57 protein-coding genes (1 of these 57 only partly in view) are annotated in these 55953 nt (G+C 72.8%); 39 read left to right on the top strand and 18 right to left on the bottom strand.

The window, feature by feature from the left end:
• The 5 genes from M4J07_RS04055 to M4J07_RS04035 form a co-directional block, all read left to right on the top strand.
• Window positions 1-120: the 3' end of an ROK family glucokinase gene (locus tag M4J07_RS04055; RefSeq protein ID WP_255967234.1), read on the top strand. Its footprint begins 1020 nt before the window's first position; the window shows 120 of its 1140 coding nt (coding positions 1021-1140); its start codon lies off the left edge, out of view; the stop codon is at window positions 118-120.
• Window positions 121-150: 30 nt separating this feature from the next.
• A complete protein-coding gene (locus M4J07_RS04050) occupies window positions 151-732 on the top strand; it encodes a sugar kinase (RefSeq protein WP_255967231.1) in 582 nt (193 codons plus the stop codon).
• Between the two features lie 34 nt (window positions 733-766).
• On the top strand, window positions 767-1711 hold the full coding sequence (locus M4J07_RS04045) for a DUF389 domain-containing protein (RefSeq protein ID WP_255967229.1): 945 nt from the start codon (window positions 767-769) through the stop codon (window positions 1709-1711).
• 95 nt (window positions 1712-1806) lie between these two features.
• Window positions 1807-3096 carry a bifunctional 3-oxoadipate enol-lactonase/4-carboxymuconolactone decarboxylase PcaDC gene (gene pcaDC / locus M4J07_RS04040; protein WP_255967227.1) on the top strand — a complete coding sequence of 430 codons (1290 nt, stop codon included), beginning with the start codon at window positions 1807-1809 and terminating at the stop codon, window positions 3094-3096.
• A gap of 16 nt (window positions 3097-3112) precedes the next feature.
• Complete coding sequence (locus M4J07_RS04035) at window positions 3113-3748, top strand: MBL fold metallo-hydrolase (RefSeq protein WP_255967225.1); 636 nt, start codon at window positions 3113-3115, stop codon at window positions 3746-3748.
• A gap of 10 nt (window positions 3749-3758) precedes the next feature.
• On the opposite strand, the gene M4J07_RS04030 is transcribed toward M4J07_RS04035, so the two are convergent.
• Window positions 3759-4337 carry an isochorismatase family protein gene (locus M4J07_RS04030; protein ID WP_255967223.1) on the bottom strand — a complete coding sequence of 193 codons (579 nt, stop codon included), beginning with the start codon at window positions 4335-4337 and terminating at the stop codon, window positions 3759-3761.
• A gap of 104 nt (window positions 4338-4441) precedes the next feature.
• Here M4J07_RS04030 and M4J07_RS04025 point away from each other — a divergent pair, with 104 nt between their 5' ends.
• The gene (locus M4J07_RS04025) at window positions 4442-5221 is read left to right on the top strand and encodes an exodeoxyribonuclease III (protein ID WP_255967221.1); all 780 of its coding nucleotides are present in this window, start codon (window positions 4442-4444) and stop codon (window positions 5219-5221) included.
• A 79-nt stretch (window positions 5222-5300) separates the two neighbouring features.
• On the opposite strand, the gene M4J07_RS04020 is transcribed toward M4J07_RS04025, so the two are convergent.
• Window positions 5301-7076, bottom strand: a complete 1776-nt coding sequence (locus tag M4J07_RS04020) for an SGNH/GDSL hydrolase family protein (protein WP_255967219.1) — start codon at window positions 7074-7076, stop codon at window positions 5301-5303.
• 164 nt (window positions 7077-7240) lie between these two features.
• On the opposite strand from M4J07_RS04020, the gene M4J07_RS04015 reads away from it, so the two are divergent.
• The 5 genes from M4J07_RS04015 (at window position 7241) to M4J07_RS03995 (ending at window position 11017) form a co-directional block, all read left to right on the top strand.
• Window positions 7241-7678, top strand: a complete 438-nt coding sequence (locus M4J07_RS04015) for a DUF6278 family protein (protein ID WP_255967218.1) — start codon at window positions 7241-7243, stop codon at window positions 7676-7678.
• A 144-nt stretch (window positions 7679-7822) separates the two neighbouring features.
• Window positions 7823-8566: an amino acid ABC transporter ATP-binding protein gene (locus M4J07_RS04010; protein ID WP_255967217.1), complete on the top strand. Its 744-nt coding sequence runs from the start codon at window positions 7823-7825 to the stop codon at window positions 8564-8566.
• Between the two features lie 18 nt (window positions 8567-8584).
• Complete coding sequence (locus tag M4J07_RS04005) at window positions 8585-9496, top strand: glutamate ABC transporter substrate-binding protein (RefSeq protein ID WP_255967216.1); 912 nt, start codon at window positions 8585-8587, stop codon at window positions 9494-9496.
• A gap of 10 nt (window positions 9497-9506) precedes the next feature.
• Entirely contained in the window at window positions 9507-10151 is a 645-nt protein-coding gene (locus tag M4J07_RS04000; protein ID WP_255967215.1) for an amino acid ABC transporter permease, read from the top strand.
• A complete protein-coding gene (locus M4J07_RS03995) occupies window positions 10148-11017 on the top strand; it encodes an amino acid ABC transporter permease (protein ID WP_255967214.1) in 870 nt (289 codons plus the stop codon). Before M4J07_RS04000 ends, M4J07_RS03995 begins: the two co-directional genes overlap by 4 nt.
• A 170-nt stretch (window positions 11018-11187) precedes the next feature.
• Here the strand turns inward: M4J07_RS03995 and M4J07_RS03990 are convergent, their stop codons facing one another.
• A complete protein-coding gene (locus M4J07_RS03990; RefSeq protein ID WP_255967213.1) occupies window positions 11188-11949 on the bottom strand; it encodes a hypothetical protein in 762 nt (253 codons plus the stop codon).
• 103 nt (window positions 11950-12052) lie between these two features.
• Here M4J07_RS03990 and ggt point away from each other — a divergent pair, with 103 nt between their 5' ends.
• A complete protein-coding gene (gene ggt / locus M4J07_RS03985; protein ID WP_255967212.1) occupies window positions 12053-13864 on the top strand; it encodes a gamma-glutamyltransferase in 1812 nt (603 codons plus the stop codon).
• 7 nt (window positions 13865-13871) lie between these two features.
• Here ggt and M4J07_RS03980 read toward each other — a convergent pair whose 3' ends face one another.
• Together M4J07_RS03980 and M4J07_RS03975 are read right to left on the bottom strand one after the other, a co-directional pair.
• Window positions 13872-14684 carry an ABC transporter permease gene (locus tag M4J07_RS03980; protein ID WP_255967211.1) on the bottom strand — a complete coding sequence of 271 codons (813 nt, stop codon included), beginning with the start codon at window positions 14682-14684 and terminating at the stop codon, window positions 13872-13874.
• The gene (locus M4J07_RS03975) at window positions 14681-15637 is read right to left on the bottom strand and encodes an ATP-binding cassette domain-containing protein (protein WP_255967210.1); all 957 of its coding nucleotides are present in this window, start codon (window positions 15635-15637) and stop codon (window positions 14681-14683) included. Before M4J07_RS03975 ends, M4J07_RS03980 begins: the two co-directional genes overlap by 4 nt.
• Before the next feature lie 57 nt (window positions 15638-15694).
• On the opposite strand from M4J07_RS03975, the gene M4J07_RS03970 reads away from it, so the two are divergent.
• The 3 genes from M4J07_RS03970 to M4J07_RS03960 all read left to right on the top strand — a co-directional run bounded on the left by M4J07_RS03970 (window position 15695) and on the right by M4J07_RS03960 (window position 18671).
• Window positions 15695-16849, top strand: a complete 1155-nt coding sequence (locus M4J07_RS03970) for a sensor histidine kinase (RefSeq protein ID WP_255967208.1) — start codon at window positions 15695-15697, stop codon at window positions 16847-16849.
• A complete protein-coding gene (locus M4J07_RS03965; RefSeq protein ID WP_255967206.1) occupies window positions 16846-17526 on the top strand; it encodes a response regulator in 681 nt (226 codons plus the stop codon). Before M4J07_RS03970 ends, M4J07_RS03965 begins: the two co-directional genes overlap by 4 nt.
• A gap of 188 nt (window positions 17527-17714) precedes the next feature.
• A complete protein-coding gene (locus tag M4J07_RS03960; RefSeq protein ID WP_255967204.1) occupies window positions 17715-18671 on the top strand; it encodes an FKBP-type peptidyl-prolyl cis-trans isomerase in 957 nt (318 codons plus the stop codon).
• Between the two features lie 21 nt (window positions 18672-18692).
• Here M4J07_RS03960 and map read toward each other — a convergent pair whose 3' ends face one another.
• Window positions 18693-19460 carry a type I methionyl aminopeptidase gene (gene map, locus M4J07_RS03955; protein WP_255967201.1) on the bottom strand — a complete coding sequence of 256 codons (768 nt, stop codon included), beginning with the start codon at window positions 19458-19460 and terminating at the stop codon, window positions 18693-18695.
• Window positions 19461-19522: 62 nt separating this feature from the next.
• On the opposite strand from map, the gene M4J07_RS03950 reads away from it, so the two are divergent.
• The 9 genes from M4J07_RS03950 (at window position 19523) to M4J07_RS03910 (ending at window position 30191) form a co-directional block, all read left to right on the top strand.
• On the top strand, window positions 19523-19774 hold the full coding sequence (locus M4J07_RS03950) for a helix-turn-helix domain-containing protein (RefSeq protein ID WP_255967199.1): 252 nt from the start codon (window positions 19523-19525) through the stop codon (window positions 19772-19774).
• A gap of 156 nt (window positions 19775-19930) precedes the next feature.
• Window positions 19931-21175, top strand: coding sequence for a hypothetical protein (locus tag M4J07_RS03945; protein WP_255967197.1), 1245 nt, complete (start codon window positions 19931-19933; stop codon window positions 21173-21175).
• A 146-nt stretch (window positions 21176-21321) separates the two neighbouring features.
• A complete protein-coding gene (locus M4J07_RS03940) occupies window positions 21322-22164 on the top strand; it encodes a nitrilase-related carbon-nitrogen hydrolase (protein ID WP_255967195.1) in 843 nt (280 codons plus the stop codon).
• A gap of 42 nt (window positions 22165-22206) precedes the next feature.
• Window positions 22207-23481, top strand: coding sequence for an aspartate aminotransferase family protein (locus M4J07_RS03935; RefSeq protein WP_255967193.1), 1275 nt, complete (start codon window positions 22207-22209; stop codon window positions 23479-23481).
• Between the two features lie 83 nt (window positions 23482-23564).
• Window positions 23565-25118, top strand: a complete 1554-nt coding sequence (locus tag M4J07_RS03930) for a PucR family transcriptional regulator (RefSeq protein ID WP_255967191.1) — start codon at window positions 23565-23567, stop codon at window positions 25116-25118.
• A gap of 117 nt (window positions 25119-25235) precedes the next feature.
• Complete coding sequence (locus M4J07_RS03925) at window positions 25236-26078, top strand: nitrilase-related carbon-nitrogen hydrolase (protein ID WP_255967189.1); 843 nt, start codon at window positions 25236-25238, stop codon at window positions 26076-26078.
• 28 nt (window positions 26079-26106) lie between these two features.
• Window positions 26107-27513, top strand: a complete 1407-nt coding sequence (gene hydA, locus M4J07_RS03920) for a dihydropyrimidinase (protein WP_255967187.1) — start codon at window positions 26107-26109, stop codon at window positions 27511-27513.
• Window positions 27514-27543: 30 nt separating this feature from the next.
• A complete protein-coding gene (locus tag M4J07_RS03915; RefSeq protein ID WP_255967185.1) occupies window positions 27544-28569 on the top strand; it encodes a TIGR03842 family LLM class F420-dependent oxidoreductase in 1026 nt (341 codons plus the stop codon).
• Between the two features lie 101 nt (window positions 28570-28670).
• Window positions 28671-30191 carry an NCS1 family nucleobase:cation symporter-1 gene (locus M4J07_RS03910; RefSeq protein WP_255967183.1) on the top strand — a complete coding sequence of 507 codons (1521 nt, stop codon included), beginning with the start codon at window positions 28671-28673 and terminating at the stop codon, window positions 30189-30191.
• Between the two features lie 50 nt (window positions 30192-30241).
• Here the strand turns inward: M4J07_RS03910 and M4J07_RS03905 are convergent, their stop codons facing one another.
• From M4J07_RS03905 to M4J07_RS03880, 6 genes are all read right to left on the bottom strand, one after another.
• Window positions 30242-30592, bottom strand: a complete 351-nt coding sequence (locus M4J07_RS03905; protein WP_255967181.1) for an ArsR/SmtB family transcription factor — start codon at window positions 30590-30592, stop codon at window positions 30242-30244.
• Window positions 30593-30711: 119 nt separating this feature from the next.
• Entirely contained in the window at window positions 30712-31128 is a 417-nt protein-coding gene (locus M4J07_RS03900; RefSeq protein WP_255967316.1) for an ATP-binding protein, read from the bottom strand.
• Window positions 31129-31171: 43 nt separating this feature from the next.
• Window positions 31172-31591 carry an ArsR/SmtB family transcription factor gene (locus M4J07_RS03895; RefSeq protein WP_255967179.1) on the bottom strand — a complete coding sequence of 140 codons (420 nt, stop codon included), beginning with the start codon at window positions 31589-31591 and terminating at the stop codon, window positions 31172-31174.
• Between the two features lie 180 nt (window positions 31592-31771).
• Window positions 31772-32443 (bottom strand): hypothetical protein, encoded by a 672-nt coding sequence (locus M4J07_RS03890; RefSeq protein ID WP_255967177.1) that lies wholly within the window; start codon window positions 32441-32443, stop codon window positions 31772-31774.
• Between the two features lie 89 nt (window positions 32444-32532).
• A complete protein-coding gene (locus M4J07_RS03885; protein WP_255967175.1) occupies window positions 32533-33399 on the bottom strand; it encodes a class I SAM-dependent methyltransferase in 867 nt (288 codons plus the stop codon).
• Complete coding sequence (locus tag M4J07_RS03880; protein ID WP_255967173.1) at window positions 33396-34400, bottom strand: carboxymuconolactone decarboxylase family protein; 1005 nt, start codon at window positions 34398-34400, stop codon at window positions 33396-33398. The genes M4J07_RS03885 and M4J07_RS03880 overlap by 4 nt, the downstream gene beginning before the upstream one ends.
• A 179-nt stretch (window positions 34401-34579) precedes the next feature.
• Here M4J07_RS03880 and M4J07_RS03875 point away from each other — a divergent pair, with 179 nt between their 5' ends.
• The 11 genes from M4J07_RS03875 (at window position 34580) to M4J07_RS03825 (ending at window position 46254) form a co-directional block, all read left to right on the top strand.
• A complete protein-coding gene (locus M4J07_RS03875) occupies window positions 34580-35794 on the top strand; it encodes a sensor histidine kinase (RefSeq protein WP_445276296.1) in 1215 nt (404 codons plus the stop codon).
• Window positions 35791-36462 carry a response regulator transcription factor gene (locus M4J07_RS03870; RefSeq protein ID WP_308284728.1) on the top strand — a complete coding sequence of 224 codons (672 nt, stop codon included), beginning with the start codon at window positions 35791-35793 and terminating at the stop codon, window positions 36460-36462. Before M4J07_RS03875 ends, M4J07_RS03870 begins: the two co-directional genes overlap by 4 nt.
• 9 nt (window positions 36463-36471) lie before the next feature.
• Entirely contained in the window at window positions 36472-37149 is a 678-nt protein-coding gene (locus M4J07_RS03865; RefSeq protein WP_255967171.1) for a DUF4232 domain-containing protein, read from the top strand.
• A 75-nt stretch (window positions 37150-37224) separates the two neighbouring features.
• A complete protein-coding gene (locus M4J07_RS03860) occupies window positions 37225-37629 on the top strand; it encodes a cold-shock protein (RefSeq protein ID WP_255967169.1) in 405 nt (134 codons plus the stop codon).
• 345 nt (window positions 37630-37974) lie between these two features.
• A complete protein-coding gene (locus tag M4J07_RS03855; protein WP_255967168.1) occupies window positions 37975-39543 on the top strand; it encodes an ABC transporter substrate-binding protein in 1569 nt (522 codons plus the stop codon).
• A 50-nt stretch (window positions 39544-39593) separates the two neighbouring features.
• Complete coding sequence (locus M4J07_RS03850; protein WP_305127234.1) at window positions 39594-40547, top strand: ABC transporter permease; 954 nt, start codon at window positions 39594-39596, stop codon at window positions 40545-40547.
• A 50-nt stretch (window positions 40548-40597) separates the two neighbouring features.
• Window positions 40598-41419: an ABC transporter permease gene (locus tag M4J07_RS03845; RefSeq protein ID WP_305127233.1), complete on the top strand. Its 822-nt coding sequence runs from the start codon at window positions 40598-40600 to the stop codon at window positions 41417-41419.
• Window positions 41416-42426 carry an ABC transporter ATP-binding protein gene (locus tag M4J07_RS03840; RefSeq protein WP_255967165.1) on the top strand — a complete coding sequence of 337 codons (1011 nt, stop codon included), beginning with the start codon at window positions 41416-41418 and terminating at the stop codon, window positions 42424-42426. The genes M4J07_RS03845 and M4J07_RS03840 overlap by 4 nt, the downstream gene beginning before the upstream one ends.
• Window positions 42423-43451, top strand: a complete 1029-nt coding sequence (locus M4J07_RS03835; protein ID WP_255967164.1) for an ABC transporter ATP-binding protein — start codon at window positions 42423-42425, stop codon at window positions 43449-43451. The genes M4J07_RS03840 and M4J07_RS03835 overlap by 4 nt, the downstream gene beginning before the upstream one ends.
• Window positions 43452-43459: 8 nt before the next feature.
• Window positions 43460-45295, top strand: a complete 1836-nt coding sequence (locus M4J07_RS03830; RefSeq protein WP_255967163.1) for a gamma-glutamyltransferase family protein — start codon at window positions 43460-43462, stop codon at window positions 45293-45295.
• A gap of 95 nt (window positions 45296-45390) precedes the next feature.
• Window positions 45391-46254, top strand: a complete 864-nt coding sequence (locus M4J07_RS03825; RefSeq protein WP_255967162.1) for an inositol monophosphatase family protein — start codon at window positions 45391-45393, stop codon at window positions 46252-46254.
• Here the strand turns inward: M4J07_RS03825 and M4J07_RS03820 are convergent.
• Window positions 46211-46852, bottom strand: a complete 642-nt coding sequence (locus tag M4J07_RS03820) for a hypothetical protein (protein ID WP_255967161.1) — start codon at window positions 46850-46852, stop codon at window positions 46211-46213. The two genes, M4J07_RS03825 and M4J07_RS03820, sit on opposite strands and share 44 nt — an antisense overlap.
• Before the next feature lie 190 nt (window positions 46853-47042).
• Between M4J07_RS03820 and M4J07_RS03815 the strand changes: the two genes are divergently transcribed.
• From M4J07_RS03815 to M4J07_RS03800, 4 genes are all read left to right on the top strand, one after another.
• On the top strand, window positions 47043-48452 hold the full coding sequence (locus M4J07_RS03815) for a phytoene desaturase family protein (RefSeq protein WP_255967160.1): 1410 nt from the start codon (window positions 47043-47045) through the stop codon (window positions 48450-48452).
• Window positions 48453-48460: 8 nt separating this feature from the next.
• On the top strand, window positions 48461-48997 hold the full coding sequence (locus M4J07_RS03810) for an O-acetyl-ADP-ribose deacetylase (RefSeq protein WP_255967159.1): 537 nt from the start codon (window positions 48461-48463) through the stop codon (window positions 48995-48997).
• A gap of 185 nt (window positions 48998-49182) precedes the next feature.
• Window positions 49183-50652 (top strand): AlkA N-terminal domain-containing protein, encoded by a 1470-nt coding sequence (locus M4J07_RS03805; protein WP_255967309.1) that lies wholly within the window; start codon window positions 49183-49185, stop codon window positions 50650-50652.
• A gap of 24 nt (window positions 50653-50676) precedes the next feature.
• Window positions 50677-51159, top strand: coding sequence for a methylated-DNA--[protein]-cysteine S-methyltransferase (locus tag M4J07_RS03800; RefSeq protein WP_255967308.1), 483 nt, complete (start codon window positions 50677-50679; stop codon window positions 51157-51159).
• 26 nt (window positions 51160-51185) lie between these two features.
• Here M4J07_RS03800 and M4J07_RS03795 read toward each other — a convergent pair whose 3' ends face one another.
• The 5 genes from M4J07_RS03795 to M4J07_RS03775 form a co-directional block, all read right to left on the bottom strand.
• On the bottom strand, window positions 51186-51908 hold the full coding sequence (locus M4J07_RS03795; RefSeq protein ID WP_255967157.1) for an SIR2 family NAD-dependent protein deacylase: 723 nt from the start codon (window positions 51906-51908) through the stop codon (window positions 51186-51188).
• Window positions 51909-51923: 15 nt separating this feature from the next.
• The gene (uriT, locus tag M4J07_RS03790) at window positions 51924-53366 is read right to left on the bottom strand and encodes a uridine transporter UriT (RefSeq protein WP_255967155.1); all 1443 of its coding nucleotides are present in this window, start codon (window positions 53364-53366) and stop codon (window positions 51924-51926) included.
• Entirely contained in the window at window positions 53363-54310 is a 948-nt protein-coding gene (uriH, locus tag M4J07_RS03785) for a uridine-preferring nucleoside hydrolase UriH (RefSeq protein WP_255967153.1), read from the bottom strand. The genes uriT and uriH overlap by 4 nt, the downstream gene beginning before the upstream one ends.
• Before the next feature lie 139 nt (window positions 54311-54449).
• Window positions 54450-54941, bottom strand: coding sequence for an NUDIX domain-containing protein (locus M4J07_RS03780; protein WP_255967151.1), 492 nt, complete (start codon window positions 54939-54941; stop codon window positions 54450-54452).
• Window positions 54938-55953 (bottom strand): sodium-dependent transporter (locus M4J07_RS03775; protein WP_255967149.1); only part of this gene is annotated, 1016 nt, incomplete at its 5' end. The genes M4J07_RS03780 and M4J07_RS03775, both read right to left, overlap by 4 nt.

The following is a 55953-nucleotide window of genomic DNA, read 5'->3' as shown; positions in this document are numbered from 1 at the left end:
GGCGCCGCGGACCTGGCCCGCCTGGTCGCCCGCCGCTTCCGCCGCGCCAAGCGCCGCCGCGTGGAGCGCTACGAGCGATACGAGCGCTACACCCGTACCCGCAGCGGTGCCGAAGGCTAGGGCCGGGAACAGCGACAGGAAATGCCCACCATGACGACCGTGCCCCGCCAGCCCTCGTCCCCCGACGACGAGGAGTCGCGCCGGGCCGAGGCCCGCCGCCGCGTGATCCGCCGCCGTGCCCTCACGCTCCTGACCATCGTGCTGCTCATCGGCATCCCCGCCGGATACCTGGTGATCTCCGCCGACCAGAGCCGCAACAGCGGCAAGGACAAGGAGGCCAAGTACTCCGCGACCGGCCTCACCATCGGCTGGCCGTCCAAGGTGCAGCGCCGGCTCTACGAGATCCCGATCCCGGCCCACTCGCGCAACGTCGCCTACTACGAGACGAACAACTACAAGGTCAGCCGCCTGTACGCGCAGTTCCTCACCAGCGACAAGGGCCTCGACTCGTTCCTGGAGAAGATCGACAGCGACGCCTCCGACCTGAAGAGGAACGCCCTCCCGATCAGCGACCGCGACCGGTCCGTGGCGGGCTGGAACTTCTCGGGCCCCGGCCCCTGGTACGGCCTGACCCACGACCAGCCCGACCCGAAGCCGACGCAGAGCATCGTCGTGAACCGCTCGAACCCGGACCACCCGATGGTCTACGTCGTCTCCACCACGGAACCCTGACCGAACCCGACGGCGCCGGGGCACAATGCGTCCCGTGCTGCATGTGAGAGTGATCAGTCCGGCCGACCGCACCGACGACGTCCTGCGCATCACGGGGCAGTCCGTGGGCGTCGTCAACGTCGTGCGCTTCCTGGGCGCCGCCACCGCACCGCCCGGCGACGTGGTGGAGTTCGACGTCGCCAGGGAGGCCGCCAACCAAGTACTGGGCGACCTGGGGGAGTTGGGCCTCAAGGACACCGGCGCCATCACGGTGGAACAGATCGACCTGTCGATCTCCACCGCCGCCGAGCGGGCCGAGGAGGCCGCTCCCGGCGACCCGGCCGACGCGGTCGTCTGGGCCGAACTGGCCGCACGCGTGACCGCCGACACCCGGATGACGTGGTCCTATCTCGCCTTCCTCGCGCTGGCGACGCAGATCGCCGCCATCGGCGTACTCCTCGACCAGCCGATCCTGATCGTCGGCGCGATGGTGCTGGGACCGGAGTTCGGCCCGGTGGCCGCCGTCTGCTTCGGGATCGTGCACCGGCGGCCTCGCTTCGTCGGCACCGCCGTGTGGTCGCTGGTCGCGGGCTTCGCCGTCGCCATGGCCGTGACGGCCGCCTGCGCCGCCGTCAGCCGGGGTCTGGGCTGGATCACCCCGGAGATGCTCGACGACCGGCCGCTGACGGACTTCATCATCCATCCCGACCGGTGGTCGTTCATCGTGGCGGTCCTCGCCGGGATCGCCGGAATCCTGGCGCTGACCGCGGGCAAGTCGTCCTCGCTCGTCGGGGTCTTCATCTCGGTCACCACGGTCCCGGCGGCGGGCAACATCGCGGTCGCCGTGCCGCTCGCCCACTGGGAGGAGGTCAGCGCCTCCTTCACCCAACTCGGCGTGAACCTGGCCGGCATGCTCGTCGCCGGCATCGGCACGCTGCTCCTGCAACGCGTCCTGTGGGCCCGCTTCGGCCACCGGGACCGGTCGGTGAGGCTGATGTGAACACACCTTCACGCGAGCGGAACCAACCTGGCCGGACCTCTCCACACCTGTGACCCGCTGTCGTTTCCCGGTCCGCCGTATGGCAGCGTGGGCGCGTGAGCACGACGACGAACAAGCCTCTGGAGTACGGCCTCGACGGGCCCGACGACGCGCCGGTCCTGGTCCTGGGACCGTCCCTCGGTACGACCCGTCACATGTGGGACCGGCAGATCGCCGAGCTGGCCCGGCAGTGGCGGGTGTTCCGCTTCGACCTGCCCGGGCACGGCGGCGCGGGCGCCCACCCGGCCGGTTCCGTCGCGGAGCTCGCGGACCGGCTGCTCGCGACCCTCGACGAGGCGGGCGTGCAGCGGTTCGGGTACGCGGGCTGCTCGCTCGGCGGCGCGCTCGGCGCGGAGCTGGCGCTGCGCCACCCCGAGCGCGTCGCGTCCCTGGCCCTGATCGCGGCCTCGCCCCGGTTCGGCACGGCCGATGAGTTCCGCCAGCGCGGCGTCATCGTGCGCAGCAACGGCCTCGACCCCATCGCCCGTACGTCGCCCGAGCGCTGGTTCACGTCCGGCTTCGCGGCGGCACAGCCCGCCATCACGGACTGGGCCGTGCAGATGGTGCGCACCACCGACCCGGGCTGCTACATCGCCGCCTGCGAGGCGCTCGCCGCCTTCGACATCCGCGCGGAGCTCGGCAGCATCGGGGTCCCGACGCTGGTCCTGGTCGGCTCCGAGGACCAGGTGACCGGACCCGCCGAGGCCCGCACCCTGGTCGCCGGCATCCCGGACGCCCGCCTCGCGGTGGTGCCCGGCGCCTCGCACCTGGCGCCGGTCGAGCAGCCCGCGGCCGTCACCGACCTCCTCGTACGGCACTTCTCCACGGCCTGGCTGCCCGCCTACGAGACCGGCCAGCACGCCATCCCGGCGGCCCCGGTCAAGCCGGTCCTCGCGCCGCCGCCCCCGCCCGCCGCCCCCGTCGCCGAGATAGCGGCCGCCGTGCAGCCCGAGGCCGCCGTCCGCCCCGACCCGCACGACGCGGGCCTGAAGGTGCGCCGCGAGGTCCTCGGCGACGCGCACGTGGACCGGGCCCTGGCCGCGGCCGACGCGTTCTCCGGCGACTTCCAGGAGCTCATCACCCGCTACGCGTGGGGCGAGGTCTGGAACCGGCCGGGCCTGGACCGCCGGATGCGCTCGTCCGTGACGCTCACGGCCCTCGTCGCGGGCGGTCACCTGGACGAACTGGCCTTCCACACCCGCGCCGCCCTGCGCAACGGCCTGACCGCCGACGAGATCAAGGAGATCCTGCTCCAGACAGCGGTCTACTGCGGTGTGCCCGCGGCGAACTCCGCGTTCAAGGTGGCCCAGCAGGTCATCCGCGAGGAGACGACACCGCAGGAGTGAGCGCAGGATGGGAGGCATGAAGCTCACGAAGAAGACCCATGCCTGCGTCCGTCTGGAGAAGGACGGACAGACGCTCGTCATCGACCCGGGCGGCTTCTCCGAGGAGGACGCCGCCCTCGGCGCCGACGCGATCCTCGTGACGCACGAGCACCCGGACCACTTCGACGAGAACCGGCTGCGCGCCGGGATGGAGGCCACCCCCGGCGCGCACATCTGGACCCTGGCGTCGGTCGCGGGGAAGATCTCGACGGCGTTCCCCGGCCGCGTCCACACGGTCGGCCACGGCGACACGTTCACGGCCGCGGGCTTCGACGTCCAGGTCCACGGCGAACTGCACGCCGTCATCCACCCCGACATCCCGCGCATCACGAACGTCGGCTACCTCGTCGACGGCGGCACCGTCTTCCACCCCGGCGACGCCCTCACCGTCCCCGACCAGCCGGTCGAGACGCTGATGCTGCCCGTCATGGCGCCCTGGAACAAGATCTCCGAGGTCATCGACTACGTGCGCGAGGTCAAGCCGCGCCGCGCCTACGACATCCACGACGCGCTCCTGACCGACCTCGCGCGCCCGATCTACGACAACCAGATCGGCGCGCTCGGCGGCACGGAGCACCTGCGGCTGACGCCGGGCGACGCGGCCCGGATCTGACTCCGGCCGGTCAGCCGAGGAGCCGCAGCACGTCCTCGGTCGAACCGAGCTCGGCGATCCGCGGGAAGATCTTGCCGAAGGTGTGCTCGTGCGACGCGGCGTCCGTGTCGGTCGTCGCGTCGTCGACCACCACCAGGTGGTAGCTCAGCTCGAACGCGGAGCGCGCGGTCGACTCGACGCCGATCGACGTCGAGATGCCGCCGAGCACGATCTGGGTGACCCCGCGCCGGCGCAGCTGGAGGTCCAGCTCGGTGCCCGTGAACGCGCCCCAGTGCCGCTTGGTGATCACGATGTCGTCGCCGAGCGGCCCGAGCTCGTCGGGGAACGCGGCGAACTCGGCGGGCGGCGCCTGCGTGAGCCCCGGCGCGGCGGACCGGCTCACCGGCAGGTCACCGCCGTCCGGCGACCAGGCGACGCGCACCCGCACCACCGGCAGGCCCTTGGCGCGGAAGGCGTCGGCGAGCCGCACGGCGTTCTTCAGGACGCCGTCGGAGGGGTGCACGGTCGGCAGGCCGAGGATGCCGTTCTGGAGGTCGATGAGGACGAGCGCGGGGCGCTCGTCGAGGGAGAGGGGGCTCTTGGTGCTCATGTTCGGCAGGCTACCTGCCTAACAGGAAAACTTGCAAGGTTGCCTGTCTATCCCGGCGATGCCGGACGGGCTCGTTGTCACACCCGCCCGGTAGGTTGTGAGGCATGCGCATTGCTACCTGGAACGTGAACTCGATCACCGCGCGCCTGCCGCGCCTCCTTGCCTGGCTGGAGACCAGCGGCACGGACGTGCTGTGCATCCAGGAGACCAAGTGCTCGGCCGAGCAGTTCCCCGCGGACGAGCTGCGGGAGCTGGGCTACGAGTCGGCGGTGAACGCGAACGGCAGGTGGAACGGGGTGGCGCTGCTCTCCCGCGTCGGCCTGGAGGACGTCGTCAAGGGCCTGCCAGGCGACCCCGGCTACGACGGCGCCGAGGAGCCCCGCGCGGTCTCCGCGACCTGCGGCCCGGTCCGCGTCTGGTCGGTCTACGTGCCGAACGGCCGGGAGGTCGACCACCCGCACTACGCGTACAAGCTGCAGTGGTTCGAGGCCCTGAAGGCGGCGGTCGCGGGCGACGCGGCGGGCTCGCGCCCGTTCGCGGTGATGGGTGACTACAACGTGGCGCCGACGGACGACGACGTCTGGGACATCTCCGTCTTCGACGGCGCCACGCACGTCACGCCGGCCGAGCGGGCCGCGCTCGCCGCGCTGCGCGAGGCGGGCCTGTCCGACGTGGTCCCGCGCCCCCTCAAGTACGACCACCCCTTCACGTACTGGGACTACCGCGCCCTCGGCTTCCCGAAGAACAAGGGCATGCGCATCGACCTGGTCTACGGGAACGCCGCGTTCGCCGGTGCCGTGAAGGACTCCTACGTCGACCGCGAGGAACGCAAGGGCAAGGGCGCGTCGGACCACGCCCCCGTCGTGGTGGATCTGGACGTGTAGCGCGACCGCGGGTGCGTAGGGGCGCGGGGAACTGCGCGAGAAGCCCCACGCACCCGCAGCGGTCATCGGCGGCCCGGAGCTACGGCGCGAGCATCCTCAGGTCGACCGAGTCGGCCAGTGCCTTCAGGCCCGCATCCCCGGGATGCAGATGGTCGCCGCTGTCGAACTCGGCCCGTATCCGGGCCGGATGCGCCGGATCCCGCACGACGGCGTCGAAGTCCAGCACCCCGTCGAACCCCGAACCGGCCGTCCGCAGCCACGAGTTGACCGCGATCCGCTGCACATCGGCCGCGGCCGTGCACAGGGACTCCCCCTCGCACGGAGTGATCGTCGCCCCGATCACCTTCAGCCCCCGCTCATGCGCCCGCGCCGCGACCTCCCGGAGCCCGGCCACGACCTGCTCCGCGGACGCGCCCCACCGCACGTCGTTGACCCCCATGAACACCACGACCGTCCGGGCCGACGTCTGCGCGAGCACGTCACGGTCGAGCCGGTGCAGCGCGCTCACCCCACCCGTGTCGGTGGAGATGCCGTCGCCCGGGTACCGGTCCGCGACGACCCGGTTCGCGGAGATGCCCTGGTTCAGCACGCCGTACCGCGGCACCTCCGACTGGCCGAGCAGCCGCGTCGACAGCACGTTCGGCCACCGGTGGTTCGCGTCCTGCGTCGACTTCACGCCGTCCGTGATGGAGTCGCCGAGCAGCACCACGGAGCCCGGCCCGCCGCCGACGTCGACGCCCGTGAGGAGCGGCCAGTACGAGATGGTCGACGTGTACGCCGTGCCGGCCGCCTCCGCCGCGTGGTCGCCGGGCGTGCTGACGTACGACCGCTGGATGGCCTGGCTGTGCACGGGCGCCGCGGCCACCGGCTCCGGCAGGTGGAAGCTCACCAGGAGGTTCGCGTCCGCCGGCACGTCGAAGCCGACCGGGTCGCTCCACGCCTGGGTGCCCGCCGGCAGCAGCGCCCCGGCCCCGCCCCGGAACGTCAGCGGCACCGGCGTGCTCCGCGCCGCGGCCCCCGCCTCCTGCACCGCCACCGACGCGCTGCCGATCCGCACCGGCGTCGAGGCGAAGGTGTTGTCGAGCCGGATCCGCACCCGCGGGCCGCCCGTGCTGGTGTGCACGACGAGCCGCACCGTGCGGTCCGCCCACGGGCCCACCGTTGTGTATCCGGCCGTGGACGCCGACCAGGTGCCCGTCCATCCGGTTGTCGCCGCGCGTACCGAGACGTCGAAGACGTGCAGCGCCCGCCCGTCGCCGGAGGCGTCCGGCAGCTCCACGGACGTGATCTGGCGCCCCTTCCGCACCGGCACGGTGACCGTGTACAGCCGGGTCTTCTCGGTGAGTTGGGCGTCCGGCGTGTTCCGGTGCGGCAGTGCGACCGACTTCGTGGCGAGCGGTCCGGTGCGCCAGTCCGGCGCGGTCAGCGTGTACGAGGAGCGGGAGCCGTCGGCGTACCGGACGGTGCCGGTGCCGGCCCCGTCGCCACCCGTCCCGGCGACCAGGAACGCCAGCGCGTCGCCCCGGCCGGTCACCCGGACCTGCTGCCCGTCCGCCGTCACGTTGTCGGGGCCGCTGCCCGCGGACCTCGGCCACTTCAGGCGGGCGCCGTCAACTCCCAGCGCCCGGCCGGGAGTCCAGCCCGCCGCGGTCAGGTCCTGCGCGGAGAGCGAACCGCCCGCGCCGTCGAAGTCCGCCTCGCCGGGCCGCGCGTCGTCGCTGACGGCCCGGTTGTCGAAGAGCCGCTCCAGCGGGAGCGGCCCGGGTCTGTGCGGGGCGGCCTGGGCTGTCGTGACGGGTGTGAGCCCCGCGCAGACGGCCAGTAGGACGGCTGTTCCCCAGGTGCGTCGGCGCAAGACCGGCTCCCTCCGTGGTGCGGCTGGCGTGACAGGTGCGCCATGAACGTAGGGAGGGGGCGGGAACGCGTCAATGAGGTGCGCCGGAAAGCGGCGTGAACTCGCCGGGAACACAGGCCGCGCGCCTGTGGTGCCTGCGCGGGGCCGGATGCGAGGCTGTCGGTATGAAGATCCCTTTCGTGGGTAATTGGCGGAAGAAGCCGGGAGCGCGGGCCCTCGCGGTGTTCCCGCCCGACGGCGGCGACGCCGAGGGCGTCGCCGAACTCCTCTCCGAATGCGAGCTGTTGCGGGCCCAGGCGGAGCAGGAGGGCGTCGAACTCGACGACTCCGTCGGCTCGTTGGCGGCCCTCGACCAACTGGTGCCGCGCTGGCGCGAGGACGAGGAGACGCTGCACTGGCTCGGCAACGACGCGGGCCTCTACCTCGGCACGATCCTGGTCCACCAGGTGCCCGGCGCCGCCTGGGTGATCCGGCCCGACGGCCAGCCCGTGGTGTGTCTCGCCTCGGGCCGGGAGATCGACGTCGTCGAGGTGGGGCACGAGTGGGCGGCGAGCGGAGCGCCCGAACTCTCCCAGTTCTACGCGGAGGCCAGCGAATCGTAGACCCGGGAGGAAGAGCCGAGCGCGTGAAGCGCAGTTGAGCCGCAAATACGGTTAATGGCCATAAGTGCGTGTCGTCCGTTAAGTCCCATATCGGCGTGGATAGTTTGCGCGGACCGACACAGCTGAGAGTGGGCAGGTACTGCCATGGCCGTCGATCCGTTGATCGAGCTGCGTGACGTGAACAAGTACTACGGGGAGCTGCATGTCCTCCAGGACATCGACCTCACCGTCGGCAAGGGGGAGGTGGTGGTGGTCATCGGCCCTTCGGGGTCGGGCAAATCGACGCTCTGCCGGACGATCAACCGGCTGGAGACGATCCAGTCGGGGACCATCCGGCTCGACGGACAGCCGCTGCCCGAGGAGGGCAAGGCGCTCGCGCAGCTGAGGGCCGAAGTGGGCATGGTCTTCCAGTCCTTCAACCTCTTCGCGCACAAGACGGTCCTGCAGAACGTCTCGCTGGCCCAGGTGAAGGTCAGGAAGCGCAAGAAGGACGAGGCCGACAAGCGGTCCCGCGAACTCCTCGACCGGGTCGGACTCGCCGCCCACGCCGACAAGTTCCCCGCGCAGATGTCCGGCGGCCAGCAGCAGCGCGTGGCCATCGCCCGCGCCCTCGCCATGGACCCCAAGGCCCTGCTCTTCGACGAGCCGACCTCGGCCCTCGACCCCGAGATGATCAACGAGGTCCTGGAGGTCATGCAGCAACTCGCCCGCGACGGCATGACGATGGTCGTGGTCACCCACGAGATGGGCTTCGCCCGCACCGCCGCCGACCGCGTCGTCTTCATGGCGGACGGGAAGATCGTCGAGGACCGCGCCCCCGAGGACTTCTTCACCCACCCGGAGAGCGAGCGCGCCCGCGACTTCCTCTCCAAGATCCTCAAGCACTGACGGGGGAGTGCAGCACGCATGATCGCCAAGTCGCTACGGCTGCTCGCCGCCCTGCTCGTGACGGCCGTCGCCGCCACCGCCTGCGGCAAGGAAGGCAGCCCGCCGGTCAAGGGCCCGTCGGCCGACGAGCTCCCCAAGTACCAAGTGGCCCAAGGGTTCTCGCTGCCCGACTCGCCCACCTGGAAGAGGGCCGTGAAGCGCGGCCACTTCGTCGTCGGCGCCAAGGAGGACCAGCCCTACCTCGGTGAGAAGAACCCCGCCAACGGCGTCTACTCGGGCTTCGACATCGAGATCGCCAGGATGATCTCCGCCTCGCTCGGTCTCGACCCGAAGAAGATCGCCTTCAAGACGATCGCCTCCGCCAACCGCGAGACCGCCCTGCAGAACGGGCAGATCGACTACTACGTCGGCACGTACACGATCAACGACAACCGCAAGAAGCTCGTCGGATTCGCCGGCCCCTACTTCATGGCCGGCCAGTCGCTGCTCGTGCGCAAGGACGAGGAGGACATCAACGGCCCGCAGGACCTGGCGGGCAAGCGCGTCTGCTCGGCCGCCGGATCGACCCCGTACCAGCGCATCCAGGCCGACTACCCGAAGGCCGAGCTCGTCGCGTACGACACGTACTCGATCTGCGTCGACAACCTCCTGACGTTCCAGGTCGACGCGGTCACCACCGACGACGCGATCCTGCTCGGCTTCGCCGCCAAGGCGCCCGACGAGCTGAAGCTGGCCGGCAAGCCGTTCTCCGAGGAGCCGTACGGCATCGGCGTCCCGCGCAAGGACAACGCGCTCCGGTTCGCCATGAACGACGCCCTGGAGGCTCGCCAGAAGAACGGGGACTGGAAGAAGGCGTTCGAGGCCACGCTCGGACTGTCCGGAGTGCCCGCCCCGACGCCGCCGCCCATCGACCGCTACCCGGCGAGCTGAGGAGCGTCACGTGAACGTCCTGACCGACAACATCTCGACGTACTGGAAGGGCTTCCTCGGTACCGTCGAGCTCACCGTCTACGCCTCGATCCTGGCCCTCGTGCTCGGGTTCGTCATGGCCTCGTTCCGGGTCGCGCCCGTCGGCTCCTTCCGGGCGCTGGGCACCGCCTGGGTCACTGTCCTGCGCAACACCCCGCTGACCCTGCTGTTCTTCGCCGTCCTGCTGGGTCTGCCGCGGTTCGGGCTCGTGCTGCCGTTCACCGTGTTCGCGGTGCTCGCGCTCGGCTGCTACACCTCGGCGTTCATCTGCGAGGCGCTGCGCTCCGGCATCAACACCGTGCCCAAGGGACAGGGCGAGGCGGCCCGCAGCCTCGGCATGACGTTCAGTCAGACGCTGACCACGATCATCCTGCCGCAGGCCTTCCGGTCGGTGATCCCGCCCGTCGGCTCCACCCTCATCGCGCTCGCCAAGAACTCGGCGATCGCGGGCGCGTTCAGCGTCACCGAGCTGCTCGGCACGTACAAGACGCTCAGCGAGCTCGGCTACAACATCATCTGGACGTTCGTCTGGATCGCGCTCGGATACCTCGTGATCACGCTCGCCATCAGCGCGGTCTTCAACATCCTGGAAAAGCGCTGGGGAGTCGCCCGATGAAAGCACTCGACCACAGCGCCACCGCCCTCTACGACATCCCCGGCCCCAGGACCGAGCGCCGCCACAAGCTGTACGGCGCCCTCTCCACGCTGCTCGTGCTCGCGCTCGTCGGCTGGATCGTCTACCTGCTGTTCGACACCGACCAGTTCACGTACACGAAGTGGATGCCCTTCCAGTACAAGGGGATCCAGGAACTGCTGCTGCGCGGCCTCGGCAACACGCTGAAGGCGTTCGCCATCGCGGCCGTGCTCTCCCTCGTCCTCGGCACCCTCCTCGCCGTCGGCCGGCTCTCCGACCACCGGCCCGTGCGCTGGCTCGCGACGCTCTTCGTGGAGTTCTTCCGCGCGATGCCGGTCCTCGTGATGATCTTCTTCATCTACGTGGCCCTGAAGGTGGAGCCGCTGCCCGCGCTCGTCGCCGGCCTGACGCTCTACAACGGCTCCGTGCTCGCCGAGGTGTTCCGCTCCGGCATCAACGCGGTGGAGCGCGGCCAGCGCGAGGCCGCGTACGCGCTCGGGATGCGCAAGACGCAGGTGATGGGGCACGTACTGGTGCCGCAGGCCGTCCGCGCGATGCTGCCCGCCATCATCAGCCAGCTGGTGGTCGCCCTGAAGGACACCTCGCTGGGCTATCTGATCACCTATGAGGAGTTCCTCCACGCCGGGAAGCTCATCGCGTCGAACCTCGACTACGATTTGCCCTTCATCCCTGTGGTGATGGTCATCTCGCCGATCTACATCGGGATGTGCATGTTGCTGTCGTGGTTCGCCCAGTGGGTGGCCAGGCGTCAGCGGCGCAGTCCCAAGACAGAGGCGGCGGATGTCGCGCCTGCCGAACCAGGGACGCTGCTGCCAGGAGTGCAGTAGCCGGAGCATGGGCAGTCCCCGGCCGGCCGCAGTCGGAGATCACTCCCCGCACCCGCGGGAAGAAGGTCAGCTGTGCGCACGACGGACGGGACGCGCCTGCTTGCCGAGGCCGAGCGGGCCCCGGTCGCATTCGTACGCGACGGGGGCACCGCTCTCCTTGGTGTCAGGGGCTACTTGGCCCGGTGCGAGTTCCGCGGGGTGGTCGCCGAGGCCGGGAGCGGCGTCTGGGCGGACTTGGTGACGTCGGCGACCAGCTCGACGACGTCCGGGCCGTACGCCCCGGAGTTGACGACCTTCAGGAGCAGCACGAACGAACTGTTGCCGTGCTTGCGCGCGAGGCGCTCGTGGTGGCGGGCGAGATAGCGGGTGGCGGCCTGGTTGGTGATGGGGAGCTGGCCGCAGAACAGGAAGACGGGTCTCGCCTCCTTGGACTCCCCGGCGGTCAGGCGGGCCAGGATCACGTACTCGGTCCTGCCCGGCTCCAGGCGGTAGCGCTCGGAGCCGATCTGGAAGGCGCCGCGGTCCGGCCCCGGCTCCGGATCCGTGTTCACGCGGATGCCGGGCAGCAGGCTCACCATGTGGGCGGCCATCCGGCGGTTCGAGGCCGGGCCGCCGACGCAGAACTCCGTACGCTCCCCGAAGCCCTGCTGGGCCGTGTCGTGGGCGACGACCTGGGCGTGGGCGCCGCAGTCCTTGATGAGGGCGGAGAGTTCGAGGAGGGCGAAGACGTCATGGCGCTTCACCGTCAGCTCGGCGCCGCCCGCGTCGCGGTTCACCACCAGCAGCGACTCCGAGTTGTCGGGCAGCCCGAAGAAGGCCTGCTTGCGGCGGAGCCTCCGCTTCCACAGGTAGGTGCGGGCGAGCCAGCCCAGCGCGGCGCTGATGCCCGCTGCGATCAGGCCGAGGACGATGTTGCGCACGTCTTCAGTCATGGGGGCGCACTCTAGCCAACCGGCGGACCGGTGTTCGAGGGGGTCCTGACGGCTCCCGGAAGTCAAGTTACGCTGCGCAGACGGCTGTTGACTGGAGGTACTGATGAGGCGTTCAGTTGGGCGGAATCTGTCGATGTGCGCGGTCGCGGCGAGCATGGTCGCCGTCGGGGCCGCGGCGCCCCCTTCGTCCGCTGCCGGCTCGCCGGGCACCCCGCCGAAGGTTCCGGTTGCCGTCGGGTACGGCGGCGCCGTGGCGAGCGTCGACGCCGACGCCTCGGCCGCCGGCATCGAGGTCCTGCGCAACGGGGGCAACGCGGTGGACGCCGCCGTCGCCACCGCGGCCGCCCTCGGGGTCACCGAGCCGTACTCGTCCGGGGTCGGCGGTGGCGGCTACTTCGTCTACTACGACGCGAAGACGCGCCAGGTCCACACGATCGACGGCCGGGAGACGGCGCCGCTGACCGCCGGGTCCGACCTCTTCCTGGAGAACGGCAAGCCGCTCGCCTTCAACGACGCGGTCACCAGCGGTCTGAGCGTCGGCACGCCCGGCACCCCGGCCACCTGGCAGTCCGCGCTCGACGCCTGGGGCAGCAAGCGGCTCGGCACGGTCCTGAAGCCCGCGCAGAAGCTGGCCCGCGACGGGTTCACCGTCGACGACACCTTCCGCTCGCAGACCGCGTCGAACGAGGCCCGGTTCCGCAACTTCCCCGACACGGCGAAGCTGTTCCTGCCCGGCGGGCAGCTGCCGGTCGTCGGCTCGACGTTCAAGAACCCCGACCTGGCGCGCACCTACGACGAGCTGGGCAGCAAGGGGATCGGGGCGCTGTACCGCGGCGACATCGGCGCCGACGTGGTGCGGACGGTCAACGACCCGCCGGTCGACCCGGCCTCGGGCTATCGGGCGCGCCCCGGACGGCTGTCGGCCAAGGACCTCACGGCGTACACCGCCAAGTACCAGGCACCGTCGAAGACCTCGTACCGCGGGCTCGGCGTCTACTCGATGGCGCCGTCGTCGTCCGGCGGCACGACCGTCGGCGAGGCCCTCAACATCCTGGAGCGGACCGACCTCTCGAAGGCGTCCGACGTGCGGTACCTGCACCGGTTCATCGAGGCGAGCCGGATCGCGTTCGCCGACCGGGGCCGCTGGGTCGGCGACCCGGCCTTCGAGTCCGTGCCGGCCAGGCAGCTGCTGTCGCAGAAGTTCGCCGACTCGCGGGCCTGCCTGATCAAGGACGATGCCGTGCTCACCAGCCCGGTGCCACCCGGTGACCCCCGGCACCCCGGGAAGTGCGGCGAGGCCGGCGACAAGGCCGCCCCGACGACGTTCGAGGGCGAGAACACCACGCATCTGACGGCCGCCGACAAGTGGGGCAACGTCGTCGCGTACACCCTCACCATCGAGTCGACCGGCGGCAGCGGCATCACGGTGCCGGGCCGCGGCTTCCTGCTCAACAACGAGCTGACCGACTTCTCCTTCGCGCCCGCGAGCCCCGAGGTGCACGACCCGAACCTGCCGGGTCCCGGCAAGCGTCCGCGGTCGTCCATCTCCCCGACCATCGTCCTCGACCGGGCGAACAGGCCCGTCGTCGCGGTCGGCTCGCCCGGCGGCGCCACCATCATCACCACCGTGCTGCAGACGCTGACCGGGTTCCTCGACCGGGGCCTGCCGCTCGTCGACGCCATCGCGGCGCCGCGCGCCAGCCAGCGCAACGCGGCGCAGACCGAGCTCGAACCCGGCCTCTACGACAGCGCGTCGCGAGCGAAGCTCGAAGCCGTCGGACACTCCTTCAAGCTCAACCCGGAGATCGGTGCCGCCACCGGCGTACAGCGGCTGCCGGGCGGCAAGTGGCTCGCGGCGGCCGAGAAGGTGCGGCGCGGCGGCGGCTCGGCGATGGTGGTGACCCCCGGCAAGTGACAGGACGTCAGACGTCCCGGTGACGTACGACGAGCAGGGCGAGCGCGACGGCCACCAGCGGCCAGACGGCGAACACCGTCCAGGCCCCGGCGACCGTCGCGCCGCCGTACGCCTCCGGACCCCAGCCGTAGAGCGTGACGAGCCGCTGCCAGGCGCTCTGCACCATCATGTGATCGATCCGCTCGACCCACGGCTCGCGCGAGGAGAAGAACACCGGCAGCATCAGCAGCGTGAACGCGGTCCCGACCATCGTCGTCGCGCTGTGCCGCACCAGGACGCCCAGGCCGAACCCGATGAGTGCGCACACCGGCGCGAGCAGCGTCGACGCGGCGACCGCCCGCAGCGAACCCGCGTCCGTGAGCGGCACCGCGGCGTCCCGGCCGGCCAGGATCCCCTGCGACACCGCGAACGAGCCGAGGGCGCAGACCAGACCCACCCCCGTCCACAGCAGGGCCGTCACCGCCGCCTTCGCCAGCAGCACCGCACGCCGCGCGGGCACCGCCACCGTCGTCGTCCGGATCAGCCCGCTGCCGTACTCGCTGACGACGACGATCGCTCCGACGCTGCCCGCCGCCAGCATCAGCGTCAGACAGCCCTCCGCGGGGAACGCGTCGCCGAGCGACCACACGTGCTCGCGCTGGTCCCGACCGTTGTAGTGCGGGTAGTTGCGGTAGTCGCCGTACGCGGCGATGGCCGCGCTCGTCAGGACGGTCAGCGTGACCAGGGCGAGCACCCACGGCGTGGACCGCAGCGACCGGATCTTGATCCACTCGGCGGCGAGGAGATCGCCGAAGCGCGCCCGCTCGGTCGCCGCGCTCATCGGGCGGCCCCCGCCGGGTACTCGACGTGGTCGGCGGTCAGTGCCATGAAGGCTTCCTCCAACGAGGCGGTACGGGTGGTCAGTTCGTGCAGCACGATGTGGTGCGCGAGGGCGAGCGCGCCGATCCGGTCCGCGGGCAGTCCCGTCACCACCAGGCGCTCGGCCGACTCCGGCACCACCTCCGCGCCGGCCGCCGTGAGCCGCGGTGCCAGCTCCGTCGCGTCCGGGGAGCCCACGACGACGCATCGCCGCCCGGCCCGCGCCGCGAACGCGCTCAGCGGCTCGGCCGCGACCAGCCGGCCCTGCCCGACGACGATCAACTCGCTCGCCGTGGACTGCATCTCGGACATCAGATGGCTCGACAGGAACACGGTGCGGCCCTCGTCGGCGAGCCGCCGGAACAGGCCGCGCAGCCACAGCACGCCCGCCGGGTCCATCCCGTTGAACGGCTCGTCGAACAGCAGGGCCGGCGGGTCGCCGAGCAGCGCCGCCGCCACGCCCAGACGCTGCTTCATGCCCAGTGAGAAACCGCCGATCCGGCGCTGCGCGGCCGCCTCGAGACCGACCTCCGCGAGCACGTCGGACACCCGCCGCGCGGGCAGTCCGTTGCTGCGGGCGAGCGCCGCGAGATGGGCGTGCGCGGTCCGGCCGCCGTGCACCTGCTGCGCGTCGAGCAGGGCGCCGGCGTGCCGCAGGCCGCGCGGATGCGAGGCGAACGGCACCCCGCCCACCGTCGCCGTGCCGGCGGTCGGCGCGTCCAGGCCGAGCAGCACCCGCAGCGTCGTGGTCTTGCCCGCCCCGTTCGGTCCGAGGAACCCGGTGACGACCCCGGGCCGCACCGTGAAGGACAGGCCGTCGACGGCCGTCCTGCGGCCGTATCGCTTGGTGAGTTCGCTGACTTCGATCACGTACGCCACCGTGCCGCCGTACGGTGCGGGCTCGCATCGGCCCATGGGCTGCATCCCGTGGACGGATGCCGGGCGCGCACCCGCCCTCGTACGCTCACCCGTGTGAACGCAACCTCCCACTCCCGGGGCGCCGCCGCCTGGTGCGGGCTCGTCCTGTACCCGCTCGCGGTGTCCCTCTCGCTGTTCGGCTCGTCGATGGTGCTGCCGTCGGTGCGCGCGCTGGGAGTGACCCTGTCGGCCGTGCTGCTGGTGGGGGTGGTGCGGCGAGCGCCGCTGTTCGGGCTCGTCGTGGCGCTGGTCGGCACCCTGCTCGCGGTCGCCGCGCAGCCCACGCACGGCCTCTTCGACGACTCGCGGCAGACGAACCTGGTGGCGTTCGTCTCGGCCGACGTGGTGCTCGGGTATCTGATCGCCCGCGGTTCGCGCGCCAAGGCGTCCGCCGGGATCGCGCTGTCCTTCGTCGCGCAGGCCGCCGGCATCGCATTCTTCGCGCGGTCCGAGAACCAGATCGGATTCGGTGTCGTCGCCCTGCTCGTTCTGCTCGTCGCGTGCATGATCGGCCTGCTCGGGCGCGAGCGGCGGCAGCACGCCGAGGCCCTGCACGACCAGGCCGTCGCCGAGGCCGTGACCGCCGAACGGCTGCGGATCGCACGGGAGTTGCACGACATGGTGTCCCACAGCATCGGCGTCATCGCGATCCAGTCGGGGGTCGCGAGCCGGGTCATCGAGACCCGGCCGAAGGAGGCGCGCGAGGCGCTGGCGGCCATCGAGACGACCAGCCGGGAGACGCTCCAGGGCCTGCGCCGCACCCTGGTCGCCCTGCGCCGCGCCGAACCCGGCGGCGCCGCACCCCTGACCCCCGCGACCGGCCTCGCCGACCTCGCCGGCCTCACCGAAGTCACCGCACGGGACGCGGGCGTGCACGTCGAGGTCGTCCGCAGTGGCGCGCAACGGCCGCTGCCCGCCGACGTCGACCTCGCGGCGTACCGGATCGTGCAGGAGTCCCTGACCAACGTCGTCCGGCACGCCGGCACCGACACGTGCCGGGTCCTGGTCTCGTTCGGCGACACGGACCTGGTGCTGGAGATCGTGGACGCGGGGCGGGGCACCACGGCAGGATCACCGGGTACGGGGTTCGGGATCACGGGGATGGGGGAGCGGGTGAGCCTGTTGCACGGCGAGTTCAGCGCGGGGCCGCGGCCGGAGGGCGGATTCCGGGTGGCGGCGCGGATCCCGCTGCCGGAGGCGGCGCGATGACGTCCCGGACGGCGAGGACGGTACGGGTGCTGCTCGTCGACGACCAGCCGCTGGTCCGCTCCGGGCTGCGCGTCCTCATCGCGGACACCGACGACCTGGACGTCGTCGGCGAGGCGGGTGACGGGGCGGAGGCGGTCGAACTGGCCGCGAGCCTGCGGCCCGACGTCGTGGTGATGGACATCCGGATGCCCGGCACGGACGGCATCGAGGCGACCCGGCGGATCATGGCGGGCGAGAGCGGCAGCCGGGTGCTCGTGCTGACCACCTTCGACGAGGACGACTACGTGTACGGGGCGCTGCGCGCGGGCGCCAGCGGCTTCGCCGTGAAGGACATGCAACTGGAGGAGATCCTCGCGGCGGTCCGGGTGGTCGCCGCCGGGGACGCCCTCATCGCACCCGCCGTCACCCGCCGGCTGATCGCCGACTTCGTGGGACGCCCGGGACCGGAGGCCGCGCGCTCGCCGCGCCCCGTCGAGGGCATCACGGAGCGGGAGCGGGAGGTGCTGACCCTGGTCGGGCTCGGCCGCTCCAACCAGGAGATCGCCGAGGAGCTCTTCATCAGCGTCGCCACGACCAAATCGCACGTGGCGCGCCTCTTCACCAAGCTCGGCGCCCGTGATCGTGTCCAACTGGTCATCACGGCCTACGAGTTGGGGCTCGTGGCACCGTCCCGCTGAGCGCTCCGCCGGGGCGGGCCCGCGCGCCCGCCCGGGCTGCTCCAGGTCCGGGCGTCGCGGGGCGGTACCCGTCGCCGTACACCCGCCAGGCGTACGGCGACCGGTGTGTCGGGGCACGGATGCGGCACCCCGGCGGCCGCTGCGGTCACGCTCGGACACCAACGCCCCCACACCCCTGGAGGACCTCCGTGCCGACGTCGTCCGTGCGCACCGGCGCAGCCGCCTTCGCCCTGCTGGCCGCGGGCGCGGCGGCCTGCGCGGCCCCCGCAGCCGAGAACGTTCCCGACGTCAGCGGTGCCGTCGGCACCCGGCCGGTGATCGCCGTGCCGGACCGGCCCGCCCCCGAAGGGTCCCGGACGACGGTGCTGCACGAGGGGCCGGGACCCGAGGTGCGGAAGGGGCAGGTCGTCGTCACCGACGTGGAGATGAGGACCTGGGAGGGCAACAGGAAGCTCGTGTCGACCTGGGGCCTCACCCAGCCGACGACGGTCGCCTTCGACGGCGCGCACGGGCCGCGCGCCTGGGACCGGGCGCTCGTCGGCCGCCGGGCGGGCAGCCGGGTGCTGCTGGTCGGCCCGGCCGCGAGCGGCCTCGCGCCGCGCGACGTGGCGCCCGCCCGGGTCGCCGCGGGCGACCACCTGGTACTCGTCTTCGACGTGATCGGCGGGTACGGCGTCGACCAGCGCATCCCGCCCGTCGAGGCCGAGGCGCCGGGCGGGCCGGGCGGTGCGCGGGACGGGACGCCGGTCGTCGCCGTCCGGGCCGACCGGGCGCCCCAGGTGACCAGCTGGGGCCGGGGCGCGCCGCGCAGGCTCGATGTCCGCACGCTGGCCGAGGGCCGCGGACCGGTCCTGCAGCGGGGCGACGTCGCCGTCGTGCAGTACGCGTCCTGGGCGTGGGGGCAGCGGGCGCCGTACCGCTCCACGTACGCGGTGACCGGGCCGAACGGGTTCGTCGTCACCCCGGACGCGGTGCCGCCCGGGGTGTTCGAGGCGCTGCGCGGGGTGCGGGTCGGCAGCCGGGTGCAGATCGCCGTGCCGGCCCGCTACCGGCCCGGCTTCACCACGACCAGGGGCGGCGTCGCCGTGCCGGCCGGCCGGGCGGTCCTCTACGTCATGGAGGTCCTGGACCGCCAGGACCGCTGACGTCCCCCGCGGCACCGGCGCCTAGAGCGCGGTCAGGATGCGCGGCCCCGCGTCCGTGATCGCCACCGTGTGCTCGGCGTGCGCCGCGCGGGAGCCGTCGTTCGTGCACAGCGTCCAGCCGTCCGGCGCCTCGTGGTAGCCGTCCGTGCCGCCGCCGATCAGCATCGGCTCGATGGCCAGGACCATGCCGTGGCGCAGCGGCATGCCGCGGCCCGGGCGTCCCTCGTTCGGCACCGACGGGTCCTCGTGCATCTGCCGCCCCACGCCGTGCCCGCCGAAGTCCTGCGGGACGCCGTACCCGCCCGCGCGGCAGACCGTGCCGACCGCGTGCGCGATGTCGCCGATCCGGTTCCCGACCACGGCCGCCGCGATGCCCGCCGCCAGGGCCCGCTCGGCGGTCTCGACGAGCGTGAGGTCCGCGGGGCGCGGGGTGCCGACCGTGAAGCTGACCGCGGAGTCGCCCACCCAGCCGTCCAGCCGGGCCCCGAAGTCGATGGAGACGAGGTCCCCGTCGCGCAGCCGGTACTTCGTGGGGATGCCGTGCACGATCGCGTCGTTCACGGATGTGCAGAGCACCGCGGGGAAAGGGGTCGTCGCGAAGGAGGGCCGGTAGCCGAGGAAGGGTGAGGTCGCGCCCGCGTCGCGCAGCACCTGGTGCGCCACCTCGTCGAGCTCCAGCAGGCTCACGCCCACGGCGGCGTGCTTGCGCGCGGTGGTCAGGGCCTGCGCCACGACACGGCCCGCCTCCCGCATCGCGTCGATCGATGTGTCCGTCTTCAGTTCCACCATGCCAATAACTATACCGGTATTTGAATCCGGTATAGGAATCGGTGCTCGGGTAGACTGTCGGCATGGTGCGAACCCCCTTGACCCCGGAAGAGCGCGAGCGCGGCGAGCGGCTCGGACAGCTGCTGCGCTCGGCGCGGCAGGAGCGCAGCATGACCGAGGTCGCCGCGGCCGCGGGCGTCTCGGTGGAGACGCTGCGCAAGATCGAGACGGGCCGGGCGCCGACGCCGGCGTTTTTCACCGTCGCCGCCCTCGCCCGCGAGCTGGGCATCTCGATGGACGAGCTGGTGATCCGCTGCGCCCTGGTGCCCGCCTGACCGCGCGGCCGCGTGCGCACCCCGGAAAAGCGCGCGTAGCAGCCCCGTAACACGGAGGGTGTTTCCTTCCGGAGCGTAGTGCTCCAGGGGTGCGGCGATCGGTGGGGGTGCGTCACGGACGGGGAACAACTCCCGGAACGGGTAAGGGAGTTCGCGATGTATCTGCGCGGACTCACCGCCCGGATCGACCAGGGAGCGGGCTGGTGCGGAGTCTTCTGGCAGCGTGATCCCGAAGGCATGACGGCCTGTCTCGACGGGCGCGAGGTGCCGCCCTGGGACGTCGTCGAGGCGCTGCTCCAGGACCTCGCCGCGGCCCACGGGCCGGAGCGGGCGACGTGGGAGACCGGTCGCGCCAGGGCCCTGTACCGGGCGTCGGTGCGGGTGCACGACGCGGTGCCCGGCGGCCGCGAGGCGCTCGTCGACCGGATCGACGTGATGGCCCGCGAACAGCGCGGCGCCACCGACCGTCTGCGCGAACTGGCCGGCCGGCTCGACGCGGCGACGACCCGGGAGGACGCGGAGCCGGTCCAGCGGGACCTGGCCTGGGCGAGGGACGACTACGACCGGGCGACGGCCCGCGTGGCCGAACTCCGGTCGAGACTGGCCGACTTGGGCGGCCCGGAAGCGGCCCCGCCGGCGCCTCGGACCCGGGGCGGGCGCGCCGACGCGTCCCCGGCCCCGGCCGCACCCGCGAAGAAGCGCAAGCGCGGCGGCGCCCGCTTCGCCGGACTGCCGGAGGACGACACCCCCGTACCGCCCGACCAGCCGTCAACTCCCGTAGCGGAACCGGACGTCGCCACCCCGCGCGGGGCCCGCTTCGCCGGAGCCGAGCAGGACGTCCCGGTGGCCCCGGCGCCGCCGCAGGTGGACTCCACGGCCCGCGCCCACATCGCCGCGACGGTGCACACCCTCGTCCGGCACCGCACGGAGGGCAGGAGCGGTGACGCCCACATCGTGCTCGTCGACGCCGCCCACGGCCCTGCCGCCCACCTGCCGCCGCTCGCCGCCGAACTCCACCGCGCCGGGCTCGGCGCCGACTGGGCCACCCTGCTGTGGGAGGCGGCGTCCCTGCCGCCGGGCCGGGTGGTCGCCGTCGCCGACGCGCTCGCCGCCGCCGGACGCGACGCCGACGCCCGGCAGTTGCTCCGCCAGGGCGTCGCCCGTCCGCCCGCGGAGATCGGGGACGCGGTCGGTCTGCTGCACGCCGACGGCCGGCGGCGCGAGGCGCAGACCCTCCTCGACGCGTACGTGCGCAGCCGCACCCCCGAGGAAGCGGCCCGCAGCGCCGAGGGCGATCCCGGCCGGCTCGTCCCGCTCGTCGCCGAAGCGGCCCGCGCCGTGTCCGGTGAGCGGTACCGGGACGTGCTGCACGCACTGCGCGTCGCGGGACTGACGGTCTGAGCCCCCGGCTCACCCGCACGAGTGTCGAAACGTGATCGATCCAGCGGGTTGACGACGATGGTCTTGGCAAGCCTTCCGGGTGGGCTTACGTTCGTCCCTCTACGGCCCGGTCTACGGGCGTAGAGGCTCAGGCAAAGGAGCGGATCGTGGCCCACGTCGTACGCGCCGCACTCGTCCAGGCCACCTGGACGGGCGACACCGAATCCATGATCGCCAAACACGAGGAACACGCCCGCGAGGCGGCCCGGCAGGGCGCGCAGGTGATCGGCTTCCAGGAAGTCTTCAACGCCCCCTACTTCTGCCAGGTCCAGGAGGCCGAGCACTACCGCTGGGCCGAGCCCGTCCCGGACGGTCCGACCGTGACGCGGATGCGGGAACTCGCCCGCGAGACCGGCATGGTGATCGTCGTCCCCGTCTTCGAGGTCGAGCAGTCCGGCTTCTACTTCAACACCGCCGCCGTGATCGACGCCGACGGCTCCTACCTCGGCAAGTACCGCAAGCACCACATCCCGCAGGTGAAGGGCTTCTGGGAGAAGTACTACTTCAAGCCGGGGAACCTGGGCTGGCCGGTCTTCGACACCGCCGTCGGCCGCGTCGGCGTCTACATCTGCTACGACCGCCACTTCCCCGAGGGCTGGCGGCAGTTGGGCCTGAACGGCGCCCAGCTCGTGTACAACCCGTCGGCCACCAGCCGCGGCCTGTCCGCGTACCTGTGGCGCCTCGAACAGCCGGCCGCCGCCGTCGCCAACGAGTACTTCGTCGCCGCCATCAACCGCGTCGGCGTCGAGAGTTACGGCGACAACGACTTCTACGGCACGTCGTACTTCGTCGACCCGCGCGGACAGCTCGTCGGCGACGCCGCGAGCGACAAGACGGAGGAACTCCTCGTCCGCGACCTGGACTTCGGGCTCATCGACGAGGTCAGGCAGCAGTGGGCGTTCTACCGCGACCGCCGCCCCGACGCCTACGACGGCCTCGTCCAGCCGTGAACGCCTCACCCAAGCCGTGACCGACGAAGGGATGCCGCACCCGTGAACCCCTCTCTGCACTCCCGCACCCGCGCCGTCCTGCCCGACTGGCTGGCGCTGTACTACGCCGACCCGATCGAGCTCACCCACGGCGAGGGCCGCCACGTCTGGGACGCCGACGGGAACAAGTACCTCGACTTCTTCGGCGGCATCCTCACCACGATGACCGCGCACGCCCTGCCGGAAGTGACGAAGGCGGTGAGCGAGCAGGCGGGCCGGATCATCCACTCCTCCACGCTCTACCTGAACCGCCCCATGGTCGAACTCGCGGAGCGCGTCGCCCAGTTGTCCGGCATCCCCGACGCCCGCGTCTTCTTCACCACCTCCGGCACCGAGGCCAACGACACGGCGCTGCTGCTCGCCACCGCGCACCGCCGCTCGAACCAGATCCTCGCGATGCGCAACAGCTACCACGGCCGCTCGTTCTCCGCGGTCGGCATCACCGGCAACAAGGGCTGGTCGCCGACGAGCCTGTCGCCGCTCCAGACGCTGTACGTGCACGGCGGCGTCCGCAGCCGCGGCCCGTACGCCGCGCTCTCCGACGCCGACTTCATCGAGGCCTGCGTCGCCGACCTGCGCGACGTGCTCGGCCAGACCCGCGGCGACGTGGCGGCGCTCATCGCCGAACCCGTCCAGGGCGTCGGCGGCTTCACCGCACCCCCCGACGGCCTGTACGCCCGCTTCCGTGACGTGCTCCAGGAGCACGGCATCCTCTGGATCGCGGACGAGGTGCAGACCGGCTGGGGCCGCACCGGCGAGCACTTCTGGGGCTGGCAGGCGCACGGCCGGTCCGGGCCGCCGGACATCCTCACCTTCGCCAAGGGCATCGGCAACGGCATGTCCATCGGCGGTGTCGTGGCCCGCGCCGAGGTCATGAACTGCCTCGACGCCAACTCCATCTCGACGTTCGGCGGTTCCCCGGTCACCATGGCCGCGGGCCTCGCCAACCTCTCCTACCTCCTGGAACACGACCTCCAGGGCAACGCGCGCCGGGTCGGCGGACTCCTCATCGAGCGCCTGCGGGCCATCGCGGCGAGCGCCTCCGTCGTACGGGAGGTGCGCGGCCGGGGCCTGATGATCGGCGTGGAACTGGCCGACCGGTCGCCCCGGGTCGCGGCGGCGGTCCTGGAGACCTGCCGGGAGAACGGACTGCTGATCGGCAAGGGCGGCGGCCACGACACGAGTGTGCTCCGCATCGCGCCGCCGTTGTCGTTGACGGTGAGCGAGGCGGAGGAGGGTGCCGCGATCCTGGAACGGGCGTTGCGGAGTGTGTCGTAGGCGTGTCCCCGCCCACGGGGCTCCGCCCCGGACCCCGCTCCTCAATCGCCGGAGGGGCTTGATTCGAGAGGAGGGTGGCCTCCATGCCGACCGCACCCGGCACCGAACACGCCCTGTCCGTACGCCAGATACTCGCCCTGGAACGCATCGCCGCCGGAGAACCGGAGGTGGTCGCCGCGGCGCACCACCTCGACCGCCCTGTCCGCTGGGTGCACGTCGCCGAGGCGGCCGACGTCGGCGTCATGCTCAGCGGCGGCGAGATGGTGCTGACCACGGGCGTCCTGCTCGCGGGCGACCCGCACGCCAGGACCGAGTACATCAAGTCGCTGCACCGCGCGGAGGCCGCCGCCCTCGTGCTCGGCCTCGGCCGCGCCTTCCCGTCCCCGCCGGAGGACATGTGCCGTGCCGCCGAACGGCACGGCCTGCCCATGGTGGTCCTGCACCGCCCGTTCCCCTTCGCCGAGCTCACCGAGGAGGTCCAGTCCCGGCTGGTGCGGCGGAAGTTCGCGGCCGTCAGCCTCTCCGAGGGCATCCGCACCGCCCTCACCGGACTCATCACCGCGGGCGCCCCGCTGCAGAGCCTGCTCGACGAGGTCGCCGCGCACAGCGCCTGCCCGGTCGTCGTCACCAACCTCGCCCACCGCGTCCTCGCCACCGCGGGCGAGCGCCCCGCGGTCGACGACGTGCTGCGCGACTGGGACCGCATCGCCCGGCAGCCGGGCGGGGTCGACGGCGAGGGCTGGATCCGCGCCGACCTCGGCGGCCGCGGCGAACGCTGGGGCTCCGTCGTGCTGTGCGGGCACCGCGGCGACGGCGCGTCGGGGCGGCTGCTCGCCGACCGGGCCGCCGAGGCCCTCGTCCTGCACCGGATGCTGGCAGGCTCCGCCGCGAGCTGGGAGGAGCAGTCCGCGCAGTGCCTGCTCGCCGACCTGGTGTCCGGCGCCGTCCCGGCCCGCCAGCTGCTGCCCAGGGCCCGGGCCGCGGGCCTGCCCGTCAACCGCCGCACCTTCGTCCCCCTCGTCGTACGGGACGGGGAACCCGGCCAACTCGACCGAGTACTAAGGCTGTTGGGGCTTCCGGGGCTGGTCGCCGAACTCGCCGAGAACGCCACCGCCGTGCTGCTCAGCCTCGCCCGCGACCAGGCAGCGGAGCCGCTCGCCGCCCACTTCGCGGCCCGGCTGCGCGCCGAGACGGGCCGGCCCGCGATCGTCGCCGCCGCCCCCGCCCGCACCGGCTGGGAGGAGGTGCCCGACGGGCTGCGGGAGGCGCTGCACGTCGCCGACGCCGTCGCCGGATCACCGCCCGACCTGCCGGCCGTCGTCCGCCTCGGCGACGTACGGCTGCGCGGTCTGATGCGGCTGCTGCGCGACGACCCGCGCGTCCTGTCCTTCGCGGAACGGGAGCTGGACGGGCTGCTGTACGCCGACGACGCCGACGCGCTGCTGCCGGTGCTGCGCACCTACCTCGCCACCGGCCGCAACAAGTCGCGGTCCGCCGAACTCCACCACATGAGCCGCCCCGCCCTCTACCGCCGCCTGGAGGCCATCGAGGGACTGCTCGGCGTCGACCTGGACGACTTCGAGCAGGCCGCGTCCGTGCACATCGCGCTCCTCGCGCACGACGCACAGGAGACGTGACACGGTGGAACGACACCCGGCCCCGGACGTGACACGGTGCAACTCGGCCACCGCGTCCGGAATTCCTATCGTCGTGGGCACACCGAGCACCCCCGCAGCCTTCCGCAGGAGGTCCCGATGAGCCCCGTGATCCGCGCCGCGATCTTCCAGACCGCATGGACCGGCGACAAGGAATCCATGATCAAGGTGCACGAACAGGCCGTTCGTGACGCCGCCGCACAGGGCGCCCAGGTCCTGTGCTTCCAGGAGCTGTTCTACGGCCCGTACTTCTGCCAGGTGCAGGACCCGAAGTTCTACGAGTACGCCGAGGCGATCCCCGACGGACCGATCGTGCGCCGCTTCCAGGACCTGGCCCGCGAGCACGGCATCGTCCTCGTGCTGCCCATGTACGAGGAGGAGCAGCCGGGCGTCCTCTACAACACCGCCGCCGTGATCGACGCCGACGGCACCTACCTCGGCAAGTACCGCAAGACGCACATCCCGCAGGTGAAGGGCTTCTGGGAGAAGTTCTACTTCCGGCCGGGGAACAGCGGCTGGCCGGTCTTCGACACCGCCGTCGGCAGGATCGGCGTCTACATCTGCTACGACCGGCACTTCCCCGAGGGCTGGCGCGCGCTCGGCCTCGAAGGCGCCCAGATCGTCTTCAACCCCTCGGCCACCAGCCGCGGCCTGTCCCGCTACCTGTGGCAGCTGGAACAGCCGGCCGCCGCCGTCGCCAACGAGTACTTCGTCGGCGCCATCAACCGCGTCGGCGTCGAGAGTTACGGCGACAACGACTTCTACGGGACGTCGTACTTCGTCGACCCGGAGGGCCGGTTCGTGGGCGAGGTCGCCGACGACAAGGCACCCGAACTCGTCGTCCGCGACCTCGACCTGGCCAAGCTGCGCGAGGTCCGCGACCGCTGGCAGTTCTACCGCGACCGCGCCCCGCAGGCGTACGAGCCCCTGACCCGCCCGTAGCAGTCCCCGTCCGTACCTGGAGGAGAGCATGAGCGCCGTCCGTACCGTCATCCGCGGCGGTCTCGTCGTCACCGCCGCCGACGAGATGCACGCCGACGTCCTCATCGAGGACGGCCGCGTCGTGGCCCTCGCGGCCACCGGCAGCGACACCGCCGCGTCCTGGACGGACGCGCGCACCATCGACGCGAGCCAGAAGTACGTCATCCCGGGCGGCGTCGACGCGCACACCCACATGGAGATGCCGTTCGGCGGCACCTACGCCGCCGACACCTTCGAGACGGGCACCCGGGCCGCCGCCTGGGGCGGCACGACCACCATCGTCGACTTCGCCATCCAGACGGTCGGCCACAGCCTGCGCGAAGGGCTCGACGCCTGGCACGCCAAGTCCGACGGGCAGTGCGCCGTCGACTACGGCTTCCACATGATCGTCTCCGACGTGCACGAGGAGACGCTGAAGGAGATGGACCTGCTGGTGGCGGAGGGGGTCACCTCCTTCAAGCAGTTCATGGCCTACCCGGGCGTCTTCTACTCCGACGACGGGCAGATCCTGCGCGCCATGCAGCGGGCCGGCGAGAACGGCGGGCTGATCATGATGCACGCCGAGAACGGCATCGCGATCGACGTGCTCGTGGAACAGGCCCTGGCCCGCGGCGAGACCGACCCGCGCTACCACGGCGAGGTCAGGAAGGCGCTCCTGGAGGCCGAGGCCACGCACCGCGCGATCAAGCTGGCGCAGGTGGCGGGCGCGCCGCTGTACGTCGTGCACGTGTCGGCGCAGGAGGCCCTCGCCGAGCTGGCGCGGGCCCGCGACGAGGGCCTCCCGGTCTTCGGCGAGACCTGCCCGCAGTACCTGTTCCTGTCGACCGACAACCTCGCCGAGCCGGACTTCGAAGGCGCGAAGTACGTGTGCTCCACGCCGCTGCGGCCCAAGGAGCACCAGGCGGCGCTCTGGCGCGGCCTGCGCACCAACGACCTCCAGGTCGTCTCCACCGACCACTGCCCGTTCTGCTTCACCGGCCAGAAGGAGCTGGGCCGGGGCGACTTCTCGAAGATCCCCAACGGCATGCCGGGCGTCGAGAACCGGATGGACCTGCTGCACCAGGCGGTCGTCGACGGGCACATCTCGCGCCGCCGCTGGATCGAGATCGCCTGCGCCACCCCGGCCCGGATGTTCGGCCTGTACCCGAAGAAGGGCACCGTCGCGCCGGGCGCCGACGCCGACATCGTGATCTACGACCCGCACGCCGAGCAGACGATCTCGGCGGACACCCACCACATGAACGTCGACTACTCCGCGTACGAGGGCAGGCGCCTGACCGGCCGTGTGGAGACCGTCCTCTCGCGCGGCGAACTCGTCATCACCGAGCGGGAGTTCACCGGCCGGGCCGGACACGGCGCGTACACCCCGCGCGGCACCTGCCAGTACCTGAACTGAACCTGATCTGAGCAAGTGAGGGAACCCATCATGGACTTCGGACTCGTTCTGCAGACCGACCCGCCGGCCTCCGGGGTCGTGGACCTGATGAAGCGGGCGGAGGCGGCCGGCTTCAGCCACGGGTGGACGTTCGACTCGTGCGTGCTGTGGCAGGAGCCGTTCGTCATCTACAGCCGCATCCTCGCGGAGACCGAGCGCCTGATCGTCGGCCCGATGGTGACCAACCCGGGCACCAGGACCTGGGAGGTGACGGCCTCCACCTTCGCGACGCTCAACGACATGTACGGCAACCGGACCGTGTGCGGCATCGGCCGCGGCGACTCGGCGATGCGCGTCGCGGGGCGCAGCCCGAACACCCTCGCCAGGATCAGCGACGCCATGAAGGTGATCAGGGCCCTCGCGCGGGGCGACGAGGCGGACCTGGGCGGCGGCGCCGTGGTCCGGTTCCCGTGGGTGCGGCCCGGCGCCGAACTCCCCGTCTGGATGGCGGCGTACGGGCCCAAGGCCCTGAAGATGACCGGCGAGGAGGCCGACGGCTTCATCCTGCAGCTCGCCGACCCCTTCCTGACGGAATGGATGGTCAAGGCCGTGCGGGACGCCGCCGCCGCGGCCGGCCGCGACCCGTCGGCGGTGAAGATCTGCGTCGCCGCGCCCGCCTACGTCACGGACGACGACTCGCCACAGGCGCTCGCTCACGCCCGTGAGCAGTGCCGCTGGTTCGGCGGCATGGTCGGCAACCACGTCGCCGACCTGGTCGCCAAGTACGGCGCGCACTCCGGCCTGGTCCCCGACGAACTCACCGAGTACATCAAGGCCCGCGAGGGCTACGACTACGCGCACCACGGCCGCTCCGGGAACCCCGACACCGCCTTCGTGCCCGACGAGATCGTCGACCGGTTCTGTCTGATCGGCCCGCCCTCCGCCCACATCGAGAAGCTGCGCGCGCTGCGGGAGCTGGGCGTCGACCAGTTCGCCGTGTACGCGATGCACGACGCGAAGGAGGCGGTGATCGACCGGTACGGCCGGGACGTCATGCCCGCGCTGAGCACCGTATGAACAGCGACCCCACCGGTTTAACAACACCCCCACACAGCACGGCAGTTCACGGCATCCGCACGGCCGCCCATCCCCGTCCTCCTCCGTAGAACGGACTGCCCATGACCGACACCACCGCCCCACCGCCCATACCCGCGGGCGCGGTCGAGCTGACCGCCGACGCCTACCCGGCCGACAGCCGCTACGCCAACGACGACCTGCGCCCCGTCCCGCTCTCCGAACGCCGCTGGACCACCTACAACTTCGTGGCCCTGTGGATCGGCATGGCCCACTGCATCCCGTCCTGGACGCTGGCCTCCGGCCTGGTCGCGCTCGGCATGGACTGGAAGCAGGCGGTCCTCACGATCGCCCTGGCGAACGTGATCGTCCTGCTGCCGATGCTGCTGACCGGGCACGCCGGACCGAAGTACGGCATACCCTTCCCGGTCCTCGCGCGGGCCTCGTTCGGCATCAGGGGCGCCAACCTGCCCGCGATGGTGCGGGCGGCGGTCGCCTGCTGCTGGTTCGGCATCCAGACCTGGATCGGCGGCCAGGGCATCTTCATCCTGCTCGGGAAGATGTTCGGCGGGTGGGCGGACGCCGGGAAGATCGGCGGCTACCCCTGGACGCTGTGGCTCTGCTTCGTCGTCTTCTGGGTGCTCGAACTGGCCATCATCTACCGGGGGATGGACACCCTGCGCCGCTTCGAGAACTGGGCGGCGCCGTTCGTCCTCGTCGGCGCCGCGGTGCTCCTCGTATGGATCGCGAACAAGGCGGGCGGGTTCGGGCCGCTGCTGCACGAGCCGTCGAAGGTCGGCTGGGGGCCGGACTTCTGGAAGGTCTTCTTCCCCGGTCTGATGGGCATGATCGGTTTCTGGTCGACCCTGTCGCTGAACATCCCGGACTTCACCCGCTTCGGGAAGGGCCAGCGGGCGCAGGTGTGGGGCCAGACGCTCGGCCTGCCTACCACCATGACCCTCTTCGCGCTGATGTCGGTCCTGGTGACCGCCGGTTCGGAGAAGGTGTACGGGGCGGCGATCTGGGACCCGGTCGCCCTGGCCGGCAAGACCGACAACGTCTTCGGCCTGCTCTTCGCGCTCATCACCGTCTTCGTCGCGACGATCTCGGTGAACATCGCGGCGAACGTGGTCTCCCCCGCGTACGACCTCGCGAACCTCGCGCCGAAGGTCATCAACTTCCGTACGGGCGCGATCATCACCGGCATCGTGGGCGTGCTCGTGATGCCGTGGAAGCTGACGTCGACGCCCGAGCTGTACATCTTCACGTGGCTCGGTGTGGTGGGCGGACTGCTCGGCACGGTCGCCGGCATCCTCATCGCGGACTACTGGATCATCCGCCGGACCGTGCTGCACCTGGCCGACCTGTACGTCGCCGGGGGCCGGTACTGGTACTCGGGCGGCTGGAACTGGCGGGCGGTGGTGGCCTTCGGGGTCGGCGGCGTGCTCGCGATCGGGGGGTCGTACTCGACGCTCGACGCGAAGGGGGAGAAGGCCGGGCCGTTCCCGCTCGACGGGATCGTCCCGTTCCTGAAGCCGCTCGCCGACTACGGCTGGGCCGTCGGGCTCGGGGCCTCGCTGATCGTGTACACGGCGCTGATGGCGGGCGGCAGACGGCGGGTCTGAACCGGGGCCGCCGCCTCCCGGCGGGAGGCGGCGGTGCCGCAGCCGGCCGGCTAGGACTGCGCCGGCGGGTCGCCGGCGGCGGCCTGGAGGTCGGCGAGGAGTTCCGCCTGGTTGCTGAGCACCCCGGTCAGGATCGTCCGCGCCACCCGCAGCAGCTCCGCCACGTGCGGATTGGCCAGCGAGTAGTGGACGTTCGAGCCCTCCTTGCGGGTCGTCACGAGGTTCGCCCGGCGCAACACCGCGAGCTGCTGCGACAGATGGGCCGGCTCGATCCCCACCTCCGGCAGCATCTCGGCGACCGCGTGCTCGCGCTCGCTCAGCAGCTCCAGGACCCGGATGCGGGCGGGGTGACCGAGCGTCTTGAAGAACTCGGCCTTGAGTTGGTACAGGGGCGTGCTCAACGCGGCGTCCTCCCCGTCCCGTTGCCGTCACGCCCGTCGTGCCCCGCGCGCGCCGGCCACCGCATCCGTTCAGAGATCATCAGCATGCCGCCATTTTCGCCGGTCCCGGCCGGTGCCGTTCACAGCGGCAGCGTGATCCAGATGGTCTTGCCGCGGCCGTCGCCGTCGGGGCGTACGGCGGCCGTGCCGGACAGGGCGAGGGTGAGCTCCGCGACCGTGGCCAGACCGCCGTGCACCGCTCCGTACAGCGCCGGCTGGTACGGGTGCCGGTCGTGGACGCCGAACGCGAAGGTGTGCCTGTCCGCCGCCAGCAGGACGGTCAGCTGCGGCGACTCCTCGGGGGTGTGCCGGACGCAGTTGGTGACCAGCTCGGCGAGGATCAGCAGGGCCGGGCCGACGGCCGGATGGCGCGGGCCGACACCCCACTCGGCCAGCGCCTGCTCGGCCGTCTCGCGGGCCATCCGGACCGCCTGCGGCATCGTCGGCAGGGTCAGCACGTGCCGGTGGGGCAGTGCGGCGAGTTCACCGGCGAGCATCACGGGCGGCCGCTCCCGGACCGGGTGCGCCGGAAGCGGGGGCTCACCGGGCCGTGACCTCGAAGGCCGGGTCCCGGTCCCGGTCCTGCGCCCGGGTCTGAGCCCGGTCCCGGTCCTGATCCCGGCCCTGGTCCCGGTCGCCCGCCTGCAACTCGGCGAGCAGCTCGTTCTGCCCGGCCACGATCTCGGTCAGGATCCGGCGGGCCGCCCGCATCAGGTCGGCGACGTCCCCGCCGGCCAGCGCGTACACCACCGTCGAGCCGTCCCGCCTGGACGTCACGATCCCGGACCGGCGCAACACCGCGAGCTGCTGGGACAGCGCGGCCGGCTCGACCTCGATCTCCGCCAGCAGGTCCCGTACCGGGGTCGGCCCGTCCTGCAGCAGTTCGAGCACCCTTATCCGGACGGGATGACCGAGCATCCGGAAGAACTCGGCCTTGGCCTGGTACAGCGGAACCGACACGCAACCCACTCCCCGAACCGCGCCCGCCCGGGCGCGCACACGACAGGCAGCCGCGCCCGCGGGAGCGACACCACAGGCAGGGTCCACGGGCACGGCCACCACACCATCTAATGAATTGCAAAGTTTCGCAATTCCGCGAGTCCCGTCAGGGCCGCGAGCCGTGAACCGTGGTCGGGGCGCTCAGTCGTCGGTGTTCTCGGCCGAGCCGAGACCGCCCACCGCGTCGCCCGCCGCCCGCAGCGCGCCCTTGCTGATCGTGTCGGCGGACGGGGCGCCCTTGGACTCGAAGTCGCTGCCGTTGAAGGTGACCGTCACCAGGGCGTTGCCCTTGCGGACGGTGACGACGGCCTCGCGGGTCTCCTGCTTGTCCTTGGTGGTGAGGCCCGTCGTCAGCCGGGCCTCGTCGCCGAGACCGGACTGCGCCGTGCCCTTGTCGTCCTCTCCCGCGGACTTGAACGCCTGCTGCGCCAGCGCGTCGGACGCCTTCATCTCGAAGGACACGTCGAGCCAGCGGTAGTCGTAGCCCTCCAGCGCGCTCCAGGAGCAGCCCCGGCGCACCGACTCGTCGGTGGCCGAGAGCTCCTTGCCCGCCGCCTTCGCCCCCGGCACGAGGGACGCGACCGTCTTCCCGGAGACCGTGCCGCACGGCGCGGGCGGCTCGGCGTACGTCTGGGCGGCCACGCTCGAGCTGGGGTTCTCCGGCTCCGACGACGACTGCGGCGCCGCGTCGTGCTGCTCCTGGCCGGCGGGCTCGGCCATCGGTCCGGTGGACCAGGCCCAGCCCACACAGGCGAGGACGGTGACCGGCAGCAGCCGGACGGCGAGGGTGACCGGGAGCGGGAGAGAACGCACGGCGTACGTCCCTTACGTCAGTGGGGTGGGGGACGCCAGTGTCACATGAGTTGCTGTGCGGGGATACCGCCACTTCCGTCACCCCGGAATCACACAGCGGCACCATCGTCCCGGCGCACGGCCGTGACCAGCCACACACCCGCGCGCATCCGTACGCCGCGTGCGGTCGCGTACGGGCGGAGCGTGTCCTCCAGCGCGGCGCGCGTCGCCGCGGGCACGTGCCGGTCCGGGGTGCGGGAGAGCAGGAACTCGACGGCGTCCGCCGGGGTTTCGCCCCACCGGGTGTGGAGGTCCACCGGGTTGACGGCGATCTCCGCGAACGTGCGGTGCAGCGCCCCGTGGATCAGGTACGGCTCGGACAGCGAGGCCATCGCGGTGTGCGCGGCGACCACCGCCGGGTCCGGGCGGACGGGCTCGGCGCCCTCCTCCAGGATCCGGGCGAACCGGCCGAGCACCTGGCTCTCCTCGGTGTCCGTCCCCGGCCGGCGCGGGCAGACGAACACGATCCGGCCGCCGGGGCGCAGCGCCCGCCCGATGTTCGCGAAGGCCGCCACGTGGTCGGCGAAGAACATCACGCCGCCGCGGCTGATCACGACGTCGTAGCCGCCCGGCTCGAAGCGGTGCGTCTGTGCGTCGCCCCGCACGTACGCGACGCCCCGCACCCCCTCGGCGGCCGTGTTCGTCCTGGCCCGGGCCAGGAGCGGCGCCGAGATGTCGACGCCGACCGCGTGGCCGGGCGCCGCGAGCAGGGCCGCGGCCCGGGTGGTGGCACCGGCTCCGCAGCCGATGTCGAGGACCCGGTCGCCCGGCGCGATCGCGGCGGCCTCGAACAGGGCGTCGTCGACACCGCCGACCATCGCGTCGAACTCCCGGTGCCGGGCGGCCCAGTGCTCGCCGAGCACCCCGTCCCAGGGGCTGTCCGTGCGGTCGGGCGTGCGGTACTCCGTGGTGGTCATGTCGTCTCCATGAGGGCGGACAGCGGGAGCGCGGACTCGATGCGGTCGACGGCCGCGAACGCCCCGTACGCGACCAGGTGCACGAGGCAGTGGTCGGTGAACGGCGGGACGCGCCACGCCGCGACGTCCTCGTCGGTGATCCGGTACGGCGCGAGCGCGGCGAGCAGCGCGAGTCGCGCCCCGGGCCGCTCGCGCCGGTCGGGCAGTGCCTCCCACACGGTCGGCGGGTGCGAGCCGTCCCAGCGGGCCACGGTCTCCTGCACGAGGGCGAGGTCGGCGTCGTCGAGGAGCCCCGCTCCCATGGTGGCGGCGGTGCGCAGGGACTCGTAGGCCGGTCCGACCGAGGTGCCGGCGGCCCAGGACGGGCCGGGGCCGGGGGAGTCGAGGAGGGGCAGGGACGCGCCGGGCCGGTGCTCGGCGCGCACGACGCGGGAGACGCCGCGGCCGGCCAGCGCACGGACCGCCTGGAGGCGCTGGGCGCCCGCGGGCAGCAGATTCTCGGTCAGCAGCGACGACACGATCCGGTTGATGAAGTGGAAGGCGAGCGCCGTGCCCAGGTGGGAGGCGAGGTGGTCGCGCGGGAACGGCAGCGGCGTCAGGCCGGGCGAGCCGGGGACGCGGCTGGCCCGGCCCCACTCCAGGATCCGGGCCGCCCGCTCGTCGTCCGGGGCCTCGGCGCGGGCCACCGCCTCGCCGAGCGCGTGGTCGCCGGTCGCGTGCAGCAGCACGGCGTGCGCGTCCACGCAGAACGGGCAGCGGTTCGCCAGGGAGGCGCCGGCCGCGACGAGTTCCCGGTCGGTCCGCGAGCCGCTGCCCGCGATCAGCGACTCGCGCAGCAACGCCCAGACGGGCGCCAGGAGTTCGGGCGCCGACGTCAGGACGATCAGGGTCGACGGCTTCGGGATGCCGAAGTCGGTCTCCGCCTGGGCGAGGACCGCGGCGGTGGTGCCGGTGGCGGCCTTCGGCGACGGCGGTTCGGTGTAGCGGTACGGGCCGGACATGTGAGCTCCTCGGGTCGGCTCGGGGCGGTCGCCCCTGACCCGCCCAGACTCGCCCGGCGGCCCGCTCGGGGCGTCGTACGGCGGAGCCCACCGGTGGCTACTCCCCAGGGAGTAGCCGGGCGGCCGGTGCCGTTCTCGTGGCGGACGACGCCGTCGGCGCCCACCCCTACCGTGGAGCCATGCAGGGGGACTTGAGCACAGCAGCCGTGCCGGACGGCGCGCCGGAGCGCGGCACACCGCCGCCGACCTGGCGCCGCGATCTGGCCGACGCGGCCCTGGCCGTGGTCGTCGGCGCCGTCGTGATGCTCGCGGCGGCGCTCGGGGGCGGCGCGGAGCCGGTGGACTACGCGCTGATGGTGGCGTCGGTGGTGCCGCTGGCCGGATACCGGCGCGCACCCCGGGCCGTGCTCGTGGCCTCGACCGCCGTGACGCTGGCGTACGTCGTGCACGCCCGGCCCGATCCGCTCGCGGCGCTGCCGGTGCTCGCCGCCGTGCACACGGCGGCGCGGGCGGGCCATCGGGGGGTGGCCGCGGCCACCGGCGGCGTGTTCCTCGCCGCGTACATCACCTGTGACGCGCTCGCGGACGACGGGGCGACGACGCGCGGTCTGCTGCTCACGGGCTGGTTCCTGTGCGCCGTCGTCACCGGCCTCGCCGACAAGAACTGGCAGGCGTACCTCCACCAGACCGAGCAGCGTGCCCTGGAGGCGGAGCGCACCCGCGAGGAGGCGGCGCTGCGCCGGGCCGGGGAGGAGCGGCTGCGGATCGCCCGGGAGTTGCACGACTCGCTCACCCACAGCATCTCGATCGTCAAGCTGCAGGCGGGCGTCGCCGTGCACCTCGCCCGCAAGCGCGGCGAGGAGGTACCGCCCGCACTGCTGGCGATCCAGGAGGCGAGCGGCGAGGCGATGCGCGAACTGCGGGCCACGCTCGGCGTGCTGCGCACGGACGAGCCGGCCGGCAGCCCCGCGCTGCTCGTCGAGCGCGCCCGGTCGGCGGGCGTGGCCGTCACGCTCACGGTCACCGGCGCCGAGCGTCCGCTGCCCGCGGCGCACGACCGCACGGTCTACCGCATCGTCCAGGAGTCCCTGACGAACGTGGCGCGCCACGCGGGCCGCGAGGCCGAGGCGGCGGTCCATCTCGCCTACGGGGAGGCTGAGTTGACGGTGAGCGTCACGGACGACGGAACCGCCGCCGAGGACCGTCCGCCGCGGGAGGGCACGGGGCTGACCGGGATGCGGGAGCGCGTGACGGCGCTCGGCGGCACGCTGACGGCAGCGCCGCGTGGGGCGGGGGGCTTCGTGGTGCGGGCGGTTCTGCCGCTGCCCGGTGACCCGCCCGCGGGCCCCGCACGGACGACGCCGGTGGCCTCCGCCTCGGGAGCCACCCCGTGACGCCGCTCGTCCGGGTCGTGCTCGTCGACGACCAGGCGCTCATGCGGGCCGGGTTCCGGGCGCTGCTCGACGCCGAGGACGGGATCGAGGTCGTGGGGGAGGCGTCCGACGGGGAGGAAGGGGTCGCGCTGGTCCGGGCGAGCGTGCCGGACGTGGTGCTCATGGACGTGCAGATGCCCGGCACCAGCGGGATCGAGGCGACCCGGCGGATCGCGAACGACGCCGCCCTGGCCGGTGTACGGGTCGTCATCCTCACCAACTACGGCCTCGACGAGTACGTCTTCGAGGCGCTGCGCGCGGGCGCGTCCGGGTTCCTGCTCAAGGACAGCGAGCCGGAGGACCTGCTCGCCGGGATCGCCGTCGTCGCCCGCGGCGACGCCCTCCTGTCGCCGTCCGTCACCCGCCGCCTCATCGGCGAGTTCGTGGCCCGGCCGCCGGACCGGGCCACCGCGCCCGGCCTGGAGCGCCTCACCCGGCGCGAGCGCGAGGTCACCGCGCTCGCGGCCCGCGGTCTGACCAACGAGGAGATCGCCGCGCACATGGTGATCAGCCCGTTCACCGCCAAGACCCACATCAGCCGCGCCATGACGAAGCTCGCGGCCCGCGACCGGGCCCAACTCGTCGTGTTCGCCTACGAGTCGGGGCTCGTCGCCGCGCGGGGTACGTAAGATCGCCGGATGGGGACCAAGGGGATCAAGGGGAGCGGCGTGCGGTTGTCCACCGGGCGCGCGGCGGCGGTCGCGGCGGCGCTGCTCGTGGCGGGGTGCGGCACGCAGACGGCGGCGGGCGGTGCCGGGCCCGCCGACCCGGCACCGGGCGGCGTGCACGCCGACACGCTGGACACGCGCGGCCCGACACCGCCGCCCACGGCGTATCCGAGCGCCGGACTCCCGTACACGAGGGGCCCGGCGACGCCGTCCGGGCCGTGCCCGGACTCCGGCATGCGGATCGTGCCGGGCGTCACCAACCCCGCGATGGGCCTGCGCGTCCTGGACGTCGTCCTCACCAACTGCGGCGAGGGCACGTTCGAGCTGTACGGGTACCCGCGGCTGGGGCTGGCCGAGTCGGACGGCACCCCCGTCGAGGGTGTGCGCGTCCTGAAGGGGACCAAGGACGTCACCCTCGCGGTGGGCGACCCGGGCCCGCGCCGCCTCACCCTGCGCCCGGGCGACAGCGCCGTCACGGTCCTGGTCTGGCGCAACACGTACGCCGACACGACGAACCCGCCGGTCACGGTCGACCGGGTGACGGTCGATCCCGGTCTCGGACGGGGGACGCGGACCGTGGTCCCGGACCCGCCGCTCGACCTCGGCAGCACGGGACGGCTCGGTACGACGGCCTGGCACAAGGGCTGACGGCGTCCCGCTAGGATCCGCAGCAAGATGGTGAGGGCGCGGACACCGGGTCCGCCGTGGTGGCTGGGGGTCGGCGTGGTCGCTGGTCGTGTGGTGCGCTTCGACGGAGCGCGTGGCTATGGGTTCATCGCGCCGGACGACGGCGGTGAGGACGTGTTCCTGCATGTGAACGACCTCCTCATCCCCGAGTCGTACCTGCGCACCGGCCTCAAGGTCGAGTTCGAGATCGAGGAGGGCGACCGCGGTCCCAAGGCGTCCTCGGTCCAGCTCGCCGAGGGTGCCTCGGCACCGGCGCCCGGCCGGCACACCGCGGCCGACGGCGACGACGTGCTGTGCGACGTGCTGCGCGTGGACGAGTTCACGAACGAGGTCACGGAGCTGCTGCTGCGCGCCGCCCCCTCCCTGACCGGCGAGCAGATCCTGGCGATCCGCCGCGAGCTGGTGCAGAGCGGGCGCAAGCACGGCTGGGTGGACAGCTGACCCACGGCCGCCGCTGAGCGCCCGAACCGCCCGGGGCCCGGGCCGAGTCGTCGTACTCGGTCCGGGCCCCGTCGCGTTCCCGGACCAGGACGGGCGGCCCGCGGCGCCGATCTGCCCCGCGAGTCCCTTTATGTCGGGTCCAGTTATTCAATCTTCATCGAATGTCGTCCGGCATCCGGACAACCCCCTTGTCCTGCGGACTGTATGCGAAATACGTTCTGCGGTATTCCTTGATCGCCCACAGATTTCCTGTGGCCCCTCACCGGTCCCTGCGGATCCTTTTCCTGGCGGAGGTATGTCCTCGTGCGCCGAACAGCGGTTGCCCTCGCGGCAGTTGCCTTGGTGATGTCCACAACGGCGGGCTGCGGCTCCCTGCAGTCCTCGGCCACCGAGGTCGGCGGGGAGCGGATGACCGACGACCGGCCCGTACGCGACGGCGGCACCCTCACGGTCGCCCTCAACGCGGACCCCGACAAGCTCGACCCGACCCTGGCCCAGACCCTCGTGGGCCGCACCGTCTTCGCCGGCATGTGCGAGAAGCTCTACGACGTCGACGCCAAGGGCAAGGTCGTGCCGCAGCTCGCGACCGCCCTCCCGAAGGTCTCCGACGACGGCCGCACCGTCACCTTCGACGTCCGCGAGGACGCGAGGTTCAGCGACGGCACGCACCTCGACGCGGCCGCCGTCGTCACGTCCCTGCTGCGCCACCGCGACCTCGCCGGATCCGCCCGCGCCACCGAACTGGCACCGCTGAAGGACGCCGAGGCGACCGGCCCGTACAGCGTGAAGCTCACCCTCAAGCAGGCGTACGTGCCGCTGACCGCCGTCCTCGCGGACCGCTCCGGCATGGTGATGTCGCCGGCCGCGCTGAAGAAGTACGGCAAGAACTTCACCAACCACCCGTCCTGCGTCGGCCCATTCACGTTCGTCGAGCGCGTCGGCGGCGACCGCATCGTCCTCGCCAAGGACAAGAACTACTACGACGCGGACGACGTGCACCTCGACAAGGTCGTCTACAAGCCCATCCCCGACGGCAGCGTCCGCCTCGCCAACCTGCGCTCCGGCGACATCCAGGTCGGCGACCAGATGGCCCCCGTCGACGTGAAGAGCGCCCTCACCGACAACAAGCTCCAGCTCTTCAACTCGCCCTCGCTCGGCTACCAGGGCATCGGCATCAACGTCGGCAACGTCAAGGGCCTCGGCCAGGAGCCCGGCCGCATCGACACCCCGATGGCGCGCGACACCCGCGTCCGCAAGGCCTTCGAGCTCTCCATCGACCGCGAGCTCATCAACAAGGTCGTCTTCCAGGGCATGTACGAGCCCGCCTGCGGGCCCGTCTCCCCGGAGGCCGCCATCGCCCCGGGCAAGAAGGCGTCCGCCTGCCCGAAGCGCGATGTCGCCGCGGCGAAGCGGCTGCTGAAGCAGGCGGGTGTGAAGACGCCGCTGCACATGGAGCTGAAGATCCCCACCACCCCCGAGTGGAGCCGCATCGCCCAGGTGATCCAGGCCATGGCCAAGGACGCCGGGTTCGCCGTCACGCTGCGCCCCACCGAGTACGCCACCATGCTCGAGGAGACCGACGCCGGGAACTACACCGCCTTCAGCAGCGGCTGGTCCGGACGCCTCGACCCCGACGGCAACATCGCCAGCTTCCTCCAGACGAAGGGCGCGATGAACGCCTACGGCCTGTCCGACGACAAGATCGACGCCCTCATCGAGCGCGGCCGCACCGAGGCCGACCCGGTCGAACGTGCCGAGATCTACGGCGAGTTGACGCGCCGCGCCAACGAGGCGCACGCACTCATCTACCTCTACCGCCAGAAGAACTACGTCGTCGCCGGGAAGGACGTCGCGGGCGTACGCGTCTACGGCGACGGCCTGGTCCGCGTGAAGGATGCGGGGTACGTCAAGTGACGACCGCTCAGATATCGCTCAAGCGGCCCGGGTTGCTCACCGGGCACCCCATGGCCAAGTACGTCCTGACCCGGGTGCGGCAGTCCGTCATCACCCTCTTCCTCGTCTCGGTCGTCGTCTTCGCGGGCATCCGCGCGCTGCCCGGCGACCCCGCGCTCGCCCTCGCCGGCGAGGAGCGCAGCCCGAAGGCCCTCGCGGCGATCCGCGCCGAGTACGGCCTCGACGACAACATCGTCATCCAGTACGCGCGTTTCATCGGGCACGCCCTCCAGGGCGACCTCGGCACGTCGTCACGCACCGGCCTGCCGGTCGCCGACGCCATCGGGCAGGCGCTCCCGGTCACCCTCGAACTCGCCGCGCTCTCCCTGCTGCTGGCGATCGTCCTCGGCATCGGCGCCGGTGTCGTCGCCGCCGTCCGCCGGGGCCGGCCCGCCGAGTGGATCGCCAACGCCCTCGCCCTGCTGGGCCTCTCGATCCCCACCTTCTGGCTCGGCATCGTGCTCGTGCTCGCCTTCGCCATCGCCGTACCGGTCTTCGCCGCCTCCGGATTCGTCCCCTTCGGCACCGACCCGCTCGACAACCTGCGCCGCATGATCCTGCCCGCGATCGTCCTCGGCTCCGGACTCGCCGCCGTCGTGATGCGCCAGACCCGCGCCGCGATGCTCGACTCGCTCTCCGCCGACTACGTCCGCACGGCGCGCGCCAAGGGCCTGTCCCGCCGCGAGGTCATCGGCGGCCACGCCCTGCGCAACTCGCTCGTCACCGTCGTCACCGTCCTCGGCCTGCAGCTCGGCCACCTCATCTCCGGGGCGGTCGTCACCGAGCAGATCTTCGTCCTCCCCGGCTTCGGCAAGCTCACCATCGATGCCGTCTTCACCCGTGACTACGCGACGCTGCAAGGCGTGGTGCTGTGCACCTCCTTCGCGTACATCTTCATCAACCTGCTGGTCGACGTGGCGTACTCGGTCATCGACCCGCGCATCCGGCTCGGAGGTGCCCGGTGACCACGCTCGCCCTCACAGGAATCCGGGCCCGCGCGGCCCGCAGCGGCAAACTGCGCGCCCTGCGCAAGAACAAGCTGGCCATGACCGGCGGCGTCATCGCCGTGGTCTTCGTGCTCGCCGCGCTGTTCGCCCCGCTCGTCGCGCCCTACGACCCGGCGCAGCCGAACTTCGACAACGTCCTCGCCGCGCCCGGCTGGTCGCACTGGCTGGGCACCGACGACCTCGGCCGCGACCAGCTGTCCCGCGTCGTCTACGGGGCGCGCGCCTCCATGCAGGTCGGCGTCCTCGCCGTCGTCCTCGCCTTCGTCGTCGGCGTTCCGCTCGGCCTGCTCGCCGGCTACTACGGAAAGTTCACCGACAGCGTCGTCTCCCGCGTCACCGACACGATGCTCGCGTTCCCCTTCCTGGTCCTGGCCGTCGGCCTCGCCGCCGTGCTCGGCCCCTCGCTCACCAACGCGACCATCGCCATCGGCATCTCGCAGATCCCGGCCGTCATCCGCATCACCCGCGCCGAGACGCTCCGCCTCAAGCACGTCGACTACGTGGCCGCGGCCGTCGCCAACGGCGGCGGCGACGGCACCGTCCTGTTCCGCCACATCCTGCCCAACGCGACGTCCGCACTGACCGTGCAGGCCACCGTCGGCATCCCCGCCGCCATCATCGGCGAGGCCCTGCTCAGCTTCCTCGGCCTCGGCGTGCAGCCGCCCGAGCCGTCCCTCGGCGTGATGCTCTCGTCCGCCCAGTCCTTCCTCGCGCCCGCGCCCTGGATGGCGGTGTTCCCCGGCCTCGCCGTCGTGGCCGCGACCCTGGCGTTCAACCTGCTCGGCGACGGCCTGCGCGACGTCCTCGACCCCCGTGGAGCGACCCGATGACCGAGCCAGTCCTGAGCGTGCGCGACCTGTCGGTCTCCTTCCGCTCCGACACCCGCACCGTGCACGCCGTCGACCACGTCTCCTACGACCTGCACGCCGGCGAGGTGCTCGCCGTGGTGGGCGAGTCGGGCTGCGGCAAGTCCGTCACCTCGATGGCCGTCATGGGACTGCTGCCGCCCACCGCGCACATCACCGGTTCCGTCCGGCTCGGCGAGCGCGAACTCGCCGGCGCCGACGACAAGGCGTACGGGAAGATCCGCGGCAAGGACATCGCGATGATCTTCCAGGAGCCGATGACGTCCCTGAACCCGGTGCTCACCATCGGCCGGCAGATCGGTGAGGTGCTCCGCCGCCACCAGGGGCTCAGCAAGAAGGAGGCACGCGCGCGTGCCGTCGAACTGCTCGACCTCGTGGGCATCCCGGCACCCGCCCAGCGCGTCGACGAGTACCCGCACCAACTGTCCGGCGGCATGCGGCAGCGCGTGATGATCGCCATCGCGGTGGCCTGCGACCCGGCGGTGCTGATCGCCGACGAGCCGACGACCGCGCTCGACGTCACCGTCCAGGCGGGCATCCTGGAGGTCCTGCAGTCGCTGCGCGAGCGGCTCGGCACCGCCATCGTGCTCATCACCCACGACCTGGGCGTCGTCGCCGACATCGCCGACCGCGTCCTCGTCATGTACGCGGGCCGCCCCGTCGAACAGGCCCCGGTCGACGAGCTGTTCGCCACGCCCCGGCACCCGTACACCCGCGGCCTGCTCTCCGCCGTGCTCCGCCCCGGCACCCCCAAGGACCGCCTCCCCGAGATCCCCGGCCTCGTGCCGAGCCTCGACACCCAGCCCGACGCCTGCACGTTCGCACCGCGCTGCGCCCGCGCCGACGACACCTGCACCGCGAGCCGCCCCGGCTTCAGGGCCGTCCCCGACGAGAACGGTGCCGCCGGGGCCGACGCCACGCACCGCGCCGCCTGCTGGCACCCGCACACCCTCCAGGAGACCGCCTCATGAGCACCGCCCCCGCGCTGGAACTCACCGGCCTCGAACGGCACTTCGCGGGCGCGGGCGGCACCGTGCGCGCCGCCGACGGCGTCACCCTGACCGTCGGCCGCGGCGAGGTCGTCGGCCTCGTCGGCGAGTCCGGCAGCGGCAAATCGACCGTCGGCCGCTGCGCCGTCCGCCTCGACGAGCCCACCGGCGGCACCGTCCGCATCAACGGCACCGACGTGACCACCATGTCCCGGCGCGCCCTGCGGCCGCTGCGCAAGGACTTCCACCTGGTCTTCCAGGACCCGTCCTCGTCGCTCGACCCGCGGATGACCGTCGGCGAGATCGTCGCCGAGCCGCTGAAACTGCACGGGATCGCCAAGGGGGAGGCCGCCCGCGCGCGCGTGGCCGAACTCCTCGGCCAGGTGGGGCTGCGCCCCGAGCACGCCGACCGGCACCCGCACGAACTCTCCGGCGGCCAGCGCCAGCGCATCTCCATCGCCCGTGCGCTCTCCGTCGACCCCGCCCTCCTCGTCGCCGACGAGCCGACCTCCGCGCTCGACGTCTCCGTCCAGGCCTCCGTCCTCAACCTGCTCGCCGACCTCCAGCGCGACCGCGGCTTCGGCTGCCTGTTCATCACGCACGACCTGGCGGCCGTCGAGTACCTCGCGGACCGGATCGCCGTCATGTACCTGGGGCAGATCGTCGAGCAGGCGCCCACGAGCGAACTGTTCGCCGATCCCAAGCACCCCTACACCCAGGCGCTCCTGTCGGCCGCGCCCGTCCCCGACCCCGTCACCCAGCGCACCCGCGAACGCATCGTGCTGAGCGGCGAACTGCCCAGCCCGCTCGCCCCGCCGCCCGGCTGCCGCTTCCACACGCGCTGCCCGCTCGCCGTCGACCGCTGCCGCACGGAGGTGCCCGCCCTGCGCACCCTGGACGGGGGCCGCGAGGTCTCCTGCCACCTGGTCGCCGACGACGGCACCGCACCCGACGCCGCCGCGGCACCCTCTCGTACGATCCCGACAACCCGCACCGCCACCCGCTAGGAGCCCTCTTGTTCACCACCCGGCCGACCCTCCAGGGCACCTTCGGCATGGTGTCCTCCACGCACTACCTCGCCTCCCAGTCCGCGATGGCCGTCCTGGAGGACGGCGGAAACGCCTACGACGCCGCCGTCGCCGCGGGCTTCGTCCTGCACGTCGTGGAGCCGCACCTGAACGGGCCCGCGGGCGAGGTGCCGCTGATCCTCGCCCCGGCCGGCGGCGAGGTGCGCGTGCTGTGCGGACAGGGCGTGGCGCCCGCCGGAGCCACCGTCGCGCACTACAAGGACGAGCTGGGCCTCGACCTCGTGCCCGGCACCGGCCCCCTCGCGGCCGCCGTGCCCGGCGCCTTCGACGCGTGGATGCTGCTCCTGAAGGACCACGGCACGAAGTCCCTCGCCCAGGTCCTCACGTACGCCATCGGCTACGCGGAGGACGGGCACGCCCCCGTCGAGCGCGTCGGCGAGACCGTCGAGACCGTGCGCGAACTCTTCGAGACCGAGTGGCCGTCCTCCGCCGCGGTCTACCTCGTCGACGGCCGGTCCCCGCGCCCCGGCGAACTGCTGCGCAACCCGCAGCTCGCCGCCACCTGGAAGCGACTGATCGCCGAGGCCGAGGCGGCGGGCGCCGACCGCGTCACCCAGATCGAGGAGGCCCGCCGCATCTGGCGCGAGGGCTTCATCGCCGAGGCCCTCGTCCGCCAGGCGCAGCGCCCCACCATGGACACCAGCGGCGAGCGGCACACCGGCACGCTCACCGCGCGGGACCTGGCCGGCTGGTCGGCGACCTACGAGGCCCCGGCGACCTACGACTGGAACGGCTGGACGCTGTGCAAGGCCGGCGGCTGGAGCCAGGGCCCCGCCTTCCTCCAGCAGCTCGCCCTGCTCCCGCCCGAGCTGCCCGCCTACGGGTCCGCCGACTACGTCCACCTGCTCATCGAGGGCTGCAAGCTCGCGATGGCCGACCGCGAGGCCTGGTACGGCGACGCGGACCCCGCGGGCGTCCCCGTGGACGCGCTGCTGTCCGCCGAGTACAACACCGCCCGGCGCGCCCTGATAGACGCGGAGAAGGCGTCCCACGAACTGCGCCCCGGCAGCCCGCTCGGCGCCGCGCCCCGGCTGAGCGCGCACGCGAGCGCGGTCGCCGCGGGGGAGCCCGGCTTCGACGCGATGGGCGTCGCGGGGGCGGGCGAGCCCACCGTCCAGACGGGCGGCGCCGACGAGGAGGTCGCCGGGAACGGCGCCACCCGCGGCGACACCTGCCACCTCGACGTCGTCGACCGCTGGGGCAACATGGTCGCCGCCACCCCGTCCGGCGGCTGGCTCCAGTCCAACCCGGTGGTGCCCGAGCTCGGCTTCCCCCTCGGCACCCGGCTGCAGATGGCCTGGCTCGACGAGGGCCTGCCCAACTCGCTGGCCCCCGGCCGCCGCCCGCGCACCACGCTCACCCCGTCCCTCGCCCTGAAGGACGGCGTGCCCGTCCTGGCGTTCGGCACGCCCGGCGGCGACCAGCAGGACCAGTGGCAGGTGCACTTCTTCCTGGCGGTGGCGCTGCGCGACAGCGTGCGCGGCGGCCTCGACCTCCAGGGCGCGATCGACGCCCCGAACTGGCACAACGACTCGTTCCCCGGGTCCTTCTTCCCGCGCGGCATGCGGCCGGGTTCGGTCACCGTCGAGGCGCGGATGGACGAGGAGGTCGTCGCCGAGCTGCGCCGGCGCGGCCACGACGTGACCGTCGGCGACGCCTGGTCCGAGGGCCGCCTGTGCGCCGTCGCCCGCGACCCGCGCACCGGCGTCCTGTCGGCCGCGGCCAACCCGCGCGGCATGCAGGGGTACGCCGTCGGCCGCTGACCCCATGAGAGGTGGAATCCCGGATTTCCCTGGGATTCCACCTCTCGTTCACCCCAGCGGAACGCATTGTCAGTGGCCCGTGTTCTCATGGAGCCATGATCGAAACCAGCACGGAAAGCACCGACGACTTTCTGGACCAGTACGTGACCGACCAGCTGCTCACCGACGTCGAGCGGATCGTCCGCGCCGCGGCCGCCGCCGAGATAACCCCCCGCTTCCGTGGGCTCGCCGCCCACGAGATCGAGGAGAAGAGCGCCCCGCACGACCTCGTGACCGTCGCCGACAAGCGCGCCGAGGAGTACCTCACACGCGAGCTGGGCGCCCTGCTGCCCGGCTCGGTCGTGGTCGGCGAGGAAGCCGTCGCCGCCGACCCGGCGACGTACGAGGCGATCCGCGGCGCGGCCCCGGTGTGGATCGTCGACCCGGTCGACGGCACCCGCCAGTTCGTGCACGGCGACCCCGGCTTCTGCACCCTCGTCGCCCTCGCCCTGGACGGCGTCGTGCTCGCCTCCTGGACGTACGCGCCCGCGCTCGACGAGTTCGCCGTGGCCGCCCGCGGCCGGGGCGCCCGGCTCAACGGGCGGGCGCTGCACGCCGGTTCACCGGACCAGGACCGCGACCTGCGGATCGCGACCTCGCACCCCGACTACACGACGGACGACCAGAAGCGCGCCCTGCTCTGCCTGTGCCGCGACGGATTCGCCCCGCGGCCGTGCGGCTCGGCCGGCCTGGAGTACCTGGCCGTCGCCCGCGGCGCCCTGGACGCCACCGCCTTCAGCTGGGAGCTCGCCTGGGACCACGCGGCCGGGCTGCTGCTGGTCGAGGAGGCGGGCGGCGCCCACCTCACGCGGGCCGGCGTGCCCTTCACGATCACCGGGGACAACGCCCTGCCGTTCACGGCGGCGCGGGACGCGGCTACGGCACGGCGGGTGGCAGGGGTGCTGTCGGGCGGAGCCTGACCTGGATGTTCGGCATCCGCTCGAACTCGGCGTCGATCCTGACGTCGAGGACCTCGAACTCCCCGGCCGTGCCCACCGCCGGCCACTGCTCGGGCGCCCCGGGCAGTGACCCCATGTCGACGAAGGCCTGGAACGGCACCTCGGGCGCCGGCCGGACGAACAGCCCGGTGACGCCCGGTCCCCACGGCACGGCCTCGACCGTGCCCGTCACCCGCGTCCCGTAGGGCAGCGGACCGTCCAGCCGGCGCGTGCACTGCCGGTCGCTGCGGGCCCGCCCCCAGACCACGGCGAAGTCCGACCGGGACACCGGTTCGACGTCGGACGAGGTCGCCTCAGGCCGTGTCCGCGCCGTGAGCCGACCGTAGATCCTGTGGTAGATCCGCGCGCCCAGCGTGCCGAACCGCCAGGTCACGCGGGCGAGTTCGGGCCGCGACGCGGCCACCACGGCGGCGCCCCACGGCACGGGCTTCGACGGGGGAAGGAGGCCGGGCGGCCCGACCCGCTCGTCGAACAGCGCCTCCCGCAGCACGAGCCCGCCGCCGTCGACCTCCACCCAGCGGTGGAAGGCCCCCTCGCTGCTCCGGAACCACTGCGTCATCCGGCGCACCCTACCCGCGCACCGGCCGGCGCCGACCCGGCCGGTGCGCGCCGGGGCCCGGACGGGCGCGCGCCTCCTCCACGGTCGTCCGGCGTCCCCGGGCCCCGCCGCCCGGTGATGTCGGTGCCGCGGCATATCCTGTGGACGCAGTGTGGACACCGGCTGACGAAGGAGTCCGAAGGTGCCGTCGATGCTCGATGCCGTCGTGGTGGGTGCGGGGCCCAACGGGCTGACCGCCGCCGTCGAACTGGCCAGGAGGGGCCTCTCCGTGGCCGTGTTCGAGGCCAAGGACACCATCGGCGGAGGGGCGCGCACCGAGGAGCTGACGCTGCCCGGGTTCCGCCACGACCCGTGCTCGGCGGCGCACCCGCTGGGCATCAACTCCCCGGCGTTCCGCGCCCTGCCGCTGGAGCGGTACGGGCTGCGGTGGGCGCACCCCGAGCTGCCGATGGCGCACCCGTTCCCGGACGGCACCGCCGCCGTCCTGTCCCGGTCCGTCGGCGAGACCGCCGCGTCGTTCGGGCCGCGGGACGCGGGCGCGTACCGGCGGCTGATCGACCCGCTGCTGCCGCACTGGGACGACCTCGTGCGGGACTTCATGGCGCTGCCCCGCACGGCGCTGCCGCGCGACCCGGTCACCCTCGCCCGGTTCGGCCTCGTCGGACTGCCGCCGTCGACGCTGCTGCTGCGCCGGTTCCGCGACGAGAAGGCGCGCGCCCTGCTCTCGGGCCTGGTCGCCCACGTCATCGCCCCGCTCGGCGGCTTCGCGACGTCCGCGATCGGCCTCGTGTTCGCCCTCGCCGCCCACGCCCGCGGCTGGCCCGTCGCCCGCGGCGGCTCCCAGGCGATCTCCGACGCGCTCGCCGGATACCTGAAGGACCTCGGCGGCGCGATCCACACCGACTACGAGGTCAAGCGGCTCGACGACCTGCCACCCGCCCGCGCCTACGTCTTCGACACCTCGCCCAGCGCCCTCGCCCGGATCGCGGGCCTCGGCCGCTACTACGACCGGTTCCGGTACGGGGCGGCCGTCTTCAAGGTCGACTACGCGCTCGACGGACCCGTGCCGTGGACCGCCCCGGAGGCCAGGTCGGCCGGCACCGTCCAGGTGGGCCCGTACGGCTCGGACATCCGCCGCGCCCTGCGGGCCGTCTCGCAGGAGGACCGGGCGCCCGACGTGCCGTTCCTGATCACCGTGCAGCCGGGCGTCGCCGACCCGACGCGGGCGCCCGCGGGCAAGCACACGTTCTGGGCGTACGGGCACGTCCCGAACGGCTGGGACGGTGACCTGACGGATGCCATCGAGCGTCAACTGGAGCGATTCGCCCCGGGGTTCAGGGACCTGGTGCTCGCCCGCGCGACCGCGGGCCCGCGCGAACTGGTCGCGCGCAACGCGAACTACGTGGGCGGTGACATCGCCGCGGGAGCGGCCAGCGGCCTCCAGCTCCTGCTGCGCCCCAAGCTGTCCCTGTCCCCGTACACCACCCCGCATCCCGCGGTCTTCATCTGCTCGTCGTCGTCCCCGCCGGGACCCGGCGTGCACGGCATGTCGGGACACAACGCGGCGAAGGCCGTCTGGAGGAGGCTGCGCGCGTCATGAATCCCGGCATGGATCCTCGTACCACTCCCCGACTGGTCCTGGTCCGCGGTGACATCACCGCGCAGCAGGTGGACGCCGTGGTCAACGCCGCGAACTCGTCGCTGCTCGGCGGCGGGGGAGTGGACGGCGCCATCCACCGGCGCGGCGGCCCCGAGATCCTCGCGGAGTGCCGGAAGCTGCGGGCCTCGCACTACGGCAAGGGACTCGCCACGGGCCGCGCGGTGGCGACGACCGCGGGCCTGCTGCCCGCGCGGCACGTCATCCACACGGTGGGGCCGCGCTGGTCGGCGACGGAGGACCGGTCGGAGCTCCTGGTGTCGTGCTACCGCGAATCGCTGCGCGTGGCCGACCAGTTGGGCGCGCGGACCGTCGCCTTCCCGGCGATCTCGACCGGGATCTACGGCTGGCCCCTGGACGACGGGGCGCGGATCGCGGTGCGGACCGTGCGCTCGGCCGTACCGGGCACGGTCGAGGAGGTGCGGTTCGTGGTCTTCGACGACCGGGCCGAGGAGGCGTTCGCCCGGCACCTGGCCGAGGACGGATAGCCGGCGGGCCGGTGCTCCGGACGATGGGGCGGCCGGCCGCGGCCTGACCCGCACCCGGGGCACCCGGGCCCCACGTAGATGTCGGATTTCCGCCAGCCGTGCCGCTCACCATGCCCGATGCTGGAGCCATGTCCACCGAAAAGGCTCACAGCGCGGCTCCCGGCCCGGACCGCCCCACCACCGCCATGCACCTCGACACCGAGCGGTGCGTGCGGGCGGTGCAGGCCAAGGACACCCGGTTCGACGGGGTGTTCTTCACCGCCGTCCTGACCACCCGCATCTACTGCAGGCCCGGCTGCCCGGTCGTGCCGCCCAAGCCGGAGAACATGGTGTTCCACCCGAGCGCCGCCGCCTGCCAGCAGGCCGGATTCCGGGCCTGCAAGCGGTGCCGCCCCGACACCACCCCCGGCTCCCCGGAATGGAACCGGCGCGCCGACGTCACCGCCCGCGCGATGCGCCTGATCGGCGACGGCGTCGTGGACCGCGACGGCGTTCCGGGGCTCGCCCGGCGCCTCGGCTACAGCGAGCGGCAGGTCGAGCGCCAGCTCCTCGCCGAACTGGGCGCGGGCCCCCTCGCACTCGCCCGCGCCGGGCGGGCCCAGACCGCACGCCTGCTGATCGAGACGACCGCGCTGCCCATGGCCGACATCGCGTTCGCCGCGGGCTTCTCCTCCATCCGCACCTTCAACGACACCGTCCGCGAGGTCTTCGCCCTCACCCCCGGTGAACTGCGCACCCGCGCGCCCAAGGGCCGCCCGACCGCCCGAGGCGGCGCGCTCACCCTGCGGCTGCCGTTCCGCGCCCCGCTCAACCCCGACAACCTCTTCGGGCACCTCGCGGCGACCGCCGTGCCGGGCGTCGAGGAGTGGCGCGACGGCGCGTACCGGCGCACCCTGCGTCTCCCGTACGGGCACGGCATCGTCGCCCTCACCCCGGGTGCCGGGCACATCGGCTGCCGGCTGATCCTCACCGACCAGCGCGATCTGACCGTCGCCATCAGCCGCTGCCGCCGGCTGCTCGACCTCGACGCCGACCCCGTCGCCGTCGACGACCAGCTGCGCACCGACCCGCTGCTCGCGCCCCTGGTCGACAAGGCGCCGGGCCGCCGCGTGCCGCGCACCGTCGACGAGGCCGAGTTCGCCGTACGGGCCGTGCTCGGCCAGCAGGTCTCCACCGCGGCCGCCCGCACCCACGCCGGCCGTCTCGTCCTCGCCCACGGCGAACCGGTCGACGACCCGGAGGGCGGTCTCACCCACCTCTTCCCGGACCCCGCCGCCCTCGCCTCGCTCGACCCGGAGTCCCTCGCCCTGCCGCGCAGCCGGCGCACGACCCTCACCACGCTCGTCCGCCGGCTCGCCGACGGCGAGCTGGCGCTGGGACCCGAGTCGGACTGGACCGAGGTCCGCGCCCGGCTCGCCGAACTGTCCGGCTTCGGGCCCTGGACCATCGAGGCCATCGCGATGCGGGCCCTCGGCGACCCGGACGCCTTCCTGCCCACCGACCTCGGCATGCGCCGCGCCGCCCAGGAGCTCGGCCTGCCCCACACCCCGGCGGCGCTCACCGCGCGGGCCGCGGCCTGGCGGCCCTGGCGCGCGTACGCCACCCAGTACCTGTGGGCCACCGACGACCACCCCATCAACTTCCTGCCCGCGTAAGGGAAGCACCCCATGAATCACCCCATGAAGCAGCACACCGTCATCGACAGCCCTTACGGCCCGCTCACCCTCGTCGCCACCGACGCCACCCTGTCCGGCCTCTACATGACCGACCAGCGCCACCGCCCCGCCGAGGAGACCTTCGGGGCCCGCGACGAGCGCCCCTTCGGCGCCGTCATCGACCAGCTGAACGCCTACTTCCAGGGCGAGTTGACGGAGTTCGACGTGCCGCTGGACCTGGCCGGCACCCCGTTCCAGCGCTCCGTCTGGGCGCAGCTCCGGCAGATCCCGTACGGCGAGACCCGCACCTACGGAGAACTCGCCGAGGCCCTCGGCAACCCGGCCGCCTCCCGCGCCGTCGGCCTCGCCAACGGCAAGAACCCGGTCGGCGTCATCGTCCCCTGCCACCGCGTGATCGGCGCGAACGGCGACCTCACGGGCTACGGCGGCGGCCTCGACCGCAAGCGCCGCCTGCTCGACTTCGAGCGCGGCACGGCCCTCTTCTAGGGCCGGACGGCCGGACCCTTCGGCCCCTAGGCTCCGGCGAGTTCGCCCAGCAGGCGCGGCAGCGCCGTGCCGATCGGCTCCCGTACAACCTCGTCGGCGACGTCGTCGTACGGGGTCGGCTCGGCGTTCACCACCACCAGGCGGGCGCCGTGCTCCGCGGCCAGCCCGGCCAGACCCGCCGCGGGCTGCACCTGGAGGCTGGAGCCGACCGCGAGGAACACCTCGCAGGCCTTGGTGATCGAGACCGCCTCGGCGAGCACCATCGGGTCGAGGCGCTCGCCGAACATCACCGTCGTCGACTTCAGGATGCCGCCGCAGAGCAGACAGCCGGGATCGTCCTCGCCCGCCTCGACCCGGGCCAGCGCCGCCTCCATCGCGCCGTGCTCCCCGCACGCCGTGCACACGAACCGCCGCGCGGAGCCGTGCAGTTCGAGCACCTTGCGGGCGGGCAGCCCGGCGAGCTGGTGCAGCCCGTCCACGTTCTGCGTGAGGACCCGGACCGCGACGCCGGACGCCGACAGGTCGGCGATCGCGCGGTGCGCCGCGTTCGGCTCGGCGGTCAGGGTGTGCGCCCGGCGCCGCACCTGCCAGGCGCGGCGCCGGATCTCCGGGTCGTTCATGTAGTACTCGTACGTGACGAGCTTCTCGGCGTCCGGATCCTTGCGCCACACCCCGTTCGGACCGCGGTAGTCGGGGATGCCGGAGTCCGTGCTGATGCCGGCGCCGGAGAGGATCGCAACCAGGGTCATGGCGCCCACCGTAGGTCAGGGGGCCTCGGTCGCGTCCACCGGTTTCGGGATGAGCAGCGAGGTGAACAGGGCCGCGACGATGAGGACGAGACCCGCCACGACCCCGGCGCTGTAGCCCCCGACGGACGACCCGTCGGACGGGGCGACCGCGTTCACCGCCGCGTAGAGGACGACGAAGCTCAGGCCCGCGCCCAGGTTGAAGCAGCCCGCGTTCAGGCCCGGCAGGAAGCCCGGGTTCTCGGGCGGGGAGAGCAGGATGCCCAGCCCGTTGAGCATGATGTTGACCGTGCCCGCGTAGGTCACGCCGAGCAGGATCGACGAGGTGAGCAGCAGGCCCGACGAGTCGGTGTGCAGGGTCAGCAGCGCCAGCACCGTGGCCGCGGCCGTGGCGACCAGGCCGATGCGCAGGACGCGGCCGTAGCCGTACGTCGCCGCGAGACGGCCCGCGAGGGGGCCCATGGCCAGGCCCGCGAGCGCGTACGGGGTGAGCGTCCACCAGGTGGCGCCCTGGGCGCCGAGTCCGAGGCCGACCGCCGTGTCCTGGGCGAAGCCGGGCAGCAGCCCGTTCATGATCGCGAAGACGCCGGTCATGGTGAGCATCGTCGACAGCAGCAGCGACCAGGTGGCGCGCCGCTTCAGCAGGTGCGTGGTGACCAGCGGATGCTTCGCACGGTTCTCCATCCGCCAGAACGCCCAGAACGCGAGCGCGGACAGCACGGTCAGACCGGTCGCCAGCGCCCAGTTCGCGTCGCCGAGCTTGCCCGCCTCGTTGAACGCGATCAGCAGCGCGCCGACGGAGACGACGAGGAGTGCGACGCCCGGCCAGTCCATCGGCGGCCGCTCGTCCGCCCGCGACTCGGGCGCGAAGAACCGGACGAGCAGCGCCGCGAGGGCGGCGAAGGCCGTCATGACCCAGAAGATCGAGGCGTAGCCGTGGTGCTCGGCGAGCGAACCGCCCGCGAACGAGTCGACGCCCGCGATGCCGCCGTTGACGGCCGTGACGACGCCGAGCAGCGTGCCGTACCGCTTGGGGTCGGGCACCTCGACGCGCAGCATGATCAGCGCGAGCGGGATCGTCGGCCCGGACGCGCCCTGGACGACGCGGCCGACCGCGAGCATCCCGACGGACCCGGCGAGCGCGGAGACCACACAGCCGATGGCCATCAGGACCATCATCGCGGTGAGCACCCGGCGGCGGCCGATCAGATCGCCCAGGCGCGGCAGGAACAGCGAGAACAGCGCGGCGGCCGTGAAGAAGGCCGTCTGGGTGACGCCGATGGCGGAGTCGGTGGTGTGCAGCTCCTTGGCCATCGTGCTCAGGGCGGGGCTGAGCATCGAGGCGTTGAGCTGGAAGGCGAAGCTGGCCGCGAGCAGCGCGACCATGAGGGCGCCGACCCGGGCCGGGCGTCCCGCGCGGGGGTCGCCGGCCGGGGTGTGGGGGGAGGCGGCGACGTTCATGCTGCGGGGTCTCCGATGCGGACGAGGGCGTCCACGACCAGGTCCCAGAACCGGTCGTGGTCGAGGTCGACGGCGACCTGGGTGTGGCAGTCGGCGGGCGCGGGGGAGCGCAGGTCGGTCACCGTCATGCCGAGGGTGAGCGCGCCGCGCAGCTCGATGTCGACGGGTGCCCTGCGCACGGTCATCACGGCCGGGTCGATGACGTACGCGACGGCGCACGGGTCGTGCACCGGCGGATGCTCGAAGCCCTGGTTCTCGCGGTAGGCCTCGCGGAAGAAGTCGAGGAGCTCCAGGACGAAGCGGGCCGGCTCCGTGCCGACGGCCCTGATCCGCTCCTCGACGGCGGGGGTGGCCAGGGCCTGGTGGGTGAGGTCGAGGCCGACCATGGTCAGCGGCCACTTCTCGTTGAAGACGATGTGCGCGGCCTCGGGGTCGATCACGATGTTGAACTCGGCGACCGGGCTCCAGTTGCCCTCGTGGAAGCCGCCGCCCATCAGCACGACCTCGCGGACCCGCTCGACGATGCGGGGCTCCTTGCGGGCGGCCAGCGCGATGTTCGTCAGTCCCGCCGTCGGCACGAGGGTGATCTCGCCCGGCTCGTGCGCCAGCACGGTGTCGATGATGAGGTCGACGGCGTGCCGGCGGTCGAGTCCGAAGGCGGGCTCGGGCAGGTCCGGGCCGTCGAGGCCGCTCTCGCCGTGGATCTCCGGCGCCGTCTCGATCTCCCGGACCAGGGGGCGCGGACAGCCCGCCGCGAACGGGACGCCGGTGATGCCCGCGATCGCCGCCACGGACAGGGCGTTGCGGGTCACCTTCTCCAGGGTCTGGTTGCCGACCACGGTGGTCACGGCGACGAGGTCGATGTCCGGGTTGCCGTGCGCGAGCAGCATCGCGATCGCGTCGTCGTGCCCCGGGTCGCAGTCGAGGATGATCTTCCTGGCCAACGGTTCGAGCCCCTTTGCTCCGGTTGGGAAAACTGTCCACGCAAAGCTCACCGGGCGCCACACGAGTTGTCAACGCGCGTAGATGACCAAGTCCCGAGGTGCGGCCTTGTGTGGACCTCCGAAAACCGGAGGGGGTCGTTCAGGCCACGGGTTCGCCGTTCTCCAGCTCCACCGCGCCGCCGCCGTCGGCGAGCGCGTCGAGCGCGGCGGCCACCCGGCGCCCCAGCGGGCCCGGCAGGTGCGGACCGAGCTCGGCCCGCGCCACGAACCGCCACGACAGCAGCTCCGCCTCCTGGAGCCTGATCGCCTTGACCTGCTCGGGGGTGAGGACACCACCGTCGTAGAGGTACGCCACCAGCGGCGGGCGTCCGGCGCCGGGCACCCAGTCCACGACGAGCAGCCGGCCCGGCGCGACGTCGAGCCCGATCTCCTCCAGCGTCTCGCGCCGTGCGCCCTGCCGCGGCGTCTCCCCGTCGTCCGACTCCACGGTCCCGCCGGGCAGCGCCCAGCCCTCCCGGTAGTTCGGCTCGACGAGCAGGACCCGGCCGTCCCCGTCCCGGAACAGGGTGGCGGCGCCGGCCAGGACGCGGGGCAGCCCGGCTATGTATGTGGCGTAGTCAAGGGTGGTCACCGGGCCACCCTAACGACGCGGGCGCGGGGCGGGCGCGGGCGCACGACGCGGTTCGCCGCGGTCTTCTGGAGCAGCCCGTACGCGAGGACCGGCAGCAGCAGGTGCGGCTTGTCGGGCAGCGCGGTGGTGAGCAGCACGGCGCTCGCGCTGCTGTTGTTCATCCCGCACGCCAGCGTCACCGACGAGGCGGCCGGAGCGTCCAGGCGCAGGGCGCGGGCCGCGATCCGGCCCACCGCGAACGACAGCGCGCACACCGCGCCGGCCACGGTCAGCGCGGCGGCCAGCAGCAGCGGGCGCGGGTGGGTGAGGAAGGCGGTCAGGGCTCCGCCGGCATTGGCGTACGTCAGGACGAGGGAACCGGCCAGGGCCGTCGGCACGACGCCGGTGAGGAGGCGGCGCAGCCACGCCGCGGGCAGGGCGAGCCGGCAGCCGATGCCCGCCGCGCACGGCAGCACCACGCCGGTCAGCGCGAAGCCGCCGCCCGACGCGTGCCCGGCGGCGGCCAGGCTGCCCGCGTAGCCGCCGCTGAGCAGCGGGGTCAGCGCCCGGACGGTGACCGGGACGGTGAGCGGACTGAGCAGCGTGGACGCCAGCACGAGGCCCACCATCGTCGGCTGGTCCCCCTGCCCCTTGCCCGTCCACACGGTCGCGCCCGCCGCGACCGGCATCGCCACGATCAGGATCATCGCGGTGACCAGACCGCTGCCGCCGTCGCTGTCCGGTGTGCGGTGCAGCACGAAGGCGACGAGCGGCACGATCAGCAGCGGCGCGGCCAGGTGCAGCGCGAGCCCGGCGAGCAGGGCGCGGGGCCGCCGCACCAGGAGGCCGAGTGCCCGCACGGGGACCTGCAGACCGGCCGCGTACAGCACCAGGCCGAGGAGCAACGGAGTGACGTGCAGCGGGAGTTGATGCAGCGGACCCGGGCCGGACGGGTGCGGGCCGCGCAGCCACACGCCGGGCCCCGGCAGCAACGCGGCCAGCAGATAGGCGAACCCGACGGCCCGCCCGAGCC

This window comes from Streptomyces longispororuber, from assembly GCF_024448165.1.
Classification (GTDB): Bacteria; Actinomycetota; Actinomycetes; order Streptomycetales; family Streptomycetaceae; genus Streptomyces; species Streptomyces longispororuber_A.
This window is presented reverse-complemented; position numbering and strand designations above follow the sequence as displayed.

Coding starts and splice junctions, on each gene's coding strand:
- M4J07_RS04050 (WP_255967231.1), top strand. CDS start 151: ATGACGACCGTGCCCCGCCAGCCCTCGTCCCCCGACGACGAGGAGTCG.
- M4J07_RS04035 (WP_255967225.1), top strand. CDS start 3,113: ATGAAGCTCACGAAGAAGACCCATGCCTGCGTCCGTCTGGAGAAGGAC.
- M4J07_RS04030 (WP_255967223.1), bottom strand. CDS start 4,337: ATGAGCACCAAGAGCCCCCTCTCCCTCGACGAGCGCCCCGCGCTCGTC.
- M4J07_RS04025 (WP_255967221.1), top strand. CDS start 4,442: ATGCGCATTGCTACCTGGAACGTGAACTCGATCACCGCGCGCCTGCCG.
- M4J07_RS04015 (WP_255967218.1), top strand. CDS start 7,241: ATGAAGATCCCTTTCGTGGGTAATTGGCGGAAGAAGCCGGGAGCGCGG.
- M4J07_RS04010 (WP_255967217.1), top strand. CDS start 7,823: ATGGCCGTCGATCCGTTGATCGAGCTGCGTGACGTGAACAAGTACTAC.
- M4J07_RS04005 (WP_255967216.1), top strand. CDS start 8,585: ATGATCGCCAAGTCGCTACGGCTGCTCGCCGCCCTGCTCGTGACGGCC.
- M4J07_RS03995 (WP_255967214.1), top strand. CDS start 10,148: ATGAAAGCACTCGACCACAGCGCCACCGCCCTCTACGACATCCCCGGC.
- M4J07_RS03990 (WP_255967213.1), bottom strand. CDS start 11,949: ATGACTGAAGACGTGCGCAACATCGTCCTCGGCCTGATCGCAGCGGGC.
- ggt (WP_255967212.1), top strand. CDS start 12,053: ATGAGGCGTTCAGTTGGGCGGAATCTGTCGATGTGCGCGGTCGCGGCG.
- M4J07_RS03980 (WP_255967211.1), bottom strand. CDS start 14,684: ATGAGCGCGGCGACCGAGCGGGCGCGCTTCGGCGATCTCCTCGCCGCC.
- M4J07_RS03975 (WP_255967210.1), bottom strand. CDS start 15,637: ATGGGCCGATGCGAGCCCGCACCGTACGGCGGCACGGTGGCGTACGTG.
- M4J07_RS03965 (WP_255967206.1), top strand. CDS start 16,846: ATGACGTCCCGGACGGCGAGGACGGTACGGGTGCTGCTCGTCGACGAC.
- map (WP_255967201.1), bottom strand. CDS start 19,460: ATGGTGGAACTGAAGACGGACACATCGATCGACGCGATGCGGGAGGCG.
- M4J07_RS03950 (WP_255967199.1), top strand. CDS start 19,523: ATGGTGCGAACCCCCTTGACCCCGGAAGAGCGCGAGCGCGGCGAGCGG.
- M4J07_RS03945 (WP_255967197.1), top strand. CDS start 19,931: ATGTATCTGCGCGGACTCACCGCCCGGATCGACCAGGGAGCGGGCTGG.
- M4J07_RS03930 (WP_255967191.1), top strand. CDS start 23,565: ATGCCGACCGCACCCGGCACCGAACACGCCCTGTCCGTACGCCAGATA.
- M4J07_RS03925 (WP_255967189.1), top strand. CDS start 25,236: ATGAGCCCCGTGATCCGCGCCGCGATCTTCCAGACCGCATGGACCGGC.
- hydA (WP_255967187.1), top strand. CDS start 26,107: ATGAGCGCCGTCCGTACCGTCATCCGCGGCGGTCTCGTCGTCACCGCC.
- M4J07_RS03915 (WP_255967185.1), top strand. CDS start 27,544: ATGGACTTCGGACTCGTTCTGCAGACCGACCCGCCGGCCTCCGGGGTC.
- M4J07_RS03910 (WP_255967183.1), top strand. CDS start 28,671: ATGACCGACACCACCGCCCCACCGCCCATACCCGCGGGCGCGGTCGAG.
- M4J07_RS03900 (WP_255967316.1), bottom strand. CDS start 31,128: ATGCTCGCCGGTGAACTCGCCGCACTGCCCCACCGGCACGTGCTGACC.
- M4J07_RS03885 (WP_255967175.1), bottom strand. CDS start 33,399: ATGACCACCACGGAGTACCGCACGCCCGACCGCACGGACAGCCCCTGG.
- M4J07_RS03880 (WP_255967173.1), bottom strand. CDS start 34,400: ATGTCCGGCCCGTACCGCTACACCGAACCGCCGTCGCCGAAGGCCGCC.
- M4J07_RS03875 (WP_445276296.1), top strand. CDS start 34,580: ATGCAGGGGGACTTGAGCACAGCAGCCGTGCCGGACGGCGCGCCGGAG.
- M4J07_RS03865 (WP_255967171.1), top strand. CDS start 36,472: ATGGGGACCAAGGGGATCAAGGGGAGCGGCGTGCGGTTGTCCACCGGG.
- M4J07_RS03855 (WP_255967168.1), top strand. CDS start 37,975: ATGTCCACAACGGCGGGCTGCGGCTCCCTGCAGTCCTCGGCCACCGAG.
- M4J07_RS03850 (WP_305127234.1), top strand. CDS start 39,594: ATGGCCAAGTACGTCCTGACCCGGGTGCGGCAGTCCGTCATCACCCTC.
- M4J07_RS03840 (WP_255967165.1), top strand. CDS start 41,416: ATGACCGAGCCAGTCCTGAGCGTGCGCGACCTGTCGGTCTCCTTCCGC.
- M4J07_RS03835 (WP_255967164.1), top strand. CDS start 42,423: ATGAGCACCGCCCCCGCGCTGGAACTCACCGGCCTCGAACGGCACTTC.
- M4J07_RS03825 (WP_255967162.1), top strand. CDS start 45,391: ATGATCGAAACCAGCACGGAAAGCACCGACGACTTTCTGGACCAGTAC.
- M4J07_RS03820 (WP_255967161.1), bottom strand. CDS start 46,852: ATGACGCAGTGGTTCCGGAGCAGCGAGGGGGCCTTCCACCGCTGGGTG.
- M4J07_RS03815 (WP_255967160.1), top strand. CDS start 47,043: ATGCTCGATGCCGTCGTGGTGGGTGCGGGGCCCAACGGGCTGACCGCC.
- M4J07_RS03810 (WP_255967159.1), top strand. CDS start 48,461: ATGGATCCTCGTACCACTCCCCGACTGGTCCTGGTCCGCGGTGACATC.
- M4J07_RS03805 (WP_255967309.1), top strand. CDS start 49,183: ATGCACCTCGACACCGAGCGGTGCGTGCGGGCGGTGCAGGCCAAGGAC.
- M4J07_RS03800 (WP_255967308.1), top strand. CDS start 50,677: ATGAAGCAGCACACCGTCATCGACAGCCCTTACGGCCCGCTCACCCTC.
- M4J07_RS03795 (WP_255967157.1), bottom strand. CDS start 51,908: ATGACCCTGGTTGCGATCCTCTCCGGCGCCGGCATCAGCACGGACTCC.
- uriT (WP_255967155.1), bottom strand. CDS start 53,366: ATGAACGTCGCCGCCTCCCCCCACACCCCGGCCGGCGACCCCCGCGCG.